This window comes from Segetibacter sp., assembly GCF_025963695.1.
Classification (GTDB): domain Bacteria; phylum Bacteroidota; class Bacteroidia; order Chitinophagales; family Chitinophagaceae; genus Segetibacter.
On sequence record NZ_JAOQAH010000068.1, the window covers coordinates 1 to 57671 of the forward strand.

At 39.9% G+C, this 57671-nt stretch carries 48 protein-coding genes (1 of these 48 running past the window's edge); 20 read left to right on the top strand and 28 right to left on the bottom strand.

From position 1 onward, the window contains the following. The 6 genes from JWR87_RS11630 to JWR87_RS11655 form a co-directional block, all read left to right on the top strand. The coding region (locus tag JWR87_RS11630) for a DapH/DapD/GlmU-related protein (protein ID WP_297820039.1) at positions 1-255 on the top strand (255 nt) is incomplete at its 5' end. A gap of 315 nt (positions 256-570) precedes the next feature. Beyond that, on the top strand, positions 571-1038 hold the full coding sequence (locus JWR87_RS11635) for a cupin domain-containing protein (protein WP_297820042.1): 468 nt from the start codon (positions 571-573) through the stop codon (positions 1036-1038). A gap of 10 nt (positions 1039-1048) precedes the next feature. Then, positions 1049-2245 carry an NAD(P)-dependent alcohol dehydrogenase gene (locus tag JWR87_RS11640; protein WP_297820045.1) on the top strand — a complete coding sequence of 399 codons (1197 nt, stop codon included), beginning with the start codon at positions 1049-1051 and terminating at the stop codon, positions 2243-2245. Positions 2246-2625: 380 nt separating this feature from the next. Further along, positions 2626-2949 carry a MazG-like protein gene (locus tag JWR87_RS11645; RefSeq protein ID WP_297820048.1) on the top strand — a complete coding sequence of 108 codons (324 nt, stop codon included), beginning with the start codon at positions 2626-2628 and terminating at the stop codon, positions 2947-2949. A gap of 788 nt (positions 2950-3737) precedes the next feature. Further along, positions 3738-4307 (top strand): YfiR family protein, encoded by a 570-nt coding sequence (locus JWR87_RS11650; protein WP_297820051.1) that lies wholly within the window; start codon positions 3738-3740, stop codon positions 4305-4307. 4 nt (positions 4308-4311) lie between these two features. Beyond that, entirely contained in the window at positions 4312-6222 is a 1911-nt protein-coding gene (locus JWR87_RS11655; RefSeq protein ID WP_297820054.1) for an ATP-binding protein, read from the top strand. 651 nt (positions 6223-6873) lie between these two features. Here JWR87_RS11655 and JWR87_RS11660 read toward each other — a convergent pair. Further along, positions 6874-8244: an amidohydrolase family protein gene (locus tag JWR87_RS11660; protein WP_297820057.1), complete on the bottom strand. Its 1371-nt coding sequence runs from the start codon at positions 8242-8244 to the stop codon at positions 6874-6876. Positions 8245-8269: 25 nt separating this feature from the next. On the opposite strand from JWR87_RS11660, the gene JWR87_RS11665 reads away from it, so the two are divergent. Next, entirely contained in the window at positions 8270-8509 is a 240-nt protein-coding gene (locus tag JWR87_RS11665) for a hypothetical protein (protein WP_297820061.1), read from the top strand. Between the two features lie 80 nt (positions 8510-8589). Here the strand turns inward: JWR87_RS11665 and JWR87_RS11670 are convergent, their stop codons facing one another. After that, positions 8590-8844 carry a hypothetical protein gene (locus tag JWR87_RS11670; RefSeq protein WP_297820063.1) on the bottom strand — a complete coding sequence of 85 codons (255 nt, stop codon included), beginning with the start codon at positions 8842-8844 and terminating at the stop codon, positions 8590-8592. 267 nt (positions 8845-9111) lie between these two features. Here JWR87_RS11670 and JWR87_RS11675 point away from each other — a divergent pair, with 267 nt between their 5' ends. Further along, positions 9112-11034, top strand: coding sequence for a TonB-dependent receptor (locus tag JWR87_RS11675; RefSeq protein ID WP_297820066.1), 1923 nt, complete (start codon positions 9112-9114; stop codon positions 11032-11034). A gap of 652 nt (positions 11035-11686) precedes the next feature. Continuing rightward, positions 11687-13942 carry a hypothetical protein gene (locus JWR87_RS11680; RefSeq protein ID WP_297820069.1) on the top strand — a complete coding sequence of 752 codons (2256 nt, stop codon included), beginning with the start codon at positions 11687-11689 and terminating at the stop codon, positions 13940-13942. A 127-nt stretch (positions 13943-14069) separates the two neighbouring features. Here the strand turns inward: JWR87_RS11680 and JWR87_RS11685 are convergent, their stop codons facing one another. Continuing rightward, the gene (locus JWR87_RS11685) at positions 14070-15611 is read right to left on the bottom strand and encodes a serine hydrolase (RefSeq protein ID WP_297820072.1); all 1542 of its coding nucleotides are present in this window, start codon (positions 15609-15611) and stop codon (positions 14070-14072) included. Between the two features lie 445 nt (positions 15612-16056). On the opposite strand from JWR87_RS11685, the gene JWR87_RS11690 reads away from it, so the two are divergent. Next, the gene (locus JWR87_RS11690) at positions 16057-16410 is read left to right on the top strand and encodes a DUF6152 family protein (protein WP_297820075.1); all 354 of its coding nucleotides are present in this window, start codon (positions 16057-16059) and stop codon (positions 16408-16410) included. Between the two features lie 24 nt (positions 16411-16434). After that, positions 16435-16911, top strand: a complete 477-nt coding sequence (locus JWR87_RS11695) for a DUF6644 family protein (RefSeq protein WP_297820078.1) — start codon at positions 16435-16437, stop codon at positions 16909-16911. Positions 16912-17065: 154 nt separating this feature from the next. On the opposite strand, the gene JWR87_RS11700 is transcribed toward JWR87_RS11695, so the two are convergent. Further along, positions 17066-17386, bottom strand: a complete 321-nt coding sequence (locus JWR87_RS11700) for a hypothetical protein (RefSeq protein ID WP_297820081.1) — start codon at positions 17384-17386, stop codon at positions 17066-17068. Between the two features lie 529 nt (positions 17387-17915). Here JWR87_RS11700 and JWR87_RS11705 point away from each other — a divergent pair. Beyond that, positions 17916-19256 (top strand): S8 family peptidase, encoded by a 1341-nt coding sequence (locus JWR87_RS11705; RefSeq protein WP_297820084.1) that lies wholly within the window; start codon positions 17916-17918, stop codon positions 19254-19256. A 56-nt stretch (positions 19257-19312) separates the two neighbouring features. Beyond that, a complete protein-coding gene (locus tag JWR87_RS11710; RefSeq protein ID WP_297820087.1) occupies positions 19313-19549 on the top strand; it encodes a hypothetical protein in 237 nt (78 codons plus the stop codon). 15 nt (positions 19550-19564) lie between these two features. On the opposite strand, the gene JWR87_RS11715 is transcribed toward JWR87_RS11710, so the two are convergent. The 5 genes from JWR87_RS11715 to JWR87_RS11735 all read right to left on the bottom strand — a co-directional run bounded on the left by JWR87_RS11715 (position 19565) and on the right by JWR87_RS11735 (position 25168). After that, complete coding sequence (locus tag JWR87_RS11715; RefSeq protein ID WP_297820090.1) at positions 19565-19843, bottom strand: hypothetical protein; 279 nt, start codon at positions 19841-19843, stop codon at positions 19565-19567. A gap of 485 nt (positions 19844-20328) precedes the next feature. After that, entirely contained in the window at positions 20329-21396 is a 1068-nt protein-coding gene (locus JWR87_RS11720) for a Gfo/Idh/MocA family oxidoreductase (protein ID WP_366090556.1), read from the bottom strand. Between the two features lie 252 nt (positions 21397-21648). Next, positions 21649-23775 carry a non-homologous end-joining DNA ligase gene (gene ligD, locus JWR87_RS11725; RefSeq protein ID WP_297820096.1) on the bottom strand — a complete coding sequence of 709 codons (2127 nt, stop codon included), beginning with the start codon at positions 23773-23775 and terminating at the stop codon, positions 21649-21651. After that, on the bottom strand, positions 23775-24389 hold the full coding sequence (locus JWR87_RS11730; protein ID WP_297820099.1) for a DNA polymerase ligase N-terminal domain-containing protein: 615 nt from the start codon (positions 24387-24389) through the stop codon (positions 23775-23777). The genes ligD and JWR87_RS11730 overlap by 1 nt, the downstream gene beginning before the upstream one ends. 2 nt (positions 24390-24391) lie before the next feature. Continuing rightward, on the bottom strand, positions 24392-25168 hold the full coding sequence (locus JWR87_RS11735; protein ID WP_297820103.1) for a Ku protein: 777 nt from the start codon (positions 25166-25168) through the stop codon (positions 24392-24394). Positions 25169-25624: 456 nt separating this feature from the next. Between JWR87_RS11735 and JWR87_RS11740 the strand changes: the two genes are divergently transcribed. Beyond that, positions 25625-25900: a hypothetical protein gene (locus JWR87_RS11740; RefSeq protein WP_297820107.1), complete on the top strand. Its 276-nt coding sequence runs from the start codon at positions 25625-25627 to the stop codon at positions 25898-25900. Positions 25901-26003: 103 nt separating this feature from the next. On the opposite strand, the gene JWR87_RS11745 is transcribed toward JWR87_RS11740, so the two are convergent. From JWR87_RS11745 to JWR87_RS11820, 16 genes are all read right to left on the bottom strand, one after another. Next, entirely contained in the window at positions 26004-26519 is a 516-nt protein-coding gene (locus tag JWR87_RS11745) for a CinA family protein (RefSeq protein ID WP_297820110.1), read from the bottom strand. A gap of 59 nt (positions 26520-26578) precedes the next feature. After that, entirely contained in the window at positions 26579-26890 is a 312-nt protein-coding gene (locus tag JWR87_RS11750; RefSeq protein ID WP_297820113.1) for a hypothetical protein, read from the bottom strand. Between the two features lie 233 nt (positions 26891-27123). Then, on the bottom strand, positions 27124-27945 hold the full coding sequence (locus tag JWR87_RS11755; protein WP_297820116.1) for a ferritin-like domain-containing protein: 822 nt from the start codon (positions 27943-27945) through the stop codon (positions 27124-27126). 294 nt (positions 27946-28239) lie between these two features. Next, a complete protein-coding gene (locus tag JWR87_RS11760; RefSeq protein ID WP_297820120.1) occupies positions 28240-28593 on the bottom strand; it encodes a DUF952 domain-containing protein in 354 nt (117 codons plus the stop codon). A 17-nt stretch (positions 28594-28610) separates the two neighbouring features. Then, positions 28611-29600, bottom strand: a complete 990-nt coding sequence (locus JWR87_RS11765) for a chorismate synthase (RefSeq protein ID WP_297820123.1) — start codon at positions 29598-29600, stop codon at positions 28611-28613. Positions 29601-29966: 366 nt separating this feature from the next. Beyond that, positions 29967-31232: a 3-phosphoshikimate 1-carboxyvinyltransferase gene (gene aroA / locus JWR87_RS11770; RefSeq protein WP_297820125.1), complete on the bottom strand. Its 1266-nt coding sequence runs from the start codon at positions 31230-31232 to the stop codon at positions 29967-29969. A gap of 68 nt (positions 31233-31300) precedes the next feature. Continuing rightward, the gene (gene aroB / locus JWR87_RS11775) at positions 31301-32320 is read right to left on the bottom strand and encodes a 3-dehydroquinate synthase (RefSeq protein ID WP_297820127.1); all 1020 of its coding nucleotides are present in this window, start codon (positions 32318-32320) and stop codon (positions 31301-31303) included. Positions 32321-32429: 109 nt separating this feature from the next. Beyond that, the gene (locus tag JWR87_RS11780) at positions 32430-33515 is read right to left on the bottom strand and encodes a chorismate mutase (protein ID WP_297820130.1); all 1086 of its coding nucleotides are present in this window, start codon (positions 33513-33515) and stop codon (positions 32430-32432) included. Between the two features lie 30 nt (positions 33516-33545). Further along, positions 33546-33845, bottom strand: a complete 300-nt coding sequence (locus JWR87_RS11785; RefSeq protein WP_297820133.1) for a thiamine-binding protein — start codon at positions 33843-33845, stop codon at positions 33546-33548. A 205-nt stretch (positions 33846-34050) separates the two neighbouring features. Then, the gene (locus JWR87_RS11790) at positions 34051-35733 is read right to left on the bottom strand and encodes a DEAD/DEAH box helicase (RefSeq protein WP_297820136.1); all 1683 of its coding nucleotides are present in this window, start codon (positions 35731-35733) and stop codon (positions 34051-34053) included. Between the two features lie 342 nt (positions 35734-36075). Continuing rightward, positions 36076-36981: a prephenate dehydrogenase gene (locus tag JWR87_RS11795; protein WP_297820139.1), complete on the bottom strand. Its 906-nt coding sequence runs from the start codon at positions 36979-36981 to the stop codon at positions 36076-36078. A gap of 11 nt (positions 36982-36992) precedes the next feature. Then, positions 36993-38174, bottom strand: coding sequence for an aminotransferase class I/II-fold pyridoxal phosphate-dependent enzyme (locus tag JWR87_RS11800; RefSeq protein WP_297820142.1), 1182 nt, complete (start codon positions 38172-38174; stop codon positions 36993-36995). A 17-nt stretch (positions 38175-38191) separates the two neighbouring features. After that, the gene (locus tag JWR87_RS11805; RefSeq protein ID WP_297820145.1) at positions 38192-39064 is read right to left on the bottom strand and encodes a prephenate dehydratase; all 873 of its coding nucleotides are present in this window, start codon (positions 39062-39064) and stop codon (positions 38192-38194) included. Between the two features lie 375 nt (positions 39065-39439). Beyond that, positions 39440-40030 (bottom strand): hypothetical protein, encoded by a 591-nt coding sequence (locus JWR87_RS11810; RefSeq protein WP_297820148.1) that lies wholly within the window; start codon positions 40028-40030, stop codon positions 39440-39442. Between the two features lies 1 nt (position 40031). Next, positions 40032-41663 carry a hypothetical protein gene (locus JWR87_RS11815; protein WP_297820152.1) on the bottom strand — a complete coding sequence of 544 codons (1632 nt, stop codon included), beginning with the start codon at positions 41661-41663 and terminating at the stop codon, positions 40032-40034. A 10-nt stretch (positions 41664-41673) separates the two neighbouring features. Then, positions 41674-44721 carry a tetratricopeptide repeat protein gene (locus tag JWR87_RS11820; protein WP_297820155.1) on the bottom strand — a complete coding sequence of 1016 codons (3048 nt, stop codon included), beginning with the start codon at positions 44719-44721 and terminating at the stop codon, positions 41674-41676. A gap of 638 nt (positions 44722-45359) precedes the next feature. Between JWR87_RS11820 and JWR87_RS11825 the strand changes: the two genes are divergently transcribed. Together JWR87_RS11825 and JWR87_RS11830 are read left to right on the top strand one after the other, a co-directional pair. Next, complete coding sequence (locus tag JWR87_RS11825) at positions 45360-47558, top strand: DUF5916 domain-containing protein (protein ID WP_297820157.1); 2199 nt, start codon at positions 45360-45362, stop codon at positions 47556-47558. A gap of 287 nt (positions 47559-47845) precedes the next feature. Next, positions 47846-48835, top strand: a complete 990-nt coding sequence (locus JWR87_RS11830) for a DNA/RNA non-specific endonuclease (RefSeq protein WP_297820160.1) — start codon at positions 47846-47848, stop codon at positions 48833-48835. Positions 48836-49093: 258 nt separating this feature from the next. Here JWR87_RS11830 and JWR87_RS11835 read toward each other — a convergent pair whose 3' ends face one another. Then, positions 49094-50041 (bottom strand): SGNH/GDSL hydrolase family protein, encoded by a 948-nt coding sequence (locus JWR87_RS11835; RefSeq protein ID WP_297820163.1) that lies wholly within the window; start codon positions 50039-50041, stop codon positions 49094-49096. A 257-nt stretch (positions 50042-50298) separates the two neighbouring features. Here JWR87_RS11835 and JWR87_RS11840 point away from each other — a divergent pair, with 257 nt between their 5' ends. The 3 genes from JWR87_RS11840 to JWR87_RS11850 all read left to right on the top strand — a co-directional run bounded on the left by JWR87_RS11840 (position 50299) and on the right by JWR87_RS11850 (position 52038). Continuing rightward, positions 50299-51192, top strand: a complete 894-nt coding sequence (locus JWR87_RS11840) for an SDR family oxidoreductase (RefSeq protein ID WP_297820165.1) — start codon at positions 50299-50301, stop codon at positions 51190-51192. Between the two features lie 23 nt (positions 51193-51215). Next, positions 51216-51605: a hypothetical protein gene (locus JWR87_RS11845; RefSeq protein WP_297820168.1), complete on the top strand. Its 390-nt coding sequence runs from the start codon at positions 51216-51218 to the stop codon at positions 51603-51605. A 124-nt stretch (positions 51606-51729) separates the two neighbouring features. After that, positions 51730-52038 carry a BBE domain-containing protein gene (locus tag JWR87_RS11850; RefSeq protein ID WP_297820171.1) on the top strand — a complete coding sequence of 103 codons (309 nt, stop codon included), beginning with the start codon at positions 51730-51732 and terminating at the stop codon, positions 52036-52038. A gap of 137 nt (positions 52039-52175) precedes the next feature. Here JWR87_RS11850 and JWR87_RS11855 read toward each other — a convergent pair whose 3' ends face one another. Then, positions 52176-54494, bottom strand: a complete 2319-nt coding sequence (locus tag JWR87_RS11855) for a hypothetical protein (protein ID WP_297820173.1) — start codon at positions 54492-54494, stop codon at positions 52176-52178. Positions 54495-54670: 176 nt separating this feature from the next. Continuing rightward, positions 54671-57271: a BamA/TamA family outer membrane protein gene (locus tag JWR87_RS11860; RefSeq protein ID WP_297820176.1), complete on the bottom strand. Its 2601-nt coding sequence runs from the start codon at positions 57269-57271 to the stop codon at positions 54671-54673. Between the two features lie 305 nt (positions 57272-57576). On the opposite strand from JWR87_RS11860, the gene JWR87_RS11865 reads away from it, so the two are divergent. Next, positions 57577-57671: the beginning of a PIG-L family deacetylase gene (locus JWR87_RS11865; protein ID WP_297820178.1), read on the top strand. 811 nt of this gene lie beyond the right edge of the window; 95 of the gene's 906 nt are visible here — the first part of the coding sequence; its start codon is at positions 57577-57579; its stop codon lies beyond the right edge, outside the window.

The window sequence follows — 57671 nt, forward strand, 5'->3', positions numbered from 1 at the left end:
GACAATGTGTTGATTGCCCCTAAAGTCAGCCTTTTATCAGAAGGTCATCCGGTTGAGCCCAGCCAAAGACAATCACTTGTTACAGGTCATATACACATTAAAGCAAATGCTTGGATTGGTGCAGGGGCTACCGTATTGCCGGGAGTAACTATTGGAGAAAACAGTGTTGTAGCAGCAGGTGCAGTTGTGTATAAAGATGTTCCTGCAAATACTGTTGTAGGTGGAGTGCCGGCGAAGGTTATAAAGACGTTGTAATGCAGATGTTTTTTTGGGAGCCATCATTTGAATAACTATTAAAAATGGTTGCGTCGCACACTTATGCGTTTTATTTTCTATTCAGCCTTTATTGCGTTCGATAAACATGTTATACTAATTATGTTTTGCTTTTCTTCCTGATAAAAAAAGAAACAAAAAATCAAGACTGCATAGTAAAGGCTAAAAACGAATACGCCTAAAAAAACAAATGCCCAAGCCACCGCAGCACAAAAGCCAAATCAAGGGAACAAAGAAAGTGACAAGCCAGCCATGCAGGAAGCCTCAGATTAATTAGCGCCTTAAAATAAAAAATAAATGAAAACATTATTCACCACAGCAATCACTTCAATAGCATTGCTTCTAACCGGTTGTATGCAAAGTAAAACCCAAGAACTGCAATCCATTTTCCCAAAAGGTGAAGTAGGTGCAGCAGAAAACTTTACAGGAAAGGCCTGGAACACCAGTTTAGTTGACAATGATACAGTCTATAACACCCTTGTAGGTAACGTATATTTTGAGCCAGGGGCAAGAAGCAATTGGCATATGCATGGCGCTGGTCAAATACTCATAATTACAGATGGTGTAGGATACCACCAGATAAAAGGAGCACCCAAACAAACAATTAAAAAGGGTGATGTAATAAAATGTCCGCCAAACGTAATGCATTGGCATGGTGCAAGCCCCGATAGAGGTTTACAACAAATGTACATTGTACCAAACACCGAAAAAGGCATCGTACAATGGCTACATCCCGTTACAGATGAAGAATACAATAAACACTAAAATTCTAACCATGGCAGAACATAACAATAACCACGACAATAACAATTCAAGAAGAAAATTCATTCAGCAATCAGGGGTGTTAGGTGCAGGTGTTATGCTTGCAGGTACTGCACCACTTTTTGGCGAAACAACTAAATTAAATAAGGTGAGTGGCAACATAAAATCAAAAGGCTATGCAGGTCAAGATGAACATGGAAAGCTAACAGCATGGAACTTTGAACGCAGACCCGTAGGCGACAACGATATTTTAATAGATATTAAGTTCTCCGGCATTTGCCACTCCGACATACACACCATAAAAGGACATTGGGGTAAACAAGCCTATCCGCAAGTGCCGGGTCATGAAATAGCGGGGATAGTTTCTGCCATTGGTAAAAATGTAACCAAATTCAAAGTAGGTGACAAAGCCGGTGTAGGTTGTATGGTTAACAGTTGTATGCAATGCGAAAGTTGCAAAACAGGACAGGAACATCATTGCGAAACAACAGGAATGGTAGGCACTTATGGAGTACCAGAAAAGTCATCACCTACAGGAATAACACAAGGCGGCTATTCAAACAACATGGTTGTAACCGAGCACTTTGCTATCAAAATCCCTGACAATATAGAATTGAAATTTGCAGCACCCTTGCTTTGTGCAGGCATCACTACTTATTCTCCTTTGATGCAATACAAAATAAAAAGGGGTGATAAAGTAGGCGTAGTAGGCATTGGTGGTTTAGGGCACGTAGCAATAAAATTGGCAGTTTCAAAAGGTGCCGAAGTCTATGCTTTCACTACATCGCCTTCTAAAGTAAACGACATAAAAGGCTTTGGTGCAAAAGAAGTAATAGTGGTAGATGCAGCAGATAAATTAAAGCCGTGGAAAGGCAAAATGGACTACATGATTTCTACCGTTCCGTATGCCTATGAAATGTCAGGTTACATAGATTGTGTAAAACCATTCGGTTACTTCACACAGGTAGGGCAGCCAATCAATGGCGAACTCATGATCAACAATTTCAACATGATTTTCAACCGTGTTAATTTCAATGGTTCATTAATTGGTGGCATTCCTGAAACCCAGGAGGTAATGGACTATTGTGCTAAACACAAAGTGTATCCCCAGGTACAAATAATAAAAGCTGCCCAAATCAACGATGCCTGCGAAAAGGTAGTAAACAAAGAAGCGAGATACAGGTACGTAATCGATACCACAACCATTTAGATTTACAAGTTTATAAATCAACAAAACCCTCCAACAGCATAGCCCTTACCTTGTGTAAGGGCTTTTTTATTGTACCCGCATTTGTACCTAAATCAACATCGTTGTGTCACTCACTTATACTTGTAGAATACTATTCCGCTTTTATTCCGTCGCTAATTTTCTTAACGCCTTTTCTGTGAGGTTGGTGGAAGAAAAAAAAGCCCCGACTGTAACCAATCGGATGGCTTAAAAAGAATGCGCCCGCTCCCGGTAGTGTTCTTCGAACAACTTAAAAGTCGAATGATGACCAAGACTACGCCTGTTCTTCGAAAAAGCTATTTACCAACTAGCCTCTTAGGCAGCATATACTTTACATTGCATCCATAAAACTAAAAACAGAAATGGCCAATACAGCGTTTGAAACTATCATAGAACGTTCTTTAAAAATAAGGAATCGTTACCACGAATTAGAACTTCAACACCACGGTAGCAAGTGGACGGTAGAAGAAGATGCTTTGGCATTTCTTACCGATGCAGGGTTAGTAGGCCGGCATACAATGTCGCAACAGCAGCGATGGCCCAAGGCCAATACTGAAACCGAATTAGAACATAAGCTGGGCGAAAGCATCTGGTGGATTATTGTATTAGCCGACAGAATGAATATTGACATCAAAGATGCCTTGGAAAATTTCCTTACTAAAACTGAAAATTTGGTCGGGAAATAAAGCCGTTTCTAAAACCCATATCAGGCAGCGTAAGACGTCCTCATATTACAACAATCGGGTAAAAGCGCGCATAGTAGATAAGGCGGAGGAATAGTTATTAAGCTGTGCAAGAGATTATCACCTTGGCAAAGGTGGTCTGCTACCGGCTGAACATCTTACAGTGGCGTATACTTTACGTGCCCTCTAATGTTCTCTGAATAACTGATACAGTCCGGCTTTTCATTTCAAAATCTGTAGTGGAAGACATACGGATAGCTGCGGTAACACTATATAAGCAGTGGAATAAAGTTATACAAGTACAGTGAGTGACACAACGATGCTTAATCACTACTGTCTCGTTAACTTTTAAAACAATGACTGCTTTATTTTAGTTGTCTGCTCCTGATTGCTATTAACAAGTAATCACAAATTGCTATCCATACTTGCGTTTTTAGTCCATTTTTACTTTGGCCATAAAACCGTGTAATTTTTAGATTTTTTCTTATCCATCTTAAAAAAATTCTCAAAAAAAATTCCAGCCACATTTACTCCTTCGTTACAGCGTACTCATTATACTTTCAGAATACTAAAAAAAGGAACTTTTTTTCTTTATACTTCACCTCTTATCTTTACCTGACACGCTTGCTACGGTTCAGGTTCCAGATATTTTACTTTTGATGCAAGAATTGCATATACTACAAAATATCTTGAACTTTCTTTTTTCAGAAAAAACTTATGTAAAAAGAACCATATAGAAATTCCCGCGTTAAATATTCTTATAATATGTACGCAAAACGTACATTTAGACTTTGAAAATTGAAGTAACAAATACAATTGGCTATCAAAAATCAAGGTCTGTAAGGGCGTGTACTGTTGCGCTTTTATTTATAATTTTTTCCTTTCAGTTACACGCGCAAACCTCGCGGGAGTATATTATCAAGGCAGGATTTCTTTACAACTTTACACAATTTGTAGATTGGCCTTCCAATGCTTTTCAAAATGCTGAAGCACCTTTTGTAATTGCGATATTAGGAGATGATCCCTTTCGTGCTGCATTAGACACAGCGGTGGCGGGAGAAAAGGTAAAAGGACATTCTATCGTTATAGAGCGATATCAGAACGTAAAGGATATAAAAAATTGCCACATCCTTTTCATCAATCATAAAGAAAGTACCAGGCTGAAGGAAATACTCCCTGCACTGCCTAGTAAACACATTCTAACAGTTAGTGATATACCTGATTTCGCAACAACCGGTGGAATGATTCGTTTTATAACAAAAAAGAACAAAATCAAACTACAGATAAATTTAAAAGCATCAAAAGAGGCAGAGTTAATATTCAGTTCAAAACTATTGCAGGTAGCAGATATTGTAAGATAATCGTATGAAAGAAAACTTCTCCTCGATACAAAGAAAGCTAATGCGTCTTGTATTAGTAACCAGTGGAGTAGTGTTGTTTCTGGCTTGTGTGGGTTTTTTCTCCTACGAGTTTTTTACCTACCGTGAGGCAAGTAGAGAAAGGCTAATTACCCTGGGCGAAATTGTTGCAGCAAACAGTACGGCCCCCCTTGCTTTTGATGCGAGTGATGATGCCACTGAAATTCTACAGGCCCTTAGGGCTGAGAAGCATATTGTGGCAGCAAGCCTGTACGACGAAAAAGGAAACCTTTTTGCAAGATACCCGTCTACATTTCCAAAATATAATCTTCCCATACATCCAGGAGCAGTGGGCTTCAAATATATTAATGATTACCTCGAAGGGTTTGTACCAGTAAAACAGGATAAGAAAATCCTTGGCGCTTTATATATCCGTTCGGATATGGATGCTATTTATACCCGGTTTAAGCGGTATGGGTTAATTACTTTACTCGTGATAACCTTATCTGTTATGGTTGCCTACTTGCTTTCGCGTCAATTACAAAAGAAAATAGCAAAACCTATACTTGCATTAGCAAGCACCGCACGAACCATTTCCGAAAAGCACGATTTTACTGTGAGGGCCGAAAAGTTTGGTAACGACGAACTCGGTTTACTAACCGATGCCTTTAATCAAATGCTCACCGAAATAGAAAGGCAGAACGAAGAAATCACTTCCTTTAACCATGCACTCGAAGCAAAGGTGAACGAGCGTACAGTTGAGCTAGAGCAGGCAAATATTGAATTGAAACTTAAAAGCGAGTTTGAAGAAACTATTATTGACTCGTCAGTTGATATTATAGCCGTATTTGATAAAGACTTAAAGTATGTTATTTTAAACAAGTATGGCAAAGAAGTATATGGCCTGCAAGACAAGAATATAATTGGTAAAAATATTCTTGAAGTCTTTCCTCAAATCCGGACTTCTGTTATGTATCGCAACTTACAAAATACCTTTCACACCGGCGAGATGATGCTCGATCACTATTATAATTCGCATATCTCTGACCGGGTTTTGCAAAACTATTTCATTCCATTACTCGACAAAGATCAGAACATTTACCGCGTACTTGTCATAGGTCATGATATTACTGAAATCAGCAAAGCGCACGAAAAACTAAAACTTTTAAACAAGGAGCTCGAGAAATCAAATCTCGACCTCGAACAATTTGCTTTTGTAGCTTCCCACGATCTGCAGGAACCTTTGAGAAAAATTCAAACATTTTCGCAGCTTTTGGTAAAAAAACTGGATGATAAAGAAGCAATACAAGTGTATTTATCTAAAATTATTTCTTCTGCTGTAAGAATGACGGATCTAATAAAAGCAGTGCTGAATTACAGCCGCCTGTCAAACGAAAAAGGAGAGTTTGAAGAAGTGGATTTAAATGAGGTGGTAGAAAATATTAAAACTGATTTGGAACTGACCATCGTGGAAAGAGAAGCAGAAATTCGGGTAGATGAACTGCCGGTTTTGTATGGCGACCGTTTACAATTGTCTCAATTATTCCTAAATCTAATTAGTAATTCCATTAAGTTTTCAACAAGAAATCCGAAGATCTCTATCTCCTATCGGTTACTCGACAACGCGGAAGCGAAACTTACGAATGGTTCTGATAACCATAGCAACTATGCCGAGTTAACTTTTAAAGATAATGGAATAGGCTTCGAACAACAGTATGCCGAAAAAATATTCAACGTTTTTCAAAGACTACATGGTAAGCAGGAATACCCGGGAACCGGTATTGGCCTTGCCCTTTGTAAAAAAATAATTGACAACCATCGTGGAAAGATTTCAGTAAGTAGCGAGCCGGGAGAGGGAACTACATTTACAGTGCTACTTCCTACCAATGCTGCAAATGTTCAACTCGCATCATTCTAACCGCAGCTACTTTTGCCTGACTTATTTATAAAATTTTTTTGTAGAAATGTTAGTTTTCTGCTTTTGTAATTCTTCTCATCATTGTTGTGTCACTCACTTCTACTTGTAGACTCATTATTGGGCTTACCCCAATTACCAGGAAACCACTTTGTTGCGCCCGTACTATTTTAAAGCCATTCAACTATTTTTCCGAAAGCAATGAAGCCCGTAGAAATGTTATTATAAAATTGTAAAAGGCGCCCGAAGAAGCAGTGTGATTTATAATAATACCTTCACCAGGAGCAGTAGCCTTTTCAGAAACAGCTACATACAAATCTTTACCCTAAAAGTTTGAAATGGCCGGGCACTTACAGACTTCAATAAGCCTATACAGCTCTCTAACAGAGTAAGTTCTGGTTAAACTTAAGAAGGAAGCTTGCATTACATTAGAGCTTGCAAGCACAGCTTCCCTTTTTAAACTGTTCGTCGTTTAAATTTCAATCTTGCTAATAACTTCAATTTTCATTTCGGCAGTTGGCAGACTGATCAAAGAGCCGTCTTGATAAAAAAAGTTGCATAAAAACTAGCGGTGCTAAGAAGGTAAATAGTGGCCAGCGTTTGATTTCATCAAAAAGAAATAGCTTTCTGCCTTCCTCATAAATATAACTCCATCTATTTCTTTTCAAGTTTTTTTAATTCCTTCTCAATCCAATCTTTCGATAGCCATTTGTTGGCTAGCATCACTCCCGCTATGTTCTTAGTTTCATCAATATTTGTAAGAGGATTGCCATTTAACAAAACAAGGTCGGCAACTGCACCAATCTTAATAATGCCAATATCAGGATTGTTTAAAAACCTTCCGACACTAGCAGTACCTGAACGTAGGGCGTCGAAGGGAGTTAATCCTGCATCTACCAAATATTTCAATTCCTGATGAACCGAAAAACCAGGCACATCAAAAACTTGTGGAGCATCAGAACCAAGTAACAATCCTACGCCGTTCTTATTGCATTCGAAGATCAACTTTCTTCTTAAGTCAATGAAATTCTGGATTGACGCAGAACTATACTTTGCATTTTTTACCAGGTTCTTTTTTGTGTTAACCCAGTTTGCTACCGTTTTAGGGTCCATGTACTTCATTTCTGGTTCGTTAGCCAGCGCATCCGCATCTTTAGCCGGTCCAAACCATCTTTCTGCAAGTGATTGTGTTGGAACTATCCAAATGGGGCGATCACGAAGTGCGGTAACCAACTTTTGAATTTTTGTGGTATCAGCCTTTTCTGCTAAAAACATTCCGAACAACCCATTTTCCTGCTCGTTCGTATTTTCTATTCCGGGTACCAGGCTTTCAACCATTCCATCCATATGATCTATTGTTGCATATCCAGCATCAATAGCCCGCCACACACCTACATCAAAAGACACATGGCCTGCAAAAGGAATATTCACTTCCTTCGCGGTTTTTTCAATGGCTGCAAATTTTTCTTTTGTAAGACCCGGATGCAATTTCAGAAAATCATATCCTGCCTTTTTTTGTTGCCTGACCATTTCAGCGCCTGCTTCTATAGTTGGTACACTATTGCCACTAAAAGAAGGGCCGGACGTGATAAAACGTGGACCTAGAATTTCACCGCTTTGTATCTTACTACGTAACTCCAGGTGTCTTGGATGACCTAACATTCCACGTATCGTTGTAACTCCGTTTGCTGCAAACAACAATAGTACTTCTTTCATCGGTTCCAACTCATCAATAGGCGGAACATGTGCATGCATTTCTGCCAACCCCGGCATTAGGTATTTTCCTTTACCATCTATTACAATTGCATTCTTGTTGTATTTTATTTTATCCTCATTTCCCATTGCAACAATCTTCCCATTTCTAACTACAACAACCTGGTTCAACAGAACCCTTTCTGCATCCATCGGAATAACATTGACCGATTTGAAAACCATGGCCCGACTGACGGACTCTGGGATTGAAACTTCTTGTGCAGCACAGGAAATTGCAGAAAGCCCGAAAATAAGTTTGAACAGTAGTTTCATAAGGCAATATTTGTAATTGGAAAGTGTGAAGAATAAATCTAAGAAAAAGTTATGGACCATCTTATCATTCATTTTTCACTTTCGAAAAAGGTACACCTACACCTTATTTGAGTTGAATGCCCCCCTCAGACGTAGTTCATGTTACTCGAAAGCCATTGAAATAAATGGTAGAATAGCGGTGCTGTACAGCAATAAAGATGATGATGTGAATGAGCTGATGACTTTAAGAACAACGGTTTTTAGCAGAAGCCTATACGCACTTTAGGCCGAATATTATCATATATGCCCTGGAATAAAAGCATTGATAATGTTTCGGCCGCGTTACTATTATCTGAAGTATAAGGTTTACTGCATAACCGCGCTCAATTCTTTTTCTATCCTTGAACAGGATAATAAAAAGGGCTTGTCTGTAATATTGAAAGAGATCTGCTGGCCTTCTACTCGGTAAGATCCTTCAATGGAACCAATGGGTGTTTTACCTTCAAAACTACCTTGCGTACCATCTCCCATAAGATTTCCGCCTACCTTTTCTATCTCTTGTTTGGCTCTTTTTATTAAACTTTCGGCGTCTCCTGAGAATGGGATACTAAACTGACACATAACTTATTTTTTATTGTTCTCTTCAATAATGTAGCCAACAACCCTCCCGGCCCCAACAATAAACCTTGAAAGCTCACAATTACTTCGGGGTAAGGGAAGTAATTGTTGTGCTTGCAGAAACATTAAACTTAAAATGTATTTGCCAGCTATTTTCACAGAACTGTAAAAGCTCCTACAAAAACTTGCTTATCCTAAAGAAAATTGTCCTCATATTTGCGGCCTTTTAGAAATGGTTTTTTACCAGTCATAAAGGTTTAAATAAATATAATGAAAGCAGTTAAACTCTTTAGCGTAGTTGGATTAGCGTGGTTATTTACAACAAAACTTGTCGCACAACAAACCGAAATAGAATTAGATCCCATAACCGTTACAGCATCTTTACACCCCGTGTCATCATCGGTAACAGGCCGAAATATAATAGTCATAAAGGGAGATCAATTTTCTAAACTGCCGGTTAATTCGATAGATGAACTGCTGCGGTATTTACCTGGACTAGAAGTGCAGATGCGTGGACCAATGGGATCGCAAAGTGACATTGTGCTACGAGGCGGCACTTTTCAGCAGGTACTTGTAATACTCGACGGCATTAGGATTAACGATCCGAACACCGGCCATTTCAATAGTTACATTCCAATTGCTCCTGCCGAAATTGACAGGATAGAAGTTTTAAAAGGTGCATCGTCGGCCATCTATGGTTCAGAAGCAGTGGGTGGCGTAATACAGATCATCACAAAATCATTCGCAGCAAAAAGAGCTCAAAAATCAAAACAGTTGACAGCCCAGGGAACCGCAGGACAGTTCGGTCTTCTGAACGGGCAATTAGGTGGCTTTTATCAAAATAAGAATACTGCCGTTGCTGGCGGTGTTATCAGTAACAATGCTACCGGCCAGCCGCAGCGGGGCATACGTGGTTATTTCCATAACACCTCTGCATCGGTGTCCATCAGTCAATACTTAAACCAATACTGGAACATTTCTTATAGATCTGCATTTGATCAGCGTGATTTTGCTGCGCAAAATTTCTACACAACTTTTAAATCAGATACTGCCAATGAAAAAGTCTCTACGTATTGGAACCAGCTAAAACTGGCATTCGAAAAGGAGCAACAGAGCTTTTCGCTGAATATTGGATACAAGGCTGTAAAAGATCAATACCAGTTCAATTCCGTTGGAACGCCTAATCTAAATAAAAGCAATCTTTTACAGGGATTGGCGGTATACAAGTGGGTTGCAGCACCAACCACTACAATCACAACCGGCGCCCAGTGGGTTAACAAACAACTGACGTCAAACGACCGGGGTAATCATACCCTTAACCAGGCGGGCAGTTTTTTAATCGTTGACCAAAAGATCGGCACTCATGCAACCATCAGTCCTGCAATGCGTGTTGAGTGGAATAACAGAAGCGGATGGCAGTTGGTACCGCAGGTAAATACCTCTTATAAAATTCCAGGGTGGCAGTTCCGGGGCAGCGTTGGTCGCACAACACGCGATGCAGACTTTACTGAACGTTTCAATAATTACAACAAGTCTTTTGTGGCAGGCGGAAGCATAGGCAATCCTGATCTTGTTTCAGAAAATTCTTTTAGTTACGAAGCCGGTACAGACTTTTTCGGGCTGAAAAACATGAAGATTTCAACTACTTTTTTCAAGCAACATTTCACACAGTTAATAGATTACGTTACTACTCCTTATGCAGCCATGCCTAGAAAAGACAACCTCTCGCCTACCGGCACTTATGCACTGGCGCAAAATATTGGAAAAGTAAACTCCACAGGTGTTGAGCTGGATATGCAGTATAATAAGAAATTTCAAAACAACCAGCAGTTATGGGCCACTTTTGGATTTACCTGGATCGATAGTAAAAGCAACAATTCCACTCCCTCTTTTTATCTTTCATCCCACGCAAAGTATTTTACCAATTTCAATCTTCGTTATGCCGTCAAGCGTTTTTCTGTTAGTTTAAACGGGCTGTACAAGCAACGCGTGCCGCAAAGCTCCACCGCTATAAACGCCAATATTTCCCGGGAGTATTTTGTTTTGAACGCACAGTTACAGGCTTTTGTTTACAAAAACAAGGCGAGTGTTTTTATGCAGGCAGACAACGTATTCGATAAACAGTACAGCGATATACTAGGTTCTCAAATGCCCGGAAGATGGCTGATGGGTGGGTTTAAAGTAACGCTATAAATTGTTTTTAGCCGGGCATCCGATACCACTTTTAGCTTTCGTTGCGTCGCACTCTTGTACCGAATCACGTTATTCATCCCCTATAACCACCTGTTCTTAAAATTCAAATGAAACCAGAAAAAGAATTATTTAGTAAGGCGTAAAGGATTGCAGTAAGCAAGTGAAGAACTCGACCAACACAAAAGGAGCAACCGCCTGCAAAAGCATTATCCGGGTTATTCTATAGCTCCGGTTTCAATATCTCCCCTTCGAGCTACAAACAACTCATACCATTGATTGTCAAGGTTGAGATCCAACGGACTTACAACATTTCCGATCCTTTGCTCACTGTTTGTTGGGCCCCTAGTCTTATTAACCCGCTACATCAATTCGGGGGCGATAACCTCTCATTAAATTCATATTATCACTTCTACTCTCATTCCGAAAACTGCATCCGCTACTACCATCCCATAAAAAAATATAATAGCTAAGTGCCTTTTTGCACCTCTGGATGGCGCTCTAAAATAATCAGTCTCGGCCTGAAGTACCAGGTCCTAAAACTTTGCTATATGCAGCCTATAGAAAGCCAAACACGCTATGTGTTGCTGATTTTAATGTCTATATTTATTGGTACTTCAGTTAAAAGGTCAGACTTCATTTCAAAACCAACTTTATGAAATTTGAAAAAGCGCTTTCAACAATAATAAAAGCCATTGAAAAAGACCCTAGCAAAAAGGTATTGTTAAAAGATAGAATTGATCTTTTAGGACCTATTCCCAGCCTTGCTTATATTATCATCAATGGAGTTGAGGTAACACAAGCCATACAATACCGGCATTCCAATGAACATCTGACTGACCGGGCCGATCAGGCGCCGGACAACGCTGTAAGACTAGTTGTTGATAAACCTGCTTATGTAAGAGTGTACGTTCAAAGCGGGCTCGCAAGAGTTAACAATGTAAGAGGGTCTGTTATAATTCAAAGACAACGATATGGTGTGTGGACAGATACCGTTTCGCTAGAACAACAATGGCCTTTTTCAATAGCTGCCCTGCGCAATCCAGTTTATGCTTCCGAGCGGGGTACGCTCAGCAGCTCGCTTAACTTTATTATTCCTTCGGCCCAAATGCGAGGTAAAATAAGATTAAAGGTTCACGTGGAAGTGCCAGGCGAAGCAAGGTACACTGCCGATACAAATGTTGACATTCACGCTTATCTTAAGCAAACACTTCGATTAAGAGGTATTCCTGTACAGTACTGGGGGCCCGATGCTACGGGCACCCAGGTTAAGCTTGCAGCACCTACCATGGGAGATTTTCAGCGAACTCTTGCCACGACCTTACTAATGTTTCCAGTTTCGCAAACAGCGGAAATAAGCCTCGCGGGAACTTTCACTTTCAGTGAACCCCTAACAGGCGCAATAGCTAACGGCGCATGTCCCACAAGTTGGAATAATCTATTGTTTTGGCTGGCCATTGCAAAAGCTTTTGATGGCAATAAAAGTAATGCGGTGTACTATGGATTACTCCCTAATGGTATTCCATTAGGAGGTGCAGCGGGTTGTGGCGGAGGTGGAGGCACTGCCGCGGGTTTTGTAGATGATGGAATAACAATGGCGCATGAAATCGGTCACTATTTTAATTTCCGCCATGCACCTGGCTGTCTACCTCCCGACGATCTGCTTTTCGACCCCAATTATCCCACATACGAACCATACAATACCGCTGCCGGTGGAATGGCTTCAATCGGCGAGTATGGTGTTGACCCTACCACTGGTACCATATATTCCCCTAATACTTCAAGAGATATCATGTCTTATTGTCCATCGCGATGGATATCCCTTTATCATTACCAGGCACTCATTGAGCATCCTTTACTCGACCCTAAAATCATCCCGGGTGAAAGAGACCAATTGCCCCCATACGTGTATGAAAAATTCCGCGACCGAAGAACCATCCCTGATCCTACTCCGCCATGGGAAGGTATCAGTATTTTTGATCATAAGGAAGCAGAACTACAACGATATGTTGTTATTACCGGCTTTATACAAAATGACCAGCTGGAAATTAGAAGTGTGCTCAGGATTGATACCCGCGCTACCACAGCGGGACGAAGGCTTGAAGGATTTACGGCAGAATTACTAAATGCCAACAATCAAGTCATTCACCGTAGTCCGCTTCTTAACCTCGTCTCCCATGCTTGTGGCTGCGGTTGTAGCGGACAAAGTTCACACGAACGTTTGGGGGTAATACAGGCAATGCTTCCCGATGCCATTAACGCCACAACGCTTTGTATACGACAAAACAAAGAAGAGATATGGACACGGCGGGCTTCCGGGCAAGAGTTGAAGATTGATGATGTTTCTGCTTTTATACGCGAAGAAGATTTAACTATTAGTTGGCATACCTCCGCCTCCGATCAATATACGGTTGAAAGATTAATAAGGTACTTGTCTAATAACGGCAGCGAGTGGCAAACGCTTGCTGTTAATTTACAGGAAGACAGGGTGGTAATACCGGCAGCATCTTTAACCTCGGGATACGCTATAATTGAAGTAGTTGTTTCAGATGGATTTAATAGCGCAATTGGCCGAACCTCTATTGATATACCTGTACGACCACCAATTGTAACTATTTTATGGCCAGTCGAAGGAAGCACTGTGCGTACAGATCTTGTTGCAAGGTTTTGGGGAACAGCAAGAGCAAGCAATGGAGAAAGTACTCCGGAAAACTGCTTATGTTGGGAACTCGATGGCAAACCAATAGGAGAAGGTTCGGAATGCTGGAAGGAGCTTCCGGAATGGGAGGGCGAGCATGAGGTAACTCTTACAGTGCGTGGTTTTGGAGAAACCTCTCAAACATCGGTAATATTCATGGCTACCTGTACTGGACAACGGCCGTACAAAATCAACAGAAACGCGCGAGGGTAACAACTAAGCCTTTAAAATGGAAAAATATTGTTGACACTTGTGTAGCCTTTAAAGCGCCTCATTGTTTGTTTAACAGTTTACGAAATTTAATACTTAAACAAAGACCGATTTATTCTATTAATAAAATTTATTGCACCTTTCCTTTTACGGTAACGACTGCCCCAGGCGCGTTAGTATTAAAACTACGTTTTAAATCAACTGTTATATCATCACCTGAGAAGTGGCAAAGCATTGTTTGAGTATGCGGACTTTCGATATACCGTAGAACAAGTTCAAGGGTGTTTGCATCAATCCAGGTATACTCGGCTGCAACTTTAAAAGGCGGCAAACCTGCAAGACTGTTTCTTGCACCACTTACCAGGTAAGGCCCTTTCAGCTTCGTCTCACCTTGTTGCCACGTGTTTGCAGCAAAGCTGATAGGATAAACTCCTGTATCCCGCTTTACAATCACCTCACAAACATTGTCTCGAAAATTGAATTGAAGCGACTTTATGTTTTGGGCATTCGGTTCCATTACAAAAGTCTTTGCTTCGGTAATGGAAGAAGCTATTGCATCTTTTTTTACGGGTAAAGCAAGTGCAGCCAACTTTTTATTCAACGTCGCATCTGCAGCGGTATTTGCGGGAAGTTTACCTTTTTGCATAGCAGGCAACAAGATTTTCCAAATCAGGTTCAACTCGCCTTGCATATCGGCTGTTTCAGATGTAATGGCAATAACGGCATCCTGATCAGGAATAACTATCGCATACTGTCCAAAAGCGCCATCACCGCGATACGCATTATTTCGGCAGCGCCACATTTGGTAACCATAGCCTTGCTCCCAATCACTTGATTCACGTTTCTCTTGTGGATAATCAGGATGTTGGATAATATGTGCCGTACTAGCTTCTTCTACCCAACCTTGGGGAAGTATTTGCTTTCCATTCCATTTTCCTTTTTGCAGAAATAGCTGCGCAAATTTTGCAATATCTTCTGTTCTCAACCGAAGTCCCCAACCGCCGGTATTAATATGTTGAGGACTTTCTTCCCAGTCTGGCTTTGCTATACCCAATGGTTCAAAAAGCCTTGGTTGCAAGTAGTCAAGAACCTTTTGACCGGTTACGGTGGACACAATTGCAGAGAGCATATAAGTAGCTGTTGAATTATATAAGAACTTGCTACCGGGCTCGTACTTTATAGGAACGGTTAGAAATCTCTTCACCCAATTGGTATCCAGGGAAACTATGCCGGTAGGATCAGGCTCCTGCCCTACGGACATAGTCAGCAGATCTTTCACCGTCAGTTGCTGCAAATACGAACTAGCAGTACCAGGCTTTTCATTTGGAAAAAAAGAAAGGGCTTTATCGCTAAGTGATAGCTTTCCCTCTGCACGGGCAAAGCCAACTGCGGTGGCAGTAAAACTTTTACTTAAAGAATACAACGAATGCTGTAAATCCCGACGATATGGATTCCACCAACCTTCGGCGATCACCTTACCATGTCGAAGCAACATGAAACTGTGAAATTCATGTTTACTTACGGCAACTGAATCCAAAAAGGTGCTGATTGCAGATGCAGATATACCTTCTGCCTCGGGTGTGCTGCGTTGCAATGTATTTTTGGTTTGTCCACTTACTGCAAAAGGCAAAACAATAGAAAGCAATAAGACAGAAAGCAACGTTTTTTTCATGAGCAGGTTTTGAACAATTTAAAAAGGTAATTTGATAAGCAATGTAAAACTTATTCTATTGCTTAAGGCGTAAACAGTAATAATAAAGTGTTGGCACTTTGCTTCTATTGGGCGTTCATATGGATAGCCGTTTTACAAACGACCTTTACATTCATTTAAACACGTTAAGCTCACGCGGCCGTAAGTAAGGCAATGAAATATGGGTGTGTGCCTGCGGAGTAGAAATAAGGTCTTTTGGAGTGTAGGTAACATTGGCAAAGCAAATGATGCGGTGCAGCATTTAAACAAAATCCGTATTTTACTGCCAATGAACTCCTTCTATCATCCTTGTTTAAGTAATCCCTTAAAACATTTAAACCAACAAAGGAAGAACTGCAAAGTGCCAGGAAAGTTCCTGCAAAACGTTTTGGTATTTTGTACCTTTAAGAAAAATAAAACATATTTTATGGCAGTTCTAAAAAGGGGTTCTATTGTTCTTGCGCTCTTGTTTTGCATTGCTTTCAAACCATTTCATCATGGCTGGGCAAATTACGACCAGGAAAAAACACTCGACTATGTCGGAACGATCCAGGAGGCTGTGTATGAGAACCCTCATACGACGGCTAAAGTGAAAAATAAAGACAAAACGTGGTTAGTCATCCTGGCGCCGGTTAGCCGTATGACATCTCGTGGTGTTACTGCAAATATGCTTAAAAAAGGAGCTACTATTCAAGTGGTGGGGTACCCACATAAAGAAGTTGGAGATGAAATGCGGGCAGAAAGGATTTTCATTAATGGCAACAAGTTTGAATTGCGTTAGTCCTGTTACAGCTTGGAAAATTGTATGACCGATACAATGCTACAATGGCTTGAAAATTCATTACCTGCTATTGCTATTAGCCAATCGATATGGCTTTATCCAATACTGGAAATTGTGCATATTACAGGTATTGCCTTGCTGGTTGGACCGGCCATTATGTTTGATCTCCGTTTACTAGGGTTTTCAAAAAATCTGCCTGTTTCATTGTTAGCCCGGCACTTACTCCCCTGGTCGAGAAGAGCTTTGTTGTTAATCGTTCCCTCAGGTTTGTTACTTTTTATTACCAATGCTGCTGCGCTTTGGTATGACCCAGTATTCCTGATTAAAATGCTGTTACTACTTGTTGCAGGCCTCAATGCATTTGTCTTCCACCGGTTTACCTTTCGGTCAGTAACCGCTTTAAACGACGCAATTTTACCAACCGGCGCGCAAGTAACAGCGGGTATATCCATAATAATCTGGCTTGCTATCATCGCCTGTGGACGACTTCTAGCTTATTAAGATAGTTACCTAACCTTTAACCCCGCACATACCAATAGCCCTGTCTTTTTTGCCCCCTAATGTCTCTTTGTGTAAGAAACGTCGGGCTCCTTCTACTCGTTATAATAAAATACACTTACTAATAAGCGATGAAAGCCAGTATCCGCAAAGGAAATTATCTCTTTACTTTATTCTCCGGATCGACAATGGTTTTCAAGTGCTCGTAGAATGTTACTTCATCGCCAAGTGAGTCGCCAATTTTTTTAAATTCCACATCTTCGACGCCTTCAATTTCAACATAAATACTTCCCGGTACCCAACTTATTGACGATCCAATTCGTATCATCTCGTATTTTAATGCGTCATTCGGTATTTCACCACAAACAGTGCAACTATTGCCTGCACTTTCAGCTTCTCTTTTGACAAGAAATTTTATTACCGACTTTTTTTCGCCCTTTACTGCAATGTAGAAATTTTCAATAACTGCACTTTCCATAAAACTTACTTTTACCAGTTATAAAATACTTTTTTTTAAAACTTTCTCAATAATCGTTCCTTCATCTTAGGTTCATTCGCCAAACGAGTTTACTTCTTATATACCTAATAACGATACTTGTAAGGCTATATTTCTTTTTACTTATTATAATGTTGAGGTTCTATAAAAATTATTTATTTCCTTAAGCTATTGCATTTCGCAACTCTATCCTTTAACTTAGACTCCCCGTTTAAACGACGTCCAAATTTCATTAGAAACCTGTTTGAATAACAGGTTTTGAGGTGATAGTACAAAATTTACCCCTTCTAAGACTTTTACAGAAAGATTATTAAAATCAACAATAAAGCTTTTTTTCTTGTTGCTGCCTACCCTGGTAACAAAACATGAGATGTTTCATGTATGTTAACATTTAACACTTTTCTTGTTTTATGGAAAAAGTACTAGGGCGATAAATGTCAATCATTATCGCGTCATACTGTTATGCCTTTTCGGAAAATTCAAATATCAATATTCACTAAAAACAATTGTTATGCCCACAAAAAAAAAGTATCTCATCACTCAGTCTGATAGTAATCAGAGCATTTCGCCTGTTGCCCAAATTCTAAATATTCCTATTGACCGAGTTAAGCAGGGTATTAGTTTTCTATCTACAGATTCTATTCCGCAGGAGCAGGACATTTTGGAGTATCCAAACATTGGAATTACGACAGCAAGCCTGGACGAAGACCAGGTTAAAGCGTTAAGAGGTAACAAAAACATACTGGCCGTTGAAGAAGATGTGGAAATGTTTGTTTTAGAAATTGCAGAGCCTGAAGTTCCGGACGATGAAAAAGTAGTTGTAAGCAGCGGAGCATCCGACGATGCATTTCAACGCGGTTTTCAGCAAGGAGTACAGAAATCGATGGATATCCTAGCCCAGTCAATGCAGGTCCAGCAACATCCATTTCAATCACTTTTCAAGCCTCAAATACAACCAGAGTTCGAGTTGGTAATGGCAACTCAACCCATTCCATGGAATATAAATATGGTAAAAGCTCCTGCTGCCTGGGCAAGAGGGTATAGAGGCGAAGGTATTAGAGTAGCGGTACTTGATACAGGTATTGCCAGCCATGTTGATTTAAACCCACTTTCGGGAGGTGTGAGTTTTGTACCTGGAGTGGTTAGTTATAATGACGGACATGGGCACGGCACGCACTGTGCCGGTATTATAGGTGCCAGAAATAACAGCACCGGAGTAGTAGGTGTAGCGCCCCGGTGCAGCCTCTATGCTGTAAAAGTTTTATCTGATGCAGGAAGCGGTAGTTCGTCATGGATTATTGCCGGAATGGATTGGGCTGCAGCACACGGAATGCATGTGGTAAGTATGAGCCTTGGTGGTACAAGCGGTCCTTCTGTAGCTTATGCTGCAGCAGTAAGAAGATTACAGGACAGAGGAACTGTAGTTGTAATCGCAAGCGGTAATTCTTTTGGTACGGCCTTTCCATGGGTATGCGCGCCCGCAAATTCAATTACAGTGGGCGTTCCAAACGCAAGCCCTATTGCTGTCGGCTCAATTGATATCAACAAAGTAATTGCTCCATCCTCCAGCCGAGGTGGACAAGTACCTTTATGGAACCAAGTATCAATGGTTGCACCTGGTGTAGCAATTAAATCAACTATCCCCGGCAATGCTTATGGTTTAAAATCAGGTACCAGTATGGCAACACCTCACGTTGCAGGTGCAGCGGCTTTATTAAAGCAAAGGTTTCCAGGCATTAGCCCGGCATCGGTAAAATTAAAATTAAGAAGTACTGCTCAGGATCTTGGTTTAGCAGGTTCGGATATAACCTATGGTTCTGGTCTTATTAATTGCGATAAAGCTACATTGTAGTATATTTATGACTTAAAAGGCAGGTCAAAAAAGACCTGTCTTTTTATTTTTTTACTATGGCAGACATTTCAAAATTTTTTGAAGAGCAGGTTTCTTCAAATCCTGAGAAAGAATACTCGGTTTTAATTACTTTAAAGAATGATAAGCTTCCTTCAAGGTTATTAGGTAAAGGAGAATTTGTGATGGCTGATACAATCTTTAGTGCAAGAATTAGTGGCAAAGAAATACAATCTCTCAAAAACGACGACGAAATAGAGGCCATAGAACCTGACGAAGCAATGGGTATTTTATAGAAATTTTTTTGAATTTCATTTTCTATCCACAGCTTTTACATCAATAAGTTCCGGTCCGTCATCTACCGGGTATCCTTCAATTTTTAAGCCCTTTACTACAACACGCTTACTGTTGTAATGATCAAGATTTAAATTTGTACTTTGTAACGCATACTTTCTATTATTACCAGTAATAGTATGGCTGCCATACATATAAGTGGTAAACTCAGTTTTTTCTACTAAACCTTCATATTCAAAAGGAAACTTCCTATCTGGCGAATTTGCATTATTGTTATTACAACTCAATGTTGACATGAACATAATAGTTTTAACAAGAGGCCGAATTACTTTCATAAAAATTATTCTATTGACACCCGAGTTTACGCAGTAATAAGCTGTTTGAGCTATTATTGCATTAGAACGCCACATAATTTACTACATAATTCATACCCGCTGCAACACAGTTAAATCAAGACAATGCCACTCTGTTTGTTAGAGGGTTCGGGGAGCGACGAAGTCTACCCTGAATATTGGATGAATGACCAAAATAGCTGCAATGTCGTATGGTTAATAAGATAATGCCCGTTGTATGAAGTCGATTTTAAAAAGCATTATATTGAGAAAATAAAGGCCTTTCTATATGAAGCATGTCTTTTTTCCGGCAGGTAAGGTCATTCTGGCAAATCGCGTATAACTATCGTAAACAGATCGTCATTCAAAGTTATTTTTTAATCAGAGCCTATAAATACTGTTTTAATTTACTGCGATCCCGACACTTTATTTTAAAACTCTTAACGGTATTATTGCACATTAAACTTTACTACTCTTCCCTCCTTACTACTTTTAATTGCAGCTTCTATAACTTTAATAACTTCCAGTCCTTCCGTCGCAGTTACGGGAAGTGGTTCTTCGAACCTGATAGCCTTATATAACTGATCGAAATAATCCATATAATTGCCTTTTGGCGGAGTTATAAACTCTCTTACAATCTCATTGTTTCTTTCAGTATGTAAAAGCCCTTTACTAGTTTCCGGCTCTATCCCCCACCCTTCACAGCCCGGCGTTTTGCCTGCGATTAAATCATTCTCCTGCACATCGGTTCTTGATTTTATCAATGACCCTTTCGAACCATGCAATACATATGCTGGCACCCCTTCCCTTACCTGGTTGCTTGCTTTTAAAATCACTCTTTTTCTCTCATAAAAGAGAACTACTTCAAAATAATCATCAACCTTCGAAATAGGACGAAGAATAGTAAGATCGCCAAATACAGCTTCCGGCTTTCCAAATAATTGTAATGCCTGATCTATTAAGTGCGAACCAAGGTCGTAAAAAAGACCTGCTCCCGGCCCGGGTGTTTCCTTATGTAACTTAGGACTTAACTGTTCTTTAAACCGGTCGTATCTTATTTCAACCTGGTTTGTTTCTCCTAACAAACCTTCCTGAACCACACTTCTCACCAACCTAAAATCACTGTCAAATCTTCGATTATGGTAAACTGATATCTTCTTATTTTGGTTTTTAGCAAGAGCCATCAGCTCGTCACCTTCTGCTACATTAATTACAAATGGTTTTTCTACTATTACATGTTTACCTGCTTTCAAAGCCATTTTTGCATATTCAAAGTGAGTAACATTCGGAGTGTTGATAATAACCAGCTCGATTGTTTCATCTGCAAGCATACTTTCTAGTGTATCAAAAGATTTCACTTGGGGGTAAAACTGGTGTGCTGTTTTTTTACTTCGTTCCCATACGGCATAAAAATTAAAACCTGGGTTAGTATGAATAAATGGCGCATGGAAAACTTTTCCAGACATACCAAAGGAACACAAAGCTGTTTGTAGAGGAGTAGACATAGCATTAATCATATGGTGGCAAGATACTAATTAGGAGTTAAGTGTCGCCTGTTACAAGCCACTAGTTTTTCGTGTATGGTAATTAAAAGATTATTTGCAAGAAGGACGGCACCTCAAAACAGGTAACACATCTTGAGCGGTCGAAATAAAAAAAGCTAAATAGTAATCCTAAAAACGAACGAAATGCGACGCAACAATGATCCATTGAAATACCAATGCAAGTACCAAAATAAATAAAAATAAGTTTGCGTGGCTGCCTGATAATTATCCCCCCAGTTGTTCAATGCATCTACCCAGGTCAATGGCATTTTTAGGATCAAGCATCGGAGCGAAAAGATCGCCTTTCTTTTTTATCCTTGCATGTATAGTTTTAATAGTAAATTCCTGCGGAGTAAGGCCTTTTTTAACTTCGCTCCAATTTAATGGGGTAGATACGGTTGCTCCTTTTTTAGGTCTTAAACTGTATACACATGCAATCGTTTGACCTTTTCTGTTTTGCAGGTAGTCCATGTAGATCTTGTCTTTACTCCTTTTGCTCAGGCTTCTTTCAAGGGTGGTAAAATCGGGTATTTGAGCATTTGCCAACATGCAAACAATATTGGCAAAGTCCTTTGCCTGGTCATAGTTGTATTTACCGCCTAAGGGTACGTAAATGTGGAGGCCGGACGCCCCCGAGGTTTTGCAAATACTCATGGCACCAGCCTGGTCGAGAATCTGTTTTACAATGTTGGCTGCTTCTATCACCTGATCGAATGTATTGTTGTCGCTCGGGTCGATGTCAATAATTAGATAGTCAGGGTTATCAAGCGATTTAACGCGGGAATGCCAGGGATTTATTTCGATACATCCAAGATTAGCTAAGTACAATAGGGTTGCCGCATCATTACATAAAATATAATCGATGTCTTTTTTTACTGAGTCTGAATATAAAGGGATGTGCTTAACCCACGATGGCGCTTCATCGCCCGCATCTTTATGAAAAAAACCTTTTTGATTAATTCCGTTAGGCGTTCGAAATAAAGATTGGGGCCTGTCTTGCAGATATGGGATAATAAGAGGAGCCATCTGTTCGTAGTACTCTAACACCTGCCCTTTAGTAATGCCTTCGTCGGGAAAGTAGATTTTAGTTATGTTAGTGGCTTTTAATTGCGCTTTACCAAAAGTGTATATTTTTTCTTTTTCATTTTTTACCACATCTTTTGCGGGAGCCCCCTGTTCCTCTTTTTTTGATGGCTTTTTAACCGCTCCTTTTTTAGCAGCCTTGTTTTCTTCCTGCTCTTTTTGTTGTATGTTGTTTGAAGGTTTTGAAGTCGCTTTTTTTAAAACTTCATTTGTAGTCTCTACTTTTTTTGCGGCGGCTTTTTTAATTGTTGATTTAACCAGCGTCTGTTCTACAGCTTCTTCTTCAATTATTATAGTATCTGTAGTCTTCATTTTATTTGCATTAATAAATTGAGTCGTTACATCCCCTACCGCTTTGTCTTCTCTTAATCTTAAAAAGATTGGATGTCTTAGTTTTCCATCTGACGTCCATTCAGTAAATTTTATTTCACATACATATTTCGGCTCTACCCAGGTTACGGGCATGTTGGTTTTTACCTTTTCAGCAAACGGTGATTTTTCTGTAATTAATGGTTGAAGTTTTGCTGAAAGCCCTTTTAATAACAATGAATCAAAACCTGAACCGGTATGCCCGATATATGTCAGTTTACCGTTCACAAAACTCCCTAAAACCAGCGCGCCAAAATATTTTCTTCCGCCTCGTGGGGCAGTAAATCCTGCTATTATTGCTTCGTCTGACTTGTTGTGTTTTATTTTAAGCCAATCTGCTGATCGCTTTCCGGGATAATACTCGCTGCTTTTCTTTTTGGCCATCATCCCTTCGAGATTTCTTTGTTTTATTATTTCAAAAAAATCTTCACCTCTTTCTTCTATATGATCACTGTACTTAATTACGTCGTCCTTTTTCAGTGTCTCTTCGAGAAGTTTTTTTCTTTCGATTAATGGAAGCTCGTACAATTTTTTGCCGTTCAATTCCAGCAAATCAAATACATAATAATGCAGGGGGTAATTTTTAAATTGATCATAATGCTGAAGTTTCTGAAAATCAGGATTTCCTTCTTCATTTATCACCACTATTTCTCCATCAAGGACTGCACTTACTTTCATTTTTGCGAGAGCGTCTACAACCTGGGGATAGTTAGAAAGAAACGAATTACCATTGCGGGAATACAACTTCACCTTACCCTTATTAACTTCAGCAATGGCACGATAGCCGTCCCATTTCATTTCATAAATCCAGTCGTTCTTCGAAAATGCAGTATCAGTTTCTTTCGCTAGCATTGCCGGGATGAACTCATCCAGTTTCCGTGGCGAAGTAGCACCTGCCATCAGAGCTTTTTTTTTGCTTGTTTGTCTTCCGGCTTATTTACAGCAAGCCATTTATTTATGGGAGAATTTTTAGGTGTGTTTTCTTCGCTGTTATAATCTTCATGCACAGCAAAACTATCATTATGCTTAATTAAAAGCCAACTGTTAGAATCACTTCCTTTTAGGCGGACCAATGCAAATTCGCCCTTCAACTTTTTACCCTTCAAGACAAACTTTAGACTACCCCCTTCAAGACCTGCTTTTAATAGCTTTTCATCTTCTTTTGCATTGCCTTTATCTTCTAAAGAAGTGTAGGTGCCGCTATCCCATATTTCAACAATACCTGCTCCATAATTGCCTTCCGGTATAACTCCGGAGAAGTCTTTGTAATCATAAGGATGATCCTCAACCATCATCGCAAGGCGCTTATCCTGCGGGTTAAGGCTAGGACCTTTAGGAACAGCCCAGCTTTTCAGCACGCCGTCCATCTCCAGGCGAAAGTCGTAGTGCAAATGCGAGGCTTTATGGCGTTGAACCACAAAAGCCAGTGCCTCTTCCTTACTATCACTTTTTTTACCGGTAGGTTCAGACGTTTGTTTAAAGTCTCTTTTGGTATTGTAGGTGGCTAAACTCATTTTTATGACGCTTTCTTTTTCTTGGCACTTAAACTTGCCTTTAACTGTGACATTAAATCCTCTGTTGCACTATGAACAACTTTCATTTTTCCAGGGGCCGGTTTCGCACCTTTCGATTTGGCTTGAATTACCTTCATCAATTCCTCTGTATATGTGTCTTTAAAAGCAGTGATATCAAATTTAGAAGTCAACTGGTCAATTAAAGATATGGCCATATCCAGTTCAGCCTTTTTTATTTCAGGTGCCTCTGGCAGCGCAAGTTGACCTGGATCCCGAATTTCTTCAGCAAAGCGTATCCGGTTTAAGATGATGACCTTGTCCCTCGGTCTTAAAATAGCCAACCCTTCTTTGTTACGCATTACAAACGTAGCAATTCCAACTTTTTTTGTTTTAAGTAGAGCTGCTCGTAACAACGCATAAGCTCGTGTTCCGCTCTTATCCGGTTCCAGGTAGTATGGCGTTTCAAAATAAACGCTGTCAATTTCCTCTTCCTTTACAAAATCCGAAATTTCAATCGTTTTGGTCTTTTTAGCATTTGCAGCTTCAAAGTCTTTTTCATCAAGAATCACGTATTTATCTTCCATCTTATAGCCTTTCACAATAGCATCCCAATCAACCGGCTTCTGAGACTTCTCATTAATTCGTTGGTATTTTATTCTTGAAAGGTCGTTCTTATCAAGCATATCCAGGTTCAGCTCGCTCCGCTCGGTGGCGCTATACATTTTTACTGGAATATTTACCAGCCCAAACCCAATCGCCCCTGTCCAGATAGGCCTCATAATTGATTTTTTTATTTATAATTGCGGACAAATTTTTTGTTCGCCAACATCTATCCATTGCTCGTCTCCTGTTGTGTCACTCACTTTTACGTTATCTTTTCACATCAGCATAAGCCTTCGTTGCATAACGCCTTCAGTTGCTATACTCTCATCAATAAAGAGTTACAAAGACACCATGAAAGTTTCATGCCTTTTGTAAAAGATGGAAAGAACAGAATATAAAAAGCGTCTTAAAAACATTCGAGGAAAATAATCTACAGCTTTCTTATTATTTAATTTACAACCATTTATAAAGAAAAATCACTGGAATTCCTATGCGAAAAATATTCTTTTTCCGGTCAAAATTTACTACTCTTGCATCTGTGCCGATTATTTTTTTTAATGGTTAATGGCATGGTTTTGTAAATGAATTCTGTAACTTTCTTTCTCTAGTTCACCCTTTAATTTTTAATTGCAATGTTAACAACCAACAATCCAAACAATGAAACCCCTACTATGACGAGTAATGAAAATTTCCTTAATAGTTCTGGTATTTTTACCTCTTCGCTCCCTGTAGATGACGACGATTTAGATGATGACGATGATATTGATGAAGATGATGACCTCGACGAAGTGGATGAAATTGATATTGACGAAGTAGATGAAACTGCTGCCGATCCCGTTATTGAAGACGCAGACTTAGATGAAGATCTGACGTTAGATGACGATGAAGAGGACGAAGATGATCTATAAGTGAAAAACCTAAAGTATATAAAGTAAAGAGGTGACTTTTTTAAAGTCGCCTCTTTGCTTTATATACTTTAGCTAATCTCTCTGAAGCCGGTTTTAACCTGAATTAATTATTATATGAGTTCAAATGCTCAAATATTTCTTGAATTACTTTTTTAGCGTAATCCACTTGTACCTGGTAAGGATGTTTCTCCGGAGAAGTTATTTTCCCCGACACCATAACTTTTCCGTTGTAAGCAAGCGAGAAGTAGGCGAAGAGCCCTTCATCCTCGCACTCGCGCACCATCGAAGCATAACCGGTTATTCCAACACCATAGTTGCTTGAAAACATGTTAGCTACTTCAATAGCCATTGTATCAGCAATTTTCTGAGCAACACAATTTACTTTATTACATAAAATAGGATCGACGTGCAAATGCCTCGCTTTCTGCCCCAGGTTATAGGTTGTAATGCCGCCCTGAAAATACTTCGAAGCATCTATCCCTGCTGAAAATGCTGCCTGTAAATGTCCTGCAGTTACGCTCTCGGCTACGGCAATCGTTTCTTCATTTTTTACCAACATGTCTTTTACAGCATTTATTGTTTCTTCGTTATAGATCATAATGATATTACCGGTCTTCATGTTAAAAAAATGCAGCGCTCTAAACTACAGTCCTGCATTAAATTGTTTCAACTTACTAACTATTGCTGTGCAGCGCTGCCTTCATGTTTTGATCCTGCATTGTCTACGCTTCCATCCGGGCCTAATCCACTTCCAGGTTTAGAACCATCGCTCGCGCCTCCTCCCGTGTCTCCCGGCACTGTTGATGGACCGCCATCGTGCGCCTGCTTCGAATATTTCTCACTGTCTACATCATTACTGCTACCAATAATGCCCATATTGCCTCCAATGGTACCATTATTCATATTTCCATGATCCTGGTCCCGTTCAGCATTGCTTTCAATGTCTGTGAGATTGTTTTGCTGGTTTTGTAATTTATCTTCATTAGCCATAAATACCTCCTGTTGATTTTATTAATAAATACCTACTTTAAAAGAAATTTCATGCCATTAGTTATAGCGATGATTGCTTTCAGAAAATCTTCTCGCATGATGATCAAATGTGGAAAAGCTAATCAGGGCGGAAACAATTGTTGTCCCTTTAACAAACCGTCAATACCCTCCACTAACTAAAAACAAAAAGGCCAGCAAAACGCCGACCTTTTTTTAATTTTCATTCACTTGCTTTATTGTTCTGTATTTCCATCATCGCCAGCTTTAGGATCTAATGTTTCATCTTCGCCCTGGCTTTTTTCATTGGATACATCTCCTTCGCCACCTTCTTGCTGAGCTTCCTCGTTTATATTGCTCAAGGCAATTTGGGTTAATAGCTCGTCTGTATCTTTTTCTTCCTGTAGTGTTTGTCCCAAAAGTTCTTTCGCTTCATTAAGCCCCATTTGAGCTGCCAGGGTTGCCATGCTACCATAGCTGGCTATCTCATAATGTTCCATCTTCTGGGCAGCCATAATTAATGCAACGTCTCTTGTTTTACTGCCTTTTCTGGTGTCTTTTATAAGACTATCAGCTTCTCTAACCAGTCCTTCTATTGCCTCGCACTTTTTTCCTTGTGCTTTTTTGCCAACAATCTCAAACAGTTGCTCTAACCTTTGAACCTGTCCGTTTGTTTGTTGTGCATGCTGTTCGAATGCACCTCTTAATTGCTCTGAAGTAGCAGCTTTAGCTAATTTTGGCAGGGCTTTTACTCCGGCTTTTTCAGCATAATAAATATCTTTTAAAGAATCTAAAAACAGCGTTTGCAACATAGTCTCTTCAGAAAGTACAGCGGCTTTTTTAGGTGCTGCTTTTGGTGCAGCGGTTTTAGCGGCAGCTTGTTTAGCGACAGCTTTTTTCGGTGCAACTGTTTTAGCAGCTGTTTTAGCAGCAGCTTTTTTCGGTGCTGCTGTTTTAGCGGCAGCTTTCTTAGCAGCTACCTTCTTTGCCGGAGCTGCTGCTTTTTTTGCGGCAGCTTTCTTAGGCGCTGCTGCTTTTTTACCTGTTGCCTTTGCCATAATTAATTTTTTTGATGAGTTAATATTAGTAGAGTGTGCATAAAACTAATGCCATTGAAAAACAATGATTTAGGATTAAACATGGCGAAAATATTCCACACGTATCCCCTTTAATAGAAATAAATACAATAGCAGAAAACACGCTGTACTATAATAACTAACGCAACGAAAACGGAGGCTTTACAAAAAGCTACCAATAACTCTTCAACTAAATAAAAAAGAGGCTGCCCCGGTTGTAGGGGCAGCCTCTTTTAAAAACTTAATTTGCTATTTCAAACCTTACTAGAAGTAGTGTTAATCGACTCTTTTATTATCTATATTTTCTTTATCAGAAGTAATTGGTTCAAGAAAAAGAATACCCGTAACAGCTGAAAGATTTAATGGTCCGTAGATATGCGGAAACTCCTGCTGTTGTTCCTCGTCGCGATCATACTGCAATTTTTCGGTAAGTAAAGCCGGATCAATAGTAAGCCTTATCAGATTTTCCTGCCCTTTAAAAAGCCTTTTCTGCACGCTCTCCAGCTGCTCTTCGGTACAACAGTGTATAAAGCCTTCTCTTAAAAATGAGGGTGGTTGATAGCTTCCTTTATCCTGCGCGTCTTCCCATTCTTCTACTGCTGTTAAATGATAAATAACCTTTGCATCCATTGTGTTAATTTTTTTAATTATACAATCCGGTTGATTTTGTTTTCGAGTAGCATAAGGTCGGCCAGCACAAATGCAGTTACTGCCTCTAATACTACCGGAACTCTCAAAGCAATGCAGAGATCGTGCCTTCCCTTAACCGAAAATGTATCAACTTCACCCGTTTCCCAGTTTAGCGTTTGCTGCTCTTTAGGAGTAGATGATGTTGGTTTAATTGCAATTCTAAAAACCAATTCATTACCGTTTGTTATACCACCTACAATGCCGCCTGCATGGTTTGTAACTGTTTTGCCTTCTACGTTTTCAATAGCATCGTTGTGCACGCTACCAAACATTTTTGCTGCAGCGAAGCCTGTTCCGAATTCAAGTCCCCTGACTGCAGGTATTGCAAAGACAGCATGACTGATAATGGATTCAGCAGAGTCGAAAAACGGCTCGCCTAAACCTAATGGAAGACCATTAACCCTACACTCTACAATTCCCCCAATTGTATCTTTTGCATCAATCGCTTTTTGCAATCCTTTTTCTACATCCTGTTCACCTCCTATCTCTAAAATTTTTGCTTCGATCTTTAATTGACTTAACAACTTTTTTGCGATAACGCCGGCAGCAACAAGACAAACGGTCAACCGTCCGCTAAAGTGTCCGCCACCTCTGTAATCTTCGTTGCCCCCATATTTTTTGCTTGCAACAAAATCCGCATGTCCGGGTCTAGGAAAGGCCCTTTGTTTGGCGTAGTCAGTACTTCGGGTATTATTATTTTCAAATAATATCGTTATTGGTGCACCCGTGGTTTTATTATTAAACAGACCACTTTTAAAAATGGGAAGGTCGTCCTCCTTGCGCGGGGTTGTACCTTTTGCGCCGCCTTTGCGGCGTTCAATGTCTGCAAGAAAGTCGTCTACCGATAATGATAAACCTGAAGGACAACCGTCAATAGTTAGCCCTACACTTTCACCATGAGACTCTCCAAAAATGTGTACCCTAAATATGCGGCCGAAACTGTTCAATGGTTAAATTATTTAATTGCTAAATGGTTACTATGCCTAATTGCTAAATTGTTTAATTAGCTGCCAGTTGTATTATTTCTCTATGCGAAAATTGCAAGCCAACTTTTTTTGCTGACCAGCATTTGTCTCCTAATCAATATCGTTGTGTCACTCACTTGTACGGCATATTTCTGGTCGTTATCGCGCGGAACGAGGGGATAGCATCTCTGCATTAAATGCCTTTACTATTTATAATCCGATCGCTTTGTTGTTACTGCAGCCAAATGTTTGACAAACTGCACAAGAGTGCGACGCAACGGAAGAAACATCTGTGATAAGACTGCCCGGCTAAAAAAAATAATCTACACGGCTGACAACTAAATGCAGCTAGTACGCTACATTGGCCCCTAACTTTTGCAAATGCTTGTAAAAATCAGGATACGATTTGTTGATGGCCTCGGCCTCTTCAATAATAACCTCATCATTAGCTTGCAAGGCCGCTACTGCACATGCCATAGCAATTCTATGATCATGACGCGAATGAACCGTAGTGCCCAATAAATCTAAACCTCCCTCTACAAACATCGTGTCGTCCTGCAAAATTATTTTAATGCCCATCTTTCCAAATTCTTCTTGAAGAGTAAGTCCACGATTACTTTCTTTATGCGCTAAACGACTTACACCTTTGATCTGCGTTGTTCCCTTACAGTAGGCAGCAAGCGCAACCAGCGGAGGAAAAAGGTCAGGACAATCAGTTGCATCAAAACTAAAAGCTTTGAGGTCTGAAGGGCCAATTTTAATAACGTCATTAGTGACAGAAAGATCGGATGCACAATCTTTTAGTGCGCGCATTATTTCTTTGTCGGCCTGGGTCGATGACAGATCTAAACCTTTCACCTCAATTTTACCTGCAATGGCACCGGCGACCAACAGAAAAGATGCGCCACTCCAATCACCCTCAACTGTATAAATTTGCGGCTCGTAATTTTTAACTTGAGGCTCAAGATGAAAGACCTCATAATTGGTATGAGTAACCTTTCTGCCAAAGCTTTCCATTACTTTCAAGGTTAGGTCGATATAAGGCTTGCTCTTGAGATTGTTTACTTTAATATTAACGGGCCTGGTAACCGACGCGCCATATGCCATTAGAAGACCGGTTAAAAATTGGGAGCTTAGAGAGCCATCTACTTCTATATCTGCCGGCAGCAGCGGACCTTCTATGCGCAGGGGCAACTTACCTTCTCTTGATTGTATCTTAATATTTAGCTGCGGGAAAATCTCATCGAAAAAATGCATGGGCCTTGTGTACAGGCTACCCATTCCATTGATCGTAATTCGTTTATTGCTAAGGGCCGCAATTGGTGTAAACATGCGAATGCCGAGACCACTTTCACCGCAGTTGATCTCCTCTTCAACCGGGTCTACGCCCAGGCTATGAATCGTTAATGATCCATCATCGTTAGTTACGACCCGTGCACCTAATTTTTGTATAACATCTAAAGCGGCAAGATCGTCATTGCTCTTGCCCGGATTAACAATCTCTGATGCTCCTTCTGAAAGTAAGGCTGCAGCGCAGGCGCGTTGCATGCTGCTTTTGCTAGCCGGTGCTACTATAGAACCGGTTAATACAGAAGGTTTAATTTTTACTATCATAAGCCCTAAATCCCCTAAAGGGGACTTTTGAAAACCGTGATTGATACCCGAAATCCTGGAAAGAGAACTTACAGGTCGTTGATTAATGTTTGAATTTGCTCAAATGACAATGGCACTATTTCCGCCTTCCCAATTTTTTGAAGAAGGATATAATTAATAGACTGGTTGGTCTTCTTTTTATCATTCTTTAAAATCCGGAATGCTTCGTCTTTGTCAAATTCAAATTGAGGAGGCAGGCCGTAGGCCTTTAAAACCTTTACTATACGATCAGTGTCTTTAAAACCTAGTTCGGAAACGGAGAATTTACAGGCAACCCCCATACCGATGCTAACTGCATGACCGTGCGGTATCTGGTACAAATTCTCGATTGCGTGGCCTATTGTATGACCAAAATTCAACAGCTTTCTGTCACCATTTTCAAATTCATCGCCTATAACAACCTTGGTCTTAAGTAATGCATTTCTTTGAATTAGCTTGGCAAGCTCAGCAAGGTCCTTTTGAAAGTAGCTCAATTTATTCTCTTCCAATGAGGTAAACATGGGAGCATCTTTAATGCAAGCATGTTTGATGATTTCGGCAAAACCGTTAACCCATTCTTCCTTGGGCAAAGATTTAAGCAGGGAGAAATCGTATAGGAGAAATGACGGCTGCCGAATGAGGCCGACCATATTTTTAAACAGACCAACATCAATACCGTTCTTCCCTCCTATTGCAGCGTCAACCATTGCTAGGATGGAAGTTGGAACAAATCCAAATTGAATTCCCCGCATGTAGATACCAGCTACATAACCTGTAATATCTGTTACGACGCCGCCACCTACTCCAATTAAAGTCGTTCTTCTGTCGGCATTTAGATCGATCAATTGTTGTATGATGTCATCAACAGTTGACTGTACCTTATAACGCTCCCCGCCTTTAATAACAATTGTTTTCCAACCTTTTAATTTTCGTTGATGTTTTGCAAATACGTTTTCATCAGTGATAACGACTGCATTGTCTTTTGCTACAACCTGATCGAGGTAGCTAATCTCAGCGTTGAAGAAGTAATTGACGGAAGAAGTAGAGAACGAAAATGTTTTTTTGATCATGCCTGGATGCCAAGTGGAACGTTACGCCAACCCCAAAAGGGGCTAATTAATAATAATTTTATGCTGCAGCGACTCTGTTTCCTCCCCCTTTAGGGGAGGAAGAGGGAATCTAACTATTCATGACCCTGTTCTGGTGGTTAATACTCTCCAGGTGAACAGCATCGTAGTATTTTGTAATAAATTCTTTGCTTAATCCTAAAGCATCGCCTTTTTGGAAAGCTCTGTCAAGGATAGCGTTCCAGCGATTGGTTTGAAGAATCGTAATGTCGTTGTCTCTTTTATACTCACCGATCTTATCGGCGATCTTCATACGCTGACCTAACAGTTGCATCAACTCGTCATCGATATGATTAATTTGTTCTCTCAATTTTTCAAGAGCAACAACAAATTCTCTCTCCGTTGTCGTTTCGTGTCTCCATTTGATACCGTCAAGTATTTCTGCAAGCCTTTCAGGTGTCACCTGTTGTTTGGCATCACTCCATGCTTTGTCGGGGTCAATATGGCTTTCTATCATTAAACCGTCATAATCGAGGTCAATGGCTTTTTGAGAAACGCTTTGAAGCAAAGTACGGTTTCCTGAAATATGGCTTGGATCGTTAACGATCATCATATGCGGAAAACGACGCTTCATTTCTATGGCAAGATGCCACATAGGCGCGTTGCGATACTCTGTATTACCATACGAAGAGAACCCGCGGTGAATTAGGCCAATATTTTTAATGCCGGCTTTAGCAACCCGCTCAACGGCACCTAACCATAATTCCAAATCGGGATTGATAGGGTTTTTTATCAGTACAGGAACATTAGCACCACGAAGTGCATCGGCTACTTCCTGAACGCTAAATGGGTTAACAGTTGTTCTTGCTCCAATCCACAAAACATCAACATCAAAGTGCAAAGCGTCTTCAACCTGTTTGCCCGTTGCTACTTCAATTGCAACAGGGAGACCCGTAATTTTCTTTGCCTGGTTTAGCCAGTTAATGCCTTTTGTACCTACACCTTCAAAACTTCCCGGACGTGTTCTTGGTTTCCAGATACCGGCACGAAGCACATCTACTTTACCTGTTGCTTTAAGGCGGGTAGCTGTCTCTATCACCTGTTCTTCAGTTTCTGCACTGCATGGTCCGGAAATTATTAGCGGACGTTTAGATAGTACTTCATCAATAGTTGACGCAGCATTTAGGGTTTGTTCCATTTTTGTATTTATTGAAGTAAAAATATCAATTTATTCACTAAACTTCGACACCTTTTCGTTTGCAGTAATATCACTATTACTCCTTATGTTTAACTGCACTGATGCTATCCACTCATTGCAATTTTTCAAAAGCAACTGTTCATTTACTGCATTCACCACCGCCATTACTTCTGCGTATGTTCCTTCTACAACTGTAGCGAAAGGTCCAACCTCATACTTTATTCCTGACTGTTGAATTACCCTAATTGCTTCATCTACCCACTCGTACGGATGTTTGTCCGGTACAATTGGAAGTATTTGGATGGAGGCGTTGATGATGTAGTTGTGCATGATTTAACTCGAGCCCTCGGTCCCTCTCCCGAAAGAGAGGGACCGAGGGCTCGAGTTATTTGTTTTATCCTTTGTTTCTTACACTTCCACATCAATAATATCCATTGGGCTTGTCAATGATCTGCTACTGGTGTGGAAGTTACAATTGCGTATTAAAGAACTAAAGTACCGCTCCTTTTCTTTAAGGAGAAGGAGGAGGAGGCTTCTACCCCCTGCTATTCGCATCATTCATCCTGATACGTCTGCCTTTGAAAGTTTTTCCATCAACCGACTTCACCATTTTGTCCGCAACACTTTTATCTATTTCGATCCAGCTATTCATTTCTTTCATATCGATCCGGCCAAGACTTTCCTTTTTCAGCTCGCTCATATCCAGGATAAACTGAAGGAAACTAGCCTTATAAAAACCATCTTTTGTTCCAAGGTTTACAAACAACCTTGCGTAGTTGCCATCACCCCCAGAAAATTCTCTGCCTCTTGTATCTCTTGTACGGCCGTCATTACGGTCAACTCTTTGGTCACCCCTGTCATAGGTAGTTCTCTCTCTTACACGTGTTTCAGTACGGGCATTAAGGTCAGAAGCATTTTCATAATATTTCAGGAATCTGTCAAATTCTGTAGCTACAACCCTTTTCAACACCTCTTCTTTACTCACATCAGCAAACTTTTCAGCAAGCATCGGCAAGTATGTCTCATAATCACCATGGCTTACATCTGTTTGTAGCAACTTGTCCATAAAGTAGAAGAACTGCTTGCGGCAGACATCTTTGCCTGAAGGAATATCAAGTTTATGAAAAGGTTGTTGAACCATTTTCTCTATCTGACGCAGTTTAAATATCTCTCTTGAATGTACAATTGACATTGAAATACCCTGGCTGCCGGCACGGCCTGTTCTACCACTTCTGTGCGTGTAAACCTCAACATCATCTGGCAGTTCGAAATTGATAACGTGCGTTATCTCTTTCACATCAATACCACGTGCTGCCACGTCAGTTGCAATTAATAGCTGCAATGTTTTATCGCGAAACTGTCCCATCACCGCATCACGCTGACCTTGTGATAAGTCACCATGCAAGGCATCAATATCGTAACCCTCACGAGTTAGCTTTTCAGCAATTCCCTGAGCGTCAAGTTTAGTTCGGGTAAAGATGATACCATACATACCCGGGTTAAAATCAATGATGCGTTTCAACGTCTCGTATCGATGTTGCGAAGAGCAAACATAATACTGGTGGTCAATATTCTTGTTACCTGTATTTGCCTTACCTACCGTTATCTCTACCGGCGTTTTCATATAGCGCTTACTTACCTGCCTTACCTCGGGCGGCATAGTAGCACTAAACAACCAGGTGCTTTCGCGCTTAGGAGTATTCTTTAAAATAAATTCAATATCGTCTCTAAAACCCATATTCAACATCTCATCGGCCTCGTCTAAAACTACATATTTGATCTGCTCGAGGTCTATCGCTTTACGCTCAATTAGATCAATTAATCTGCCGGGAGTAGCGACCACGATCTGTACACCCCTTCTTAAGTCGCGGATCTGCATAGTTATAGAAGCACCACCATAAACGGCGACAACATGCAAACCCCTCATATGTTTTTTAAATAGTTCTATCTCTTTTACGATCTGCATGCAAAGCTCACGGGTCGGGCAAACAATTAATGCCTGCGGATGCTTACTTTCTTCTGAAATCAACTGCAAAAGGGGCAAGCCAAATGCTGCAGTTTTACCTGTACCTGTTTGTGCCAATCCCACGAAATCAGTTGTGCCGCTCAATAGCACCGGGATTGCCTGTTCCTGTATTGGTGTCGGGTTCACATACCCCAACTCGTCGGTTGCCTGAATTAACCTTGCGTCAATTCCCAACCCTTCAAATGTCATCATATTCCTAAATTTTGCGCAAATGTAATTAATAGTTCTCAGAAGATAATTGCCAGATAACAGATAAGAAAACTGTTTAACACTTAAACAGCTTACTTATTGCCATTCCAGCTAGAATCTATTTATCGCCTGACAGCTTCATCCCTTTTCATTTTTTAATTTCGTAACCAGCATAAAAGCTATTTTCAACATCGTTGTGTCACTCACTTTTTACTTTTTATTCTTTATTCAGCATTAAGTATTGATTGTTGAATATTTAACCCCTTCAAATGTTCAATCTTTAATATTCAATTTTCAATGCTTAACTTTTAAATTAGCACAACAGCACATTAGCTAACCGGCCCATCACTTCAAAATCCTCCTAATGCCATTTGCATTCTCAATCAGTTCCTGCAGGTATTCGTAGTTCTCTTTTTCAAGGCAGCTTTTAAACTTTCTGAGCTGGGAAATGTGTTCGTTCAAAACATCCAGCACATTTTCCCGGTTTTGCTTAAAAATAGGAACCCACATAGCTGGGTTACTTTTTGCGAGACGCACAGTACTTTCAAAGCCACCGCTTGCCAGCTCGAAAATCGCTTCATCTTCTTTCTCCTTTTCAAGCACTGTATTGGCAAGAGCAAAAGAGGTGATGTGAGAGATATGACTTACGTAAGCAGCATGCAAATCGTGCGCATGTCCATCCATATAAACCAGGTGCATTCCTATTGACTTATAGATCTCTTTTACCAGTGTCAACGCATCTTCATCGGAATTTTCAGCATCACATATAACGGTCGCCTTATCTACAAACGCTGTCCTAACCGCCGCCTCTGGTCCACTATGTTCCGTTCCCCACATGGGATGAGTGGCCACGAACCTGCCTCTTTTTAAATGATTGACTACAGCGCTTATGACACTTTCTTTTGTTGATCCCATATCCATCACTACCTGGTCTTCCACTTCATCTAAAACTGCAGGGAGTAAAGTAAATAATGCATCTACCGGCACCGCAAGGACGACTAAATCACTTTTTGCAATTGCCTCTTTCATTGGTAAAATCTCGTCAGCTATACCCAGTTCTAGTGCCCGTTGCTGATTTTCTGGTTTATTGTCCACTGCAATCACATGCCTGGCTAAACCCTTATCCTTTAATACCAATCCCAAAGAGCCTCCGATTAAACCTGTACCGATAATAGTAACGGTAAGCCCCCCTGCCCCTAAAGGGGAGCTAGAAAGAGTGCCGTTAAAATTCTTATCAATTCCTACATTCATGGTTTCCGTTTTTAAGCCCCTTTTTGGGAGGAGTTTGGGGAGGCCATTATTCTCTCCAAAGCCTCCTCAAGTACTTCTTTCTTAGCGCATAAACTTATCCTGATGTATCCATTACCGTTACTTCCAAATATTCCTCCGGGGGTAATAAATACATTTTTATTGTATAGTACTTCATCACTTAATGCAAAACCATCTTTTTGCGATGATGGTATTTTTGCCCATACAAACATGCCTACCTGGCTTTTGTCATACTCGCATTGCAACAAGTCTAATAACCGGTAAACCAATTCTCGTCTCTCTGAATAAACGGCATTTAATTGATCATACCATTCTTTATCAAGGCTTAAAGCTTTGGCGGCTGCTAGTTGAACCGGCAAAAACATACCACTATCCATATTGCTTTTAAATCTTAACACCTCTTCAATTCTTTCCTTCGCGCCAACCATCATCCCTACTCGCCAGCCTGCCATGTTGCTGGCTTTGCTAAGAGAGTTTAACTCCAACGCTACCTCTTTTGCCCCGGCTACACTTAATATGCTAATTGGTTGTTCGTTTAAAATAAAACTATACGGGTTGTCGTGACAAATTAAAATGTTGTGTTTTCTTCCAAAAGCGACCACCTTTTCAAACAACTCAACTGATGCTTGTTTACCTGTTGGCATTTCAGGATAATTGATCCACATTAGTTTAACCTTGCTTAAGTCAGTGTTTCCTAAGGCTTCAAAATCTGGTTCCCAGTTGTTTTCCCCGGTTAAAGCGTATTCTTTGCATGTACCACCAGCCAGTTTTACAGCACTACTATAAGTGGGATAACCAGGGTTCGGTATTAAAGCTTTATCGCCATTATTAAGGTAGGTCATGCAGATGTGCATGATGCCTTCTTTGCTTCCAATTAACGGTAATACATCAGTATCAGCATTTACATCTACGCCATACCATGTTTTATAAAAAGCGGCAATTGCATTTCTTAAAACCGGGCTACCCTTATAGCTTTGATAAGCGTGAACGTTTGACTTTGCCGACTCCTCCTGCAACACTTTTATGACATCGGGGTGTGGAGGCAGATCGGGACTTCCTATTCCAAGATTTATTATTTTTTTTCCCTGCTTGTTTAACTCTTCAATTTCTCTCAGCTTCTGTGAAAAATAATATTCTCCTATTCCATTTAACCTTTCCGAAACTTTAATATCCATCCTTTTCAGTTTTGTTATTATTTTAAGTTGCCTTTTGCATAAGTACCAAAAACTTTTAGTTTAGCAGTAAGCGGTTGCATTTCTGCGACCACCTTATTGAATTGCTCCAGATCTTCAATTTCCATATCTGCGTAGAAACCATATAAAAAGTCGCTTCCCGGTATTGGCATACTTTGAAGCTTATTCATATTTACTCCATTTGAGGCAATTGCTGTAAGCACCTTTGCAAGGCTTCCTTTGCTATGGTCGGTTTCAAAATAAACAGACGCCTTGTCCGCATCTTCAACAGCTATCGCATCTTCCTTTCTTTGCACCATCAAAAAACGGGTATAGTTGTTTTTCAGGGTGTGAATATCAGGTGCAATCATCTCAAGGTTGTAAAGTTCAGCCGCCAGTTTACTAGCTATCGCAGCGGTATGTTTACTCTTATGTCGCTGAATAAATTTTGCGCTTAAAGCAGTATCATCAGTTTCAACCAACTTCCACGAGTGATGTTTTTCTAAAAAGTCAATGCATTGTAATAAAGCCATTGGGTGAGAATGCACTTCTTTAATATCTGATAGCTGTACACCCGGATTAACCATTAAGTGCTGCCTGATGTGCAGGTATTTTTCGCCCACAATAGTCAGGTCGCTTTTTTGCAATAAATTATAGTTAGGAAGAATGCTACCGGCAATAGAATTTTCAATAGCCATAACGCCACCATTGCTTTTATTAGGGTCAGAAGCAACTTTTATAACCTGCCTGAAATTATCGCAAGGGATAACTTCCACATTTTTTCCAAAAAACTTTCTTGCTGCTTCCTGGTGAAAACTACCCTCATAACCCTGGATTGCCACTTTAAGTGGTGATGAAACGCCAGCTTTTGATTCTTTTTGTCCTGCAGTCATAGCTAATAAAAAAAAAGCCCGGCTTTTTGGCCGGGACTTTATATTTTGATTGTTTTAGTTGATTTTCAATCTCAATAGGCTCCCGGTCCGCTTTCTAAAGTAGAAGTAAAAATAAAAGCTAAACCAGGTATTTGCCATTGATTGTTTCATTGCGTGGTAAAAGTAAGAATAGGATTAAACGATGCAATTTTTTTTATCAGTTTTTTACAAAGTCCAAAATAAGTACAAAAAGCCGAAGTGTGCGACGCAACGATGTTTGAGTAAGTTTTAACGCCGGCTTCCAAAAAAGGATCAATATAATTTCAGTAAGGAAATTCGCTGGACCGCTTGTAGCTTCCAGGTTATTTAGCCATTGGTTAGTGGTAAGTTACTACCTCATCTGAAGCTTCCATTCTCATTATAATAATAAATAATGGCAGCTATGGCAACGACAGCAAGCAGGGCCGCAATTAACCACCAGTAATCTTTTTTCTTTGAGGGCGGCTCTACTTCTGCCATTTCGGTTTCTACAATTCGATCATCGCTTTCTTTGCTTTCAACAACAACCTGTTCTTTATAAACAACTTCGCTTATTTCTCTTTCTACCGAAACATTTGGGTAAAAAGAAGCAACTGAATCTACTGGTTGAAAAACAACTTTCCCCGATCCATCCTTTGTCAGTAAACCCACTCCTGGCAATTGTACCGCTCGGTTTGTTTGTAAGTTTTCCTTTAAATCCTTAGAAAACTGATTGAAGCTCTGTACAGCTTCCCCCTCTTCTATTTGCTGTTCTTTTGCGATGAAAGAATAAAAATTCTTATCTCCATCAATTAAACTTTCATCAAATAAAATTTTAGTAGTAGGTGCAATAAACGCCTTGTTAGAAAAATCGAGCGTAGCAGGTTTACGATGAATATAAAAAGCTCCTACACCTGGAATGACAGCCCTTTTATTTAAAGCCAGGTACTTGTATAATATTTGTAACATTTTATTTTGCCGGTTGCGAGAACGAATATACAATTCCTCCGATCACATTAAATCCGAGTACCTGGTACTGGTTCCAACGTTGGTATTTATTATTCAGGATATTATTAAACTGCAACCATAAATTCAACTTTGGCATGATGGTAAATTCGACGCCGGCATTCAAATCGTATGCACTTTTAAGTTTCGTATTAACGCCGCCTTTGGTAACGAATTGAGGTCCGTCCCAAAGGAAAACATCGGATTTAAACTGCAAATCTTTTAACACCTGCCAGCGAAGCGCACCGGTAATTTCTAATGGTACCAATCCCCACGCTTTAGAATTTTCTTTTAAAGCAGAATATTTGCTTATGGTTATACCGCCTAAAAAACTAAATTTTTCCTGGGCTGTATACCCGGCTTCGCCATGTATTTTTAACGCTCTCATACCAGGCTCGTATATGGTTTGAAAAGTCTTACCATCCACAAAATCATTGGTGAATAGTACGGCGTTGGTATACTTAAGAGCAGACAGCTTTGCGTTGAAAGTAAAATGACTTCCTACAGACCCTTTGAAGCCGGCATATGACTCAGTTATACGTGTGTTCGAAAGTGTATTAGGCTGTGCTATCCATGGGTTAAATGCAGCCAACGACTGAAAGGTATTCTTCTGGTAATAACCTATCCACCCACCCTGCAAAACAAATCTTTCGTCCTCCATTTTTATGAGTGCAGTAAAGTTTGGGAGCAATTTAAAGGCTTTGTTATCCCACGAAGGAGTAATGCCTGCATTTACACTAAACATTGGCTTTTTAAACCCTACAGAGGGAGATAAGTAGAACAGGTTGTTACTTATCTTTCTATCGCCAAATGTTTGATAGCTGGTTATATCTGCGGTAAAACCAACATTGAATGCAAGGTTGTCATTGAATGTTTTAGTGACCGGGGCATTTAAAACAAGATTTGCCTCTTTGCCATTCCTGTTGTCACCAAAGAAGTTGATGGATAAAGTGGGATCGTAAGAAATTCCATAACTATTGACCTCTTTATTTCTAAGGCCTATCATTGCGCTTAGCGTCTTAAACCTTTGCTTCAGGCTGTCCTTGCTATATTTTAACGTATCGGGACTATACCCGTAATAATATTGATTACTCAAATCAACTCCCGCTTTTCCACGCCACTCAATATTACCGTTGCTGCTAAAAATGCCCGATACATCCGCATTTGTTCGACCGTATTGTTGCAAAGGAAGGCTACCCTTTTGTGATATATGCCTTGCAGTTACATTGATGAGGGAAGTTTTTCCATCTCCAAATGATAAACCCATTTGGGCGAACGGGGTAGTATAGTTACCGACCCCCAGTTTTACAAAATTTGAGTTTTCCCATGCAAAAGATGTATCTATTGAAAGTGCAAGTGGCTTTAAAGCTGCAGGCTGGTAAGAAAAAAACAAGTTTTGAGCAGGTACGCTATAGGTTAAAGCGGGTCTTGAAGAGTCGGCTGAAGGAATAGCAGCGCTAAAATTAATCTTAGCGGCAGGTTTTAAAACAGGTTTATATGCAGAGGTTACAACAACAGTTTTTTTAGTAGTATCTCTTTGCGCCTGCAGAGAAGACAGTGAAGCAATTGAGCAGGCTATTAAAAGTAATTTTTTCATAAGTCTTAGATTATTGTTTGGCTACTTTACTGTTTGCATTTTTTTCAGCAATAACTGCATCCAGTTTTTGTTGTGCTTCCTGTTTCAATTCAGGAATAGTTGAATTTTCTGATACACTTTTTAATGTGGCTTCTGCATTAAAGTAATCTTTCTGCTTTAAATAAATGTCTCCTAAAAGAATATAAGATTTGGTAGTCCAGTATTCATAAGAACCCGCTTTACTCACCACTTCGAAAGCAGCCTTTTCAGCTTCTGCAAACCTATTTTGCTGAAAGGCAATAGAGGCAAGCTGGTAACGGGCCTCTGCAGCAAACTCCGATTTCCCCAGGGCAATGACCGTACGGTAAGCGGTTGTGGCAGCATCTACATCTTTATTAGCCTGGTGACTTTTAGCTATTACCATATTAGCCATCATCTTATCATCAGTAGCCACTCCTTTTTGAGCTAACAGTTCCTGTGCGTTGGGTACGGCGTCCTTCCACTGGTTCAGGCGGTATTGCGACCGAAGTAAACCTCTCATAGCCTCTAACTGAATATCAGGCTGAGTCGCCAACCCTTTTAACTGCATGAAATAAATCTCGGCGTCTTCATAATTTTTCAGCTCAAAAAAGTTAATCCTCGCGGCCTGCAGCACACTTTTTTCCGCTAACTTATTAGGAGCTTTGGAGGCAACGTAGGCATAGCCAATCAAAGCGTTGGTGTAATCTTTTTTACCATTGTAAATCTCTGCTACCTTATAATTTGCGTCAATAGAATAGCGCCCGTTCGGAAACTTGTTCAGGTAGTCTTTAAAACCGTTCAACGCATTTTGCTGATCATTACTATTGTACCGGGCGTCAGCAGAAGCATAGGTTAAAGAGTCTGCTTCAGTATAACTTACATCTTTGCCGTTTGCTTTCATAAAAGCGACGTATTCAGAAGGCTTTTGTTGAGAGACGAAAATGTCACGCACATATTCCACAGCAGCGTCACTTTCAGCAGAGTTAGGAAACGACGAGATTAAAGTTTTGAAACTGGCAAGTGCCTCCTGGTTATTATCTAAATTAAAATAAGCAACACCCAACTTTAAATACCCTTGCGGATGCAATGCAGCAGCATTTTTGTTCTTAACTATTTTATTTAGGGGCGTTATTGCTGATCTGTAATCTTCTTCAGCCAGGTAAGTATTTGCAATTTCAAGATTTGCATCCGGTATCAACAACGAAGTAGGATAACGCTGTTCCAAAGATTGCAATTCCTTTACTTTATCGGTATTTCTGTTTCCAGCACCTGAAATAATGGCTTTTTGATACAGGGCGTAGTCAGCAGATGCAAGGTTATTATTAATTACCGCCTCATACATCTGCTGGGCTTGCCGGTAATTCTTATTCATAAACTGGGCATCTGCACTACGCAGATACGCATCTTGCTCAACGGCTGAGGAGCTTTTATCGACCCTTTTTGTAACCTGTTCAAAATAACTAAGCGCCTGCCTGTAATTTTCTTTTTGCAGGTTTGCATGCCCAAGATCATAACGTGCATTTGTAACGTTTACTTCGCCCCCCGAAACAGGGTTTTTAAGATAATTGGTCAAATATTCAATTGCCTGGTCTACCCTCTTACTACGGTAGGCGATCTCTCCCTTCCAGAAATAAGCAAAAGGCAACTGCGCAGTATTATAGGGCGCCTTTATAACATCATCAAGCAAAGCATCTGCTTTATCCAATTGTTGCTCGTTAATCAATTCAACGGCTCTTCCGTACATAATTTTCGGATAAACTCTTTTTACCGTCTCGCTCTTTCCGGGCAGGCTTTCATATAAGGTAAGTGCATCTTTATAATTGTTAGTATTAGCTAAAACATTTACAAGTAACTCCTTAGCTTCGGGCAAATATGTTGATTTAGGATAAGTAGTTATAAAAGTTTGCAACTCGCTTGAAGCAATATCCTGGTACCCCAGATCGAAAGAAAGTTTGGCGTAGTTAAAAAGCGAAATTTCTTTCTGTACCGGATTGCTGCTATTTGAGGCGCAAAACAAAAAAGCGCTTCTTGCATTTACTTTTTGCCCGGTTTTTAAATAGGCATCTGCAAGCAGGTACATACTATTCTGTGCAAGAGAATCCTCTTTTCCTCCCAGCTCCTTAAAACCTGCTATTGCCTTTTGCAGTTGATTTGTTTCGTAATAGGTATAGGAGATCTCGTAGAGGTCTTCGCGACTTACTTTACCTGCTTTATTGTTGTACTCCTGCAAGTAAGGCAACGCTTTCTGGTAATTCTTCTTTTCAAAATACGCATGACCAATTAATTGACGTAATTGCAAATCGTAGTATTGGCCGCCTGCATTCAATTTCTCTTCTCCGTAAGCAATGGCTTTATCTTTATCACCGTTAAAGTACAAGATCTCCGCTATGTAATAAGGCACAATCTTCTGGTACGTGGGCTGATTTTCTACCTTCCGAAAAGCTTCAAGTGCAACACTATAATTTTTCTCATAAAAGGATATAAAACCAAAATAGTAATTGGCATCGAGGTAATTAGGGTCAGAAGAAATTTGCCTGATCGAATTAAAAAGTGGCTTTGCCTTATCGAATTGCTCCAAAGTAAAATACGAATATCCCTGGTGGAACTGCATTTCCGCAATTTCGCGATTACTTAAATTGTCTATCCCGGTCTTCTCATAATAAGCCAATGCTTCAGTAAACTTTTGCTTCCGGTAATAATATTCTCCCAACTGGTAACTTAGCATTTGTACCCGAGGCGCGTTGTGCTCCACCTCAATAAATTCTTTTGCTGCAGCTTCGGAGGTACTTTCATTCAGTTTAAGACCGCAAACAATTAAATAGTATTTTGCTTCAAGCTGGGTACTTACAGGCAATTTGCTATTGGGCGAATTAACGAATGCAATATTTCTAAATAAAGGATAAGCAAGGCTGAACTGCTCTTTCTGGTAAAGTTCTTTTGCTAACTTAAAGTCAGCATCAGGATCAATATTAGCCTGTGTGGCTTGTGCAAAAGGGTGGCTTTGTACCGCCAAAACAAGCGCTGCTGCGCACAAACTTCTCTTAACTATCGCGATCATAGTTCTGGGTTAACGTGAAATATTTCTATAAATATTACAATTGCCAATCTTAATAAAAAGCAAAAAAAGTCTTTGAAACCAGGTATTTAAGTAAAATGGTATGTGTAAGTTTTTTTGAGAAACCAGCATCAAAACATCTTATCTGCATTGTTGTGTCACTCCCTTGTACAGGCAAAACCGCCTTCAGCAGCTTATGCTACAACGCAATAACAGAACAATTAACCCAACTTAAAAGATAGATAAAGGTAAGATTACGTTTAGCGAAAGGAGTGAGTGATGCACTACTGTGGATAAACAAACAGAATGGGGGCGTTTGATAACATTTGCTGGTTCACGACAAATTGAATACCCACGAAAAGGCAAATAAACAAGCAACACAAACACTTTTATTCACATATCTGCCGGCTGTTCAAAAAATTACATTCCTGTTTTTTCCCAACCGGGTCCGATTAATTAGCCTGGTCTTACTTAAAAAAACAAATGATACGGCAACGAATTAAGTCGCCAAATTAAAAAGATATAGTAAAAGTGAGTGACACAACAATGTTGCAAGCACTACGAATGCTTGATACCAAAAAACTTGTAGCATTCACAACTGTAATTCACTTAATAAGTACTTTGCGTGAAATACGTTTGCTTTGAAAAACTGCTATGCCTCCATTTACAAAAGAATTGCATTTGTAATATTTCTTAGTGCCATATACGAAACCTCTCACGCTCAAAAAAAGAATGAAGCATACCAGCTAAATATTCGCAAAGCAACTTCGGCCATAAAAATTGACGGAATAATTGATGAGGCAGCGTGGCAGGATGCGGCAATTGCTAAGGATTTTTTTATGGTACTACCGATGGATACCAGCTTTGCAAAAGCAGTTACGCAGGTGCGAATGGCTTATGACCAAAACAACCTATACCTTGTTGCCGAATGTTTTCAGGCTGTTGCAGGACCAAACTACGTAGAGTCGCTTAGGAATGATTGGAACTTTGTCAAGAATGATAATTTCATCATGTTTATGGACCCGTTTGATGACCAGACGAATGGTTTTACTTTTGGAACAAACGCTGCCGGTGCCCAGTGGGACGGCATGATGTATGGCGGAAGCGCAGTTGATCTTAACTGGGATAACAAGTGGAAGTCGGCGGTAAAAAATAATAAGGACAGATGGGTACTTGAACTAGCAATCCCATTTAAAAGTATCCGTTATAAAAAAGACATCAGCAAATGGGGCATTAACTTTGGCAGGCTCGATCTTAAGACATCCGAAAAAAGTTCATGGGCACCAGTGCCAAGGCAATTTCCTACAGCTTCACTGGCCTATTCAGGTATTCTTGCCTGGGATCAACCGCCACCTTCTGCCGGCTCAAACATTTCGCTAATTCCTTATGGACTTGCCGGCGTTACAAAAAGTCACGAGGGTAATTCTCCTTCAACATACCGCAAAGACATTGGTGTCGATGCTAAGATTGCATTGACTTCATCACTTAATTTAGACCTTACAGTCAACCCTGATTTCTCTCAGGTAGAAGTAGACCGGCAAGTTACCAACCTTGACCGTTTCGAACTGTTTTTTCCGGAAAGGCGGCAGTTCTTTTTAGAAAACGGCGACCTTTTTGCCAACTTTGGTTATGCATCCATTCGACCATTCTTTTCCCGCAGAATTGGGCTTGGAGTGCCTATCCGTTTTGGGGCAAGACTAAGCGGCAAGCCCGACAAGAACTGGAGAGTTGGAGCAATGAATATGCAAACAGGCGGAGTTGATAACACCGGTTTACCTGCTCAAAATTTCACAGTTGCTTCTGTACAGCGCCGCGTTTTTTCAAGATCAAATATTGGCGTTATTTTCATTAATAAGGAGTCCGTAGACTATCACCCCGAAGCAGATCCAACAAAGCCAACTTACTCAAAATACAACCGTAATATCGGCCTCGAATATAACCTTGCATCGTCAGACAATAAGATTACCGGTAAGGCGATGATGTTGAAGTCGTTTACTCCGGGCAGTTCGGGCGACGACTTTGTACAGGCAGGAAACCTACAATATTCAGGTCGTAAAATGCTGTTATCATGGCAACACGAATATGTAGGAAAAAACTACAATCCAGAGGTTGGATATGTTCCAAGACGGGGCTATATAAAGATTAATCCTACTGCCGGATATTTCTTTTTTCCAAAGGGTGGCAGAATTTTGAGCCACGGACCCCAACTGGTTTACCTTTCGTATTTTAATACTTCCGGAAAAAGAACCGATGACGAGGCTTTCATCAATTATTCATTCACCACCAGGAAACAAAGCACATTTTCCACTTTTCTGTCATACGACTATGTGCAATTATTACAGCCTTTCGATCCAACTAATTTCACCAAAGACACCTTAGCCCGTGGTAGCACGCATCGTTGGAATACCTGGGGAACAAACCTTGTCTCTAAGCCGCAAAGTGTTTTTACTTATGCGTTTTCAAGCCGGTATGGCGGGTATTATGCAAAAGGTACAAGACTTAACCTTACTGCCGATTTGGGTTATCGGTTTCAACCATATGTAAGTCTTGCATTAAGTACCAGTTACAATAATATAAATTTACCCAAACCCTGGAACCAACGCACCTTTTGGTTAGTGGGCCCCCGCGTAGATGTAACTTTGACAAACAAATTGTTCTTCACAACATTTGTTCAATACAACAATCAGCAAAATAACCTCAACCTCAATACCCGTTTTCAATGGCGATATAAACCAGCCTCCGACATCTTCTTTGTTTATACCGACAACTACCTTCCAGCTCCATTTTCAATAAGAAATCGTGCAATGGTTTTGAAGTGGACGTATTGGTGGAATTTGTAAAAAGACCCGATTTACTGACTTAGTAATGAGTAGCGCAATTTGAATTGTGTCTGAAGTTTGTAGATGAATTAATGGTTTTAGGTAGCCAACGTTTCAATGTCTTTTAAACTTTCGTTGCGTCGCACCCTTGTACTTTATTGCAACAGGCAACCCGCCCAGCCCGCAAGCTTTACTGGCCGCATCAAGTTGTATAAGAGCCATCACACTTTCAATCATTTTCAAAACATTCTTTCTTCTATAGTAAATCCGTTATATTGTTAGTCAACTCTTTATAAAAAAAGCTGTTTATGAAAGGTTATCAAACTAAATTTCTTTCGGGCATAAACCTTCGGTTACCTACTTTAACAACTGCACAAAAAAAATTAAGAGCTGCTTTAAAAAGCGATCCTAAAATATTTGAATTACGGTACACCCACTTTAGTATTGTAATGAATAAAAGCAGGAAATTCGCCTTTTTTGCCGCCACCAATATTGATGGCTCTAAATGGAATGCAGAGATTAAAGACAGGATTGCTTTTACAAGAGACACAAACATCGCCGACGAATTTCAGGTAGGTGATGAGCTATATGATTTTTTCAAGGGGAAATCAGCAAACGATTTTGACAAAGGGCACATTGCTAAATTCCAGGATCCTCAATGGGGAGATATAACTACTGCAAAACAAGCTGCCGATGAAACTATGAGATTCTCAAACTGCGTGCCTCAGCACCATAGCCTAAACAGGGGTGCATGGAAAAGCCTGGAAGATTATATTGTAAAAGGATTTACCAAAAATGTGGGTGAAGATGGCAGAAAAGTGACTGTTTTTGCAGGCCCTGTTCTTTTAAACAGTGATCCATTTTACATTGATTTAATTGATAGTAAGCCTTTGCAAATCCCCTGTCATTTTTTCAAAATCGTTGTTTACCGAAACAGGTCAGAAAAATTAACGGCCGTTGCTTTTATTATGAGCCAGGAAAACATTCTACGCAAATTTAATTTTGTAGTAGACGAAAAGCAAGATGCTAGAGGCGTTACAGTAACTAAGGCTATACCGGAAGATGATTTTTTTCAAACCTTTAAAAGCGGCGAACCATACCAGGTACGAATAGACTTCGTTGAAAAGGTAACTGGCTTTAAATTCGGCCTCGCTGCAATTAACCAGCCCTACACAAAAGAAGAGTCTACAGAAATCATCTTCAAGCGAGTGGAGGTTCCTATAAGCAGGGAAGCATTTGGAAAACTAAGTCTGAAAGACAGTCCTCTGAGCTTCAAGTTCGAAAAAATTAAGCTCTAAAACTTTTTTTGCAAATTTATCTGCTTTTAATTTTACCTCTATATAAAGCGCTTTTAAAACGCGTAATATATATGATGACCTTGCAGGTTTTATAGGGAGCTAAATAGTAGTACTGCAGACGAACGAAATGCGACGCAACAATGTTTAATAGAGATTCGAAAGCCTGTCCAAAAATTAGTAGCCTTTATTATAAACCCATTAAAAACCCGCCAAGGGCTTGCCTGCTTTTAAACAAAACAATGCAGTCAAAAATAGTGGTTACCTGGGGTTGATAAGAGAATCTATCCGTTGCTGTAACCCCGCCCATTTACTTTGCGCTTCAATCAGTGGAAGACCAACTGGTAATCCCGGGCGAAGATGTTTTGTTGCTGTCAGCCATGCATCCCGCATTAAATTCTGTCGCTCCGATACAAGTTTTACATATTGTGGTGCATTTTTCATTTGTTTCAAACTTTCAATGATTCCTGCGGAACGTTCGATCTCTTTAAATCCTAAATAGGCTAAAATTTGCCTCGCTATAATCCAATGTCCTGTTTCACCCGGATGTACACCATCCTGTGCTAATGCAAATCCGTCTAAATGAAACTGTTCATCCACTTTCCGATGTGCCAAAAGGTACTTCTTCATCGGGTAATGAATGTCAATTACCTCCCATCTCAATTGGCGCTTCATACCTAACAGCCAATCTGCATAACTATCAAGAACGGCTGCATACGCTACACTTTTCCCCCTTACTTCGTCATAATCAGGGGGAGTAAGATGAATGATCCGGGCACCTGTTTTTTCTACCTCATTATGTAGCCAGTTTATTCCGTCCTTAAACTTTTGGAAGCGGTCTTTATGCAGTGGTAAATAAATGCCATCATTCATTCCATAGCATGCAAACACCAAATCAGGTTTTGTTTGTTCCAGCACACGGGCAAGTCTTTCATGAAGGTCAGGCCGGGGAAAAGCACCTCCTGCATGTCCTGGTTCTGACAAGCCAGATACTGTTTCGCTTGGCAATCCCAAATTAATAAACGCTAGTTGCGCGCCGGGGTATTGAACGTTTACATATGCCTCAACATAATTTGCATAATTACCGGCCCAGGTAATGCTGTTTCCTAAAAACAAAATACGTTTAATACCGGGCGCTAATTGGGCAGACAATGATTGTTGAAAGACAATCAATACGATTACTAAACTTGCTCTAATGCTTTTGTTCATTTTTAGACTAGTTTGGTTCAATGGGTTATTAAAGGCTTTTTTGCATCAGTTATTAAATGAGAGGATATCTATAACTAATAGGAAAATATATGAAATGATGTTTAAAGAAAACAAGCGGAGATGAAAAAGCCACTTCGTTATGAAACTTCATTTATTTAAATTATCTTAATTACTGTTACTCTCCACCATTGCAGCCTGCCCCAAAATACTTCCTTAAAGGCTGTGTTAAATATTTTATTCATTAAAAATCTATAACAATGCCCGTTATTTTAATTACAGGATGTAGTACAGGAATTGGTTTCGCAACCGCCGAAGCCCTTGCACGAAATGGAAATATGGTATATGCAACTATGCGCACTCCTGCCAACTGTCCGCAGATACGACAGCTTGTAGATGCAGAAAAATTACCCATCAAGATATTGCCATTAGATGTGTTAGACGATCAATCTGTACAAAACGCAGTTAACAAGGTTATTTCCGATGAAGGCGTAATTGACGTGCTAATTAATAATGCAGGAGTAGGTTCTTTTGGGTCAGTCGAAGAATTGTCGATCGAGATGATAAGAAAGGACATGGAGACAAATTATTTTGGAACAGTTCGTTGTATTAAAGCAGTCTTACCCATCATGCGTGAACGCAGAAGTGGCTCAATCATAAATGTAACCTCTGTTGCAGGTAAAGTGTATTCCAATTTTCACGGCGCTTACTCTGCCTCAAAAGCGGCGGTAGAAGCCTTCAGTGAGTCATTGGCGCAGGAAATGAAACCGTTCAATGTAAAAGTAGCGGTTGTTGAACCAGGTATAATCGAGACCCCCATTTTTAGAAAAGTAAATGCTTATCCCCAAAAGATGCTTTACCCTAACCTTAAAAGATTCATGTCCTTGTTTGCCGCTTCTCTCGAAAATCACGTTACTCCATCAGTGGTTGCGGAGGTGATAGATGATATGGTAACAGGTAGAACAAACAGTTTTAGAAATCCAGCCGGTCCCGATGCCAATCCGCTACTCACCTGGAGAGGGGCTGCATCGGATGAAGACTGGATAAATTCAGTGGATATAGATGATGAAACCTGGATAAGTTTTATGGAACAAAACATGGGACTTAACGTAAGAAAATACATGGAGCAAAGCCAAATGCCTCAATTTAATTAGAGCCGGAAGCTATCAACTATTTGATGAACTGTAATGCAGATTTGTTTTGGGCTATTCGCGGCGGCGGTGGCAACTTTGGCATTGTCACTCTTTTTGGGTTTAGGTTGCACCCCGTCGGTCCGAACATACTTGCCAGCCTGATCTTATACCCAATGGATCAGGCAAAAGAAATGTTGCAATTTTATAGAGATAACATCGGCAATACATCGAGCGAGATCATTACTTATACCGGCCTTTTGGTAACCCCTGATGGCCTGCCTGTTACCTTTATTTTACCTACCTGGTTAGGGCCATTAGAAGAAGGTGAAGAACAACTTGCTAAGCTTCGCTCCTTTGGAACTTTTATAGCTGACCTTGTAGGTGAAATGCCTTATACTCAGTTGCCATCCCTTTTTGACTCTGCCACACCTTAAGGCATGAGGAGATATTGGAAGTCAGGCTATTTCACACAAATTTCTGATGAGCTTATTGACATCTTTATCAGGAATGTAGTTAAACTCCCTTCGCCTTATTCGCCTGTACTATTTTTTCACATTCGTGGTGAGGCCTCCAGGGGTTCCAGTAGAAGAAACAGCATTTGTACATAGATGTGAGCAATGGGATGTAGATATTATAAGCCAATGGACGGAAGCGGAGGAGGATGAAAGTAATATTAATTGGACCAGGAATTTTTGGAAAGAGATAGAACCCTTTAGTAAAGGAGTCTATGTTAACCATCTCGATAGTGATGATAATGAAAGAGTCAAAAATGCTTATGGGGTAAACTATGAAAAATCGAGACAGATAAAACGCAAGTATGATCCCAATAACTTTTTCCGTTTAAACAATAATATTCTTCCCTCCTAAAAACTTTCTTTGACCAATTCAAACGATTGTGACAAAAATTTGCACTTAGTTTATAATAACAAATTGCCCCAAAACGAGTTTGTTTTGGGGCTTTACTTTTTTCTAATACCGGCATAAAACAACTAACACCCCGAACCTTAATCGTATTTCACTCCTACCCTCAAAGCTTTCAGTCCGCTTACACCTTGTAAATCTTCAAGCTCCAATTTTTCAATTTCTTCGGTTAGCAGCTTCTTACTTTGCAAATAATGAATGTGCTGTAAATACACAGTAACCTCAGAAGCGTTTGAGTAAATAATTGCAATGGTATGTGGCTGAGTAAGGCGTTCAGAGGTGCCCTTAATGCGCGACTTATCTATTCTCTTTTTAAGTACTTCGTACCTTATATTGCTTGAACCTTCTACATCAAAGCGACGTTCATCTTTCCGGAAACAAATATCAATGGGCTGCGACTGAACCAAAATTAGTTGAGTGGTGAAAAGTGAAAGAGGCAGCGTTTCCTGTAGCTCGTAATTTAGCTTCGCTATATGAGCCATTGTTGTAAGCTGCCACAACTTTAAATTCTTCAAATAAATAGGATCAAAAGTTTTTGTAGCAACAATAGATTTGCCTATGTAAATATTGTATTCCACCCCATCGGTTCTATATTTTTCAAAATAAAAATTGTAGATAGCTTGTTGTTTCTTTACCTCCTCTTCCAGGTACTCCACAATGCCTTTGTTAATTTTTTCAATACTAATTTCATAAGCATTCAGGTTGCTGTTAAAAATCCCATGATGCTTGTTGGTCTTCGCAAAATAACCGGCTATATCCTTTTCATAACCACTACTATGTTGAGATAAGTATCTAAAAAAGCAGAACACTTCATTCTCAAAAAACTCAACAATTTCTATTTCTTTTTCTGTAGTAATTAAATCATCTATCGAATTAATGAAAAGCTCACACTTAAATTTAATACTATCCAACAGGGGTAAACAAATTGCTTCTGAAGCCTTGTTAAGCAATTCAACTGTAGCTACTAACTGACTGTTATAATCATTTTTTAAAGCAATATTTCTTTCAACAGAAGAGTCCCTGATATCAATAGCACCATAAAGAGGATGAACGTCAGGGAAGATGATATCTTCAACAGCATCAGCGTTTTTGTCATCTCCGTTATTGCGAAGCGTATTCCATGCTGCCTCGTGAAATTTCCATTCAACAGAAGGTTGCAGGGGAGTATACTTTTCCTTAACAATTCTATTAATGTTACTATCCAGCGTTTCAATCATGTAATATAAAAGATCTCTTATAAGGGGAATGGCAGGCTGTAAAACGTCAATAGCTTCTGTTGAAATATTTTCTTTTTCTAATTCAAATAAGCCCAATAGTCCATCCTTTTTTGTCACAATTGGAAGTACCAGGTAATTTTTAATTTCTTGCTTACCCAATTCGGTTATCGAAGCCCTGCTGGTAACAAAATCTTTGTCGATGTTGGAAAAAATGTAAGGCTCGGGGTTATCAGACAACTTTTTGTAAGTCTCGTTTATATCAATTCCCTTTTTAATCCCCTTTTCTATGGACGAAATGCCAACACCTTTTGTTATTAAACAACTGTCGTATACAATTCTTCCGTTTAATTTAAAAAAAGGAGTAATGCCGATCCTGATCCTGGAGTCATTAACAAGTTCACCTATTGCCATTTCAACAACGTTTACCGTTTCGCCAATCGACACCATGGGCATGTTGATAATTGCATTCTTCAACTCAGCCACCGCCATTTCTTTGCTGACATCTTCAATAGATATCATACAAAAACCTTCCAGCCAAAATTTTTCTGACGGAAATTTTTTAAAAGCAGTTAAAAAGTCGCTTCCACTCAAATTTAATATTTTAGTCCATCTTGCATTAAACGGTGGCAGCGGGCCACTCGCATGTACTTCAATAAAGCTGCTTTCTACTGTCATCTGCAAATGCTTGATTATATCTCCATCTTCATTTTTTACCTGCTTAATTATTTTATGGGTATCGTCGGTTTTTATATTGTAACAGCGGTCCAATATCAGCCTGACAAAATATCTTAAATAACTTTCTTCATCCTCTTTTGTATTAAACTCTATGTGTTCTTCTATAAACGTTTTTTTAAAAGTATCAGAATAATAAAATAAACAACTCGGCTGTAAAAAAGCCAGGGCAAAAGGGCAACTTTCGGCACCGGAAGACAGTGGCACTAATGACATTACCAGCAATTGAATTAGTTCGTCATGTTGCTCAAGTATCGTTACATCTTCAAAGGGAACAGTCAGAGAAAGGTGTTGCTGAAATTTCTTAATCAGGTAGCGATAGAATTTTACCCTTATATCAAGTGAACGATCCATTTTCTCTTTCAGAAAACGAACATAGGGGCCAAAAGAAGGATTGAACTGAAAGTGTTGTTCAGTGATCCACGGCTTTGACTTTTGTTTATAAATTCTCATTGCGTCTACCTCTGCGGAAATTTAAGTTAGTACCAATAAACTTTCTGATAATCTTGTATGGGAGCCAGCAGAATTCTTTACTTCAACTTTCGTTGTGTCACTCACTTGTACCACATAATAATGGCAACATTTTGTAAGAATGCTAATACGAAATGGCGCCTAAGCCATAAGATTTTTTAAAAGTTAACTCCAATAGTTATATAAGGTTGTGTCCCTTCAATTGAATGTCCGATTACTACTTGTATCAAAACGAGGTCTGCCGGTACAACATATAAACCACCTCCATATCCGTCGTGCCATTTGTCCGACAACTCTCCCGGTACCCAAACCCTCCCTACATCATTAAAACCAATAAGACCAACTGTTCCGGGCGCCAGGTATGAGTTAAAGTCAAACAGCTTCAACTGCGCCTGTATACTATGATAAAACATTGACTTGCCTGTAAAACGAAGAGAGTGATAGCCTCTCAGGTTTTGTATACCTCCTAATTGCATCTGCTGAAAATATGCCGGCTTGCCAATTGTTGTACCTGCTAATAGCCGGTTAACAATTACCAGGTTTGAATCTCCAAAAACAGGCATAAAAACACTTAGGTCAGATGCAACACGTCCGTACGATTTTTTATCCCCCCTTATTTCGTGCATTCCTCTTATTTCAGATGACCAGTACACTCCTTTAAAAGGAAGCACAAGTCTGTTTCTTGTATCTAATAAAGCTCCCCCTACAAGACCAGCATAGTATCGTTTCGAGAAAATATTTTCAACCAGATGACTGGCGTGGTAGGTCGATAAGTAACGGTTAGCGTTGTCTTCCTTAGAACTAGCATAATATTGAGCAGCTATTCCTGCACTAAGTTTAAGGTGACGACTAACGTTTTGTTTCAATCTTATGTCAGCATTTATATAGTCATAACGATTTCGATAAAAAGTAATTCCCTTAGCCTTGGTTTTAATGAATTCCGTTTCGTTGCCAACCCCATAAAAATTACTAATATTCTCAGGTCCCCTTAAGAAGACATTGATCAATAAATCGGTTTTTCCAAACACCTTTCTAACATCGCCTAAATAACTAAACATGAAAGCCTTTCTCCCAGTTGAATAATTTCCAAATATTTCATGTCGTGCAGCAAAAGGTTCTTTCCTAAAGCCATGCTTTTGATAAATTATTCCAGCTCTAAATTGCACCCCTTGATCAAGGTTATATATTGCCGACACTACAGGACCAAACTGGTCATATTTAAAAGCATGTTTTTCAAAATGGTAAACCGAACTATCTGTGGAGATACGAAGCTTTGCATTGCGGGTACCAGGTAAATAGTTTTCTTTATTCAACTGGTCGTAAATGTATATGTTACTTCTGTTTTTAACCTCGCTACTTACGTGAAAACTGTCTTTATCAGCACCTCCAAGCATTCGTACTTTTATCGGTGACTTCCCTGTTCCCCTTACAGTAAAAGTGTTCTTACCCCCAAAACCATATAACCTGATCTCCCTGGTGATTGCGGGATTGAAAGTTCTGATAAAAATAATTCCACCTTTAGTTCCTTCTTTTTTCGTCTTATAAATAGTTACTGCCAGGTCCCCGTTGCTCTTGTTTTCCAAGTCAAAAAGTTCGTGCTTATCAGAAGTGGGAATATCAACGTACTTCGACAAAAACTGGTAATATTTCAAGCCATCTTGCTCTAAGTTGTTTCTACGGGCTATTAACGTTCTTACGATTTTTTTTCCCGAAAGGGCATAAATAGTATCGGGTAATAATCGTATTGCCTCAGATATTAAACCATCCGTAATTTTATCCTGAACATATTTAATTTGTTCCTTCCAGTCTTCCTTACTTAAACTGTTTAAGAAGTAGCGGTCAAAATACCTGTTGTTGAAATTATATCCTCCAATGTCTCTTATATCTTCCTTAAATCCCTGCAGATTCGACTTAAGCCACTGATGGCTTAAAAACCAGGGCAGCACACCAGATGTGTTATAATACACTTTATCACGATCACGAGGTGCGGGACTATAAATCATCCCATTGTTATCTTTCTTTCTCTCCCATCTCCACTGGTCATCGTGCCTGTCCCAATCGCCCATTAAGATATCGAGAAGCCTTGCTCTTAAAACTAACTTTTGATCAACTCTTGTATCATTATCATCGCGCAGTTCCTGTCGGGCTCGCTCTGAGTTGTCAGTCCTTATGGTGTCTACAGGTTCTCGTTCTTCAAACAGTAAAACAGAATTAGCAAAATCGGCACGGTACTCAGCCAACGCAGGATCGTCTGCTACATACACAATTTCAGGATTTGAATGTGGAATATTAAGTGCCCTGGCAAACGGCGGTACCGTTAACGCTGAATAAGGGTGACCAGTTACAACCTGGTCTTGTAAAATATCTTTAGCAACCGTCTTTCTCAATTTTTCCGGCAATCCCCGCTCAGGATATTTTTGGATAGAACGCAGTACCCATTGCCTTCCTCTCGGGTCTTTAAGCCGTAAAGATTTAGTTTGTAATCCTCCACCTCTCTGAAGTATGGTTAGTCCTCCTTTTTCTTTCGATAAATGAAAGACCTGCATTCTCACTGGCACCGCCCATAACTTCCGATAACTTTCCCCCAACCAAAAACGGTGAAACTTATTCACTTCGTCATAAGCTGGAGCAATCGCAACATCTATACTATCATTTGCTGTACTGGTGGGCTGGGCATCTGTTTTAAATGATAAAGACAATAGAAATAACATCGCCAGGTATTTCACGATGTCTTTAGCTATTGAATGTATCTTGATCATATTTTAAAGTAAAATTTTTAATTTGCATATCCAATCTTTTCAAGATAAAACCGGCTTACAGGAGTTGTAAAAGGCGTAAATCTTATGTGGAAGGCATGTGCTGTAAGGCCAGCACGAAACCTAATCATGCGCGAAGCATTTCGAAGTGGAGTTGAGCGAATTTCAAAAAAATTACACAGCTAATTTTTTACCATTTAATTTGGGATAACCAATAAACTGTTTTCCATTTTAAAAGATTAAACGAAAGTCTAACTGGCCAGGCTTTTCTCTCTTTAATTTTTTATCTTCATCAAAAGCTTGTGCATATGAAAAAAACCTACAGCCATTTATCATGCGCCCTAATTCTGGTGCTATTTAATTTTTGCACTGCTATCGGGCAGGAAAAAGACCGGTTAAGAAT

Bases quoted from the DNA above. Each gene is read 5' to 3' on its own strand.
- JWR87_RS11635 (WP_297820042.1), top strand. From the start codon at position 571: ATGAAAACATTATTCACCACAGCAATCACTTCAATAGCATTGCTTCTA.
- JWR87_RS11640 (WP_297820045.1), top strand. From the start codon at position 1,049: ATGGCAGAACATAACAATAACCACGACAATAACAATTCAAGAAGAAAA.
- JWR87_RS11645 (WP_297820048.1), top strand. From the start codon at position 2,626: ATGGCCAATACAGCGTTTGAAACTATCATAGAACGTTCTTTAAAAATA.
- JWR87_RS11655 (WP_297820054.1), top strand. From the start codon at position 4,312: ATGAAAGAAAACTTCTCCTCGATACAAAGAAAGCTAATGCGTCTTGTA.
- JWR87_RS11660 (WP_297820057.1), bottom strand. From the start codon at position 8,244: ATGAAACTACTGTTCAAACTTATTTTCGGGCTTTCTGCAATTTCCTGT.
- JWR87_RS11670 (WP_297820063.1), bottom strand. From the start codon at position 8,844: ATGTGTCAGTTTAGTATCCCATTCTCAGGAGACGCCGAAAGTTTAATA.
- JWR87_RS11675 (WP_297820066.1), top strand. From the start codon at position 9,112: ATGAAAGCAGTTAAACTCTTTAGCGTAGTTGGATTAGCGTGGTTATTT.
- JWR87_RS11680 (WP_297820069.1), top strand. From the start codon at position 11,687: ATGAAATTTGAAAAAGCGCTTTCAACAATAATAAAAGCCATTGAAAAA.
- JWR87_RS11685 (WP_297820072.1), bottom strand. From the start codon at position 15,611: ATGAAAAAAACGTTGCTTTCTGTCTTATTGCTTTCTATTGTTTTGCCT.
- JWR87_RS11690 (WP_297820075.1), top strand. From the start codon at position 16,057: ATGGCAGTTCTAAAAAGGGGTTCTATTGTTCTTGCGCTCTTGTTTTGC.
- JWR87_RS11695 (WP_297820078.1), top strand. From the start codon at position 16,435: ATGACCGATACAATGCTACAATGGCTTGAAAATTCATTACCTGCTATT.
- JWR87_RS11700 (WP_297820081.1), bottom strand. From the start codon at position 17,386: ATGGAAAGTGCAGTTATTGAAAATTTCTACATTGCAGTAAAGGGCGAA.
- JWR87_RS11705 (WP_297820084.1), top strand. From the start codon at position 17,916: ATGCCCACAAAAAAAAAGTATCTCATCACTCAGTCTGATAGTAATCAG.
- JWR87_RS11710 (WP_297820087.1), top strand. From the start codon at position 19,313: ATGGCAGACATTTCAAAATTTTTTGAAGAGCAGGTTTCTTCAAATCCT.
- JWR87_RS11715 (WP_297820090.1), bottom strand. From the start codon at position 19,843: ATGTCAACATTGAGTTGTAATAACAATAATGCAAATTCGCCAGATAGG.
- JWR87_RS11720 (WP_366090556.1), bottom strand. From the start codon at position 21,396: ATGATTAATGCTATGTCTACTCCTCTACAAACAGCTTTGTGTTCCTTT.
- ligD (WP_297820096.1), bottom strand. From the start codon at position 23,775: ATGGCAGGTGCTACTTCGCCACGGAAACTGGATGAGTTCATCCCGGCA.
- JWR87_RS11730 (WP_297820099.1), bottom strand. From the start codon at position 24,389: ATGAGTTTAGCCACCTACAATACCAAAAGAGACTTTAAACAAACGTCT.
- JWR87_RS11735 (WP_297820103.1), bottom strand. From the start codon at position 25,168: ATGAGGCCTATCTGGACAGGGGCGATTGGGTTTGGGCTGGTAAATATT.
- JWR87_RS11740 (WP_297820107.1), top strand. From the start codon at position 25,625: ATGTTAACAACCAACAATCCAAACAATGAAACCCCTACTATGACGAGT.
- JWR87_RS11745 (WP_297820110.1), bottom strand. From the start codon at position 26,519: ATGAAGACCGGTAATATCATTATGATCTATAACGAAGAAACAATAAAT.
- JWR87_RS11750 (WP_297820113.1), bottom strand. From the start codon at position 26,890: ATGGCTAATGAAGATAAATTACAAAACCAGCAAAACAATCTCACAGAC.
- JWR87_RS11755 (WP_297820116.1), bottom strand. From the start codon at position 27,945: ATGGCAAAGGCAACAGGTAAAAAAGCAGCAGCGCCTAAGAAAGCTGCC.
- JWR87_RS11760 (WP_297820120.1), bottom strand. From the start codon at position 28,593: ATGGATGCAAAGGTTATTTATCATTTAACAGCAGTAGAAGAATGGGAA.
- aroA (WP_297820125.1), bottom strand. From the start codon at position 31,232: ATGATAGTAAAAATTAAACCTTCTGTATTAACCGGTTCTATAGTAGCA.
- aroB (WP_297820127.1), bottom strand. From the start codon at position 32,320: ATGATCAAAAAAACATTTTCGTTCTCTACTTCTTCCGTCAATTACTTC.
- JWR87_RS11780 (WP_297820130.1), bottom strand. From the start codon at position 33,515: ATGGAACAAACCCTAAATGCTGCGTCAACTATTGATGAAGTACTATCT.
- JWR87_RS11785 (WP_297820133.1), bottom strand. From the start codon at position 33,845: ATGCACAACTACATCATCAACGCCTCCATCCAAATACTTCCAATTGTA.
- JWR87_RS11790 (WP_297820136.1), bottom strand. From the start codon at position 35,733: ATGATGACATTTGAAGGGTTGGGAATTGACGCAAGGTTAATTCAGGCA.
- JWR87_RS11795 (WP_297820139.1), bottom strand. From the start codon at position 36,981: ATGAATGTAGGAATTGATAAGAATTTTAACGGCACTCTTTCTAGCTCC.
- JWR87_RS11800 (WP_297820142.1), bottom strand. From the start codon at position 38,174: ATGGATATTAAAGTTTCGGAAAGGTTAAATGGAATAGGAGAATATTAT.
- JWR87_RS11805 (WP_297820145.1), bottom strand. From the start codon at position 39,064: ATGACTGCAGGACAAAAAGAATCAAAAGCTGGCGTTTCATCACCACTT.
- JWR87_RS11810 (WP_297820148.1), bottom strand. From the start codon at position 40,030: ATGTTACAAATATTATACAAGTACCTGGCTTTAAATAAAAGGGCTGTC.
- JWR87_RS11815 (WP_297820152.1), bottom strand. From the start codon at position 41,663: ATGAAAAAATTACTTTTAATAGCCTGCTCAATTGCTTCACTGTCTTCT.
- JWR87_RS11820 (WP_297820155.1), bottom strand. From the start codon at position 44,721: ATGATCGCGATAGTTAAGAGAAGTTTGTGCGCAGCAGCGCTTGTTTTG.
- JWR87_RS11830 (WP_297820160.1), top strand. From the start codon at position 47,846: ATGAAAGGTTATCAAACTAAATTTCTTTCGGGCATAAACCTTCGGTTA.
- JWR87_RS11835 (WP_297820163.1), bottom strand. From the start codon at position 50,041: ATGAACAAAAGCATTAGAGCAAGTTTAGTAATCGTATTGATTGTCTTT.
- JWR87_RS11840 (WP_297820165.1), top strand. From the start codon at position 50,299: ATGCCCGTTATTTTAATTACAGGATGTAGTACAGGAATTGGTTTCGCA.
- JWR87_RS11845 (WP_297820168.1), top strand. From the start codon at position 51,216: ATGAACTGTAATGCAGATTTGTTTTGGGCTATTCGCGGCGGCGGTGGC.
- JWR87_RS11855 (WP_297820173.1), bottom strand. From the start codon at position 54,494: ATGAGAATTTATAAACAAAAGTCAAAGCCGTGGATCACTGAACAACAC.
- JWR87_RS11860 (WP_297820176.1), bottom strand. From the start codon at position 57,271: ATGATCAAGATACATTCAATAGCTAAAGACATCGTGAAATACCTGGCG.